Annotated in this window: 46 protein-coding genes; 21 read left to right on the top strand and 25 right to left on the bottom strand. The window is 73.5% G+C overall.

Annotated elements, in window-relative coordinates; genetic code table 11:
* Positions 1 to 138 precede the first annotated feature (138 nt).
* The 3 genes from ACFVIU_RS09865 (at position 139) to ACFVIU_RS09855 (ending at position 2,606) form a co-directional block, all read left to right on the top strand.
* Positions 139 to 519, top strand: a complete 381-nt coding sequence (locus ACFVIU_RS09865; RefSeq protein ID WP_385841728.1) for a MerR family transcriptional regulator — start codon at positions 139 to 141, stop codon at positions 517 to 519.
* A 69-nt stretch (positions 520 to 588) separates the two neighbouring features.
* Positions 589 to 1,389, top strand: a complete 801-nt coding sequence (locus tag ACFVIU_RS09860; protein ID WP_385841727.1) for a MerR family transcriptional regulator — start codon at positions 589 to 591, stop codon at positions 1,387 to 1,389.
* A complete protein-coding gene (locus tag ACFVIU_RS09855; protein WP_385841726.1) occupies positions 1,386 to 2,606 on the top strand; it encodes a glycosyltransferase in 1,221 nt (406 codons plus the stop codon). Before ACFVIU_RS09860 ends, ACFVIU_RS09855 begins: the two co-directional genes overlap by 4 nt.
* Before the next feature lie 407 nt (positions 2,607 to 3,013).
* Here the strand turns inward: ACFVIU_RS09855 and ACFVIU_RS09850 are convergent, their stop codons facing one another.
* The gene (locus ACFVIU_RS09850; protein ID WP_385841725.1) at positions 3,014 to 3,892 is read right to left on the bottom strand and encodes a LysR family transcriptional regulator; all 879 of its coding nucleotides are present in this window, start codon (positions 3,890 to 3,892) and stop codon (positions 3,014 to 3,016) included.
* A 142-nt stretch (positions 3,893 to 4,034) separates the two neighbouring features.
* On the opposite strand from ACFVIU_RS09850, the gene ACFVIU_RS09845 reads away from it, so the two are divergent.
* From ACFVIU_RS09845 to ACFVIU_RS09835, 3 genes are read left to right on the top strand one after another with little or no spacing between them, the layout of a single operon-like run.
* A complete protein-coding gene (locus ACFVIU_RS09845; RefSeq protein WP_385841724.1) occupies positions 4,035 to 4,907 on the top strand; it encodes an NAD(P)H-binding protein in 873 nt (290 codons plus the stop codon).
* Positions 4,908 to 4,936: 29 nt separating this feature from the next.
* Positions 4,937 to 5,539 carry a UbiX family flavin prenyltransferase gene (locus ACFVIU_RS09840; RefSeq protein WP_385841723.1) on the top strand — a complete coding sequence of 201 codons (603 nt, stop codon included), beginning with the start codon at positions 4,937 to 4,939 and terminating at the stop codon, positions 5,537 to 5,539.
* Positions 5,514 to 7,019, top strand: coding sequence for a UbiD family decarboxylase (locus ACFVIU_RS09835; RefSeq protein WP_385841722.1), 1,506 nt, complete (start codon positions 5,514 to 5,516; stop codon positions 7,017 to 7,019). The genes ACFVIU_RS09840 and ACFVIU_RS09835 overlap by 26 nt, the downstream gene beginning before the upstream one ends.
* Positions 7,020 to 7,029: 10 nt before the next feature.
* On the opposite strand, the gene ACFVIU_RS09830 is transcribed toward ACFVIU_RS09835, so the two are convergent.
* Positions 7,030 to 8,343: a DUF5933 domain-containing protein gene (locus ACFVIU_RS09830; RefSeq protein WP_385841721.1), complete on the bottom strand. Its 1,314-nt coding sequence runs from the start codon at positions 8,341 to 8,343 to the stop codon at positions 7,030 to 7,032.
* Positions 8,344 to 8,811: 468 nt separating this feature from the next.
* Between ACFVIU_RS09830 and ACFVIU_RS09825 the strand changes: the two genes are divergently transcribed.
* The 3 genes from ACFVIU_RS09825 (at position 8,812) to ACFVIU_RS09815 (ending at position 11,041) form a co-directional block, all read left to right on the top strand.
* Entirely contained in the window at positions 8,812 to 9,015 is a 204-nt protein-coding gene (locus ACFVIU_RS09825) for a cold-shock protein (RefSeq protein ID WP_385841720.1), read from the top strand.
* Between the two features lie 175 nt (positions 9,016 to 9,190).
* Positions 9,191 to 10,708 (top strand): DEAD/DEAH box helicase, encoded by a 1,518-nt coding sequence (locus tag ACFVIU_RS09820; RefSeq protein ID WP_385841718.1) that lies wholly within the window; start codon positions 9,191 to 9,193, stop codon positions 10,706 to 10,708.
* A 45-nt stretch (positions 10,709 to 10,753) separates the two neighbouring features.
* Positions 10,754 to 11,041, top strand: coding sequence for an SCO5918 family protein (locus ACFVIU_RS09815; RefSeq protein ID WP_385841717.1), 288 nt, complete (start codon positions 10,754 to 10,756; stop codon positions 11,039 to 11,041).
* 68 nt (positions 11,042 to 11,109) lie between these two features.
* Here ACFVIU_RS09815 and ACFVIU_RS09810 read toward each other — a convergent pair whose 3' ends face one another.
* A complete protein-coding gene (locus ACFVIU_RS09810) occupies positions 11,110 to 12,621 on the bottom strand; it encodes an SDR family oxidoreductase (RefSeq protein ID WP_385841715.1) in 1,512 nt (503 codons plus the stop codon).
* 100 nt (positions 12,622 to 12,721) lie between these two features.
* Positions 12,722 to 13,444, bottom strand: a complete 723-nt coding sequence (locus ACFVIU_RS09805) for a DUF4232 domain-containing protein (protein ID WP_385841714.1) — start codon at positions 13,442 to 13,444, stop codon at positions 12,722 to 12,724.
* 188 nt (positions 13,445 to 13,632) lie between these two features.
* Between ACFVIU_RS09805 and ACFVIU_RS09800 the strand changes: the two genes are divergently transcribed.
* Both ACFVIU_RS09800 and ACFVIU_RS09795 read left to right on the top strand, forming a co-directional pair.
* Entirely contained in the window at positions 13,633 to 14,958 is a 1,326-nt protein-coding gene (locus ACFVIU_RS09800) for a helix-turn-helix domain-containing protein (RefSeq protein WP_385841713.1), read from the top strand.
* A gap of 158 nt (positions 14,959 to 15,116) precedes the next feature.
* Positions 15,117 to 16,313 (top strand): DUF4157 domain-containing protein, encoded by a 1,197-nt coding sequence (locus ACFVIU_RS09795; protein ID WP_385841711.1) that lies wholly within the window; start codon positions 15,117 to 15,119, stop codon positions 16,311 to 16,313.
* Positions 16,314 to 16,358: 45 nt separating this feature from the next.
* On the opposite strand, the gene ACFVIU_RS09790 is transcribed toward ACFVIU_RS09795, so the two are convergent.
* The 8 genes from ACFVIU_RS09790 to ACFVIU_RS09755 form a co-directional block, all read right to left on the bottom strand.
* On the bottom strand, positions 16,359 to 17,630 hold the full coding sequence (locus ACFVIU_RS09790) for a hypothetical protein (RefSeq protein ID WP_385841710.1): 1,272 nt from the start codon (positions 17,628 to 17,630) through the stop codon (positions 16,359 to 16,361).
* A gap of 71 nt (positions 17,631 to 17,701) precedes the next feature.
* Positions 17,702 to 18,202, bottom strand: a complete 501-nt coding sequence (locus ACFVIU_RS09785) for a SigE family RNA polymerase sigma factor (RefSeq protein ID WP_385841708.1) — start codon at positions 18,200 to 18,202, stop codon at positions 17,702 to 17,704.
* A 79-nt stretch (positions 18,203 to 18,281) separates the two neighbouring features.
* Positions 18,282 to 19,442, bottom strand: coding sequence for a S8 family serine peptidase (locus ACFVIU_RS09780; RefSeq protein ID WP_385841707.1), 1,161 nt, complete (start codon positions 19,440 to 19,442; stop codon positions 18,282 to 18,284).
* Positions 19,443 to 19,450: 8 nt separating this feature from the next.
* On the bottom strand, positions 19,451 to 20,167 hold the full coding sequence (locus ACFVIU_RS09775) for a hypothetical protein (RefSeq protein WP_385841706.1): 717 nt from the start codon (positions 20,165 to 20,167) through the stop codon (positions 19,451 to 19,453).
* Positions 20,168 to 20,635: 468 nt separating this feature from the next.
* Positions 20,636 to 22,864, bottom strand: a complete 2,229-nt coding sequence (locus ACFVIU_RS09770) for a transglycosylase domain-containing protein (protein ID WP_385841704.1) — start codon at positions 22,862 to 22,864, stop codon at positions 20,636 to 20,638.
* 20 nt (positions 22,865 to 22,884) lie between these two features.
* A complete protein-coding gene (locus ACFVIU_RS09765) occupies positions 22,885 to 25,053 on the bottom strand; it encodes a bifunctional polysaccharide deacetylase/glycosyltransferase family 2 protein (protein WP_385841703.1) in 2,169 nt (722 codons plus the stop codon).
* A 14-nt stretch (positions 25,054 to 25,067) separates the two neighbouring features.
* Positions 25,068 to 26,006: a hypothetical protein gene (locus ACFVIU_RS09760; protein WP_385841701.1), complete on the bottom strand. Its 939-nt coding sequence runs from the start codon at positions 26,004 to 26,006 to the stop codon at positions 25,068 to 25,070.
* Between the two features lie 69 nt (positions 26,007 to 26,075).
* Positions 26,076 to 26,588, bottom strand: a complete 513-nt coding sequence (locus tag ACFVIU_RS09755; protein ID WP_385841700.1) for a DUF1877 family protein — start codon at positions 26,586 to 26,588, stop codon at positions 26,076 to 26,078.
* Positions 26,589 to 26,971: 383 nt separating this feature from the next.
* Between ACFVIU_RS09755 and ACFVIU_RS09750 the strand changes: the two genes are divergently transcribed.
* Both ACFVIU_RS09750 and ACFVIU_RS09745 read left to right on the top strand, forming a co-directional pair.
* Complete coding sequence (locus tag ACFVIU_RS09750) at positions 26,972 to 27,604, top strand: RNA polymerase sigma factor (RefSeq protein WP_385841699.1); 633 nt, start codon at positions 26,972 to 26,974, stop codon at positions 27,602 to 27,604.
* A 98-nt stretch (positions 27,605 to 27,702) separates the two neighbouring features.
* On the top strand, positions 27,703 to 28,521 hold the full coding sequence (locus ACFVIU_RS09745) for a hypothetical protein (RefSeq protein ID WP_385841698.1): 819 nt from the start codon (positions 27,703 to 27,705) through the stop codon (positions 28,519 to 28,521).
* 354 nt (positions 28,522 to 28,875) lie between these two features.
* On the opposite strand, the gene ACFVIU_RS09740 is transcribed toward ACFVIU_RS09745, so the two are convergent.
* The gene (locus ACFVIU_RS09740) at positions 28,876 to 29,241 is read right to left on the bottom strand and encodes a hypothetical protein (RefSeq protein WP_385841696.1); all 366 of its coding nucleotides are present in this window, start codon (positions 29,239 to 29,241) and stop codon (positions 28,876 to 28,878) included.
* A 128-nt stretch (positions 29,242 to 29,369) separates the two neighbouring features.
* Between ACFVIU_RS09740 and ACFVIU_RS09735 the strand changes: the two genes are divergently transcribed.
* Positions 29,370 to 32,513, top strand: a complete 3,144-nt coding sequence (locus ACFVIU_RS09735) for an ATP-binding protein (RefSeq protein ID WP_385841695.1) — start codon at positions 29,370 to 29,372, stop codon at positions 32,511 to 32,513.
* On the opposite strand, the gene ACFVIU_RS09730 is transcribed toward ACFVIU_RS09735, so the two are convergent.
* Together ACFVIU_RS09730 and ACFVIU_RS09725 are read right to left on the bottom strand one after the other, a co-directional pair.
* The gene (locus ACFVIU_RS09730; protein ID WP_385841694.1) at positions 32,491 to 33,291 is read right to left on the bottom strand and encodes an ABC transporter permease; all 801 of its coding nucleotides are present in this window, start codon (positions 33,289 to 33,291) and stop codon (positions 32,491 to 32,493) included. The two genes, ACFVIU_RS09735 and ACFVIU_RS09730, sit on opposite strands and share 23 nt — an antisense overlap.
* Positions 33,288 to 34,259, bottom strand: coding sequence for an ATP-binding cassette domain-containing protein (locus ACFVIU_RS09725; protein ID WP_385841693.1), 972 nt, complete (start codon positions 34,257 to 34,259; stop codon positions 33,288 to 33,290). Before ACFVIU_RS09725 ends, ACFVIU_RS09730 begins: the two co-directional genes overlap by 4 nt.
* Positions 34,260 to 34,414: 155 nt before the next feature.
* Between ACFVIU_RS09725 and ACFVIU_RS09720 the strand changes: the two genes are divergently transcribed.
* Positions 34,415 to 34,912, top strand: coding sequence for a hypothetical protein (locus tag ACFVIU_RS09720; protein WP_385841692.1), 498 nt, complete (start codon positions 34,415 to 34,417; stop codon positions 34,910 to 34,912).
* 38 nt (positions 34,913 to 34,950) lie between these two features.
* Here the strand turns inward: ACFVIU_RS09720 and ACFVIU_RS09715 are convergent, their stop codons facing one another.
* Both ACFVIU_RS09715 and ACFVIU_RS09710 read right to left on the bottom strand, forming a co-directional pair.
* Complete coding sequence (locus ACFVIU_RS09715) at positions 34,951 to 35,535, bottom strand: HD family hydrolase (RefSeq protein ID WP_385841691.1); 585 nt, start codon at positions 35,533 to 35,535, stop codon at positions 34,951 to 34,953.
* Between the two features lie 69 nt (positions 35,536 to 35,604).
* Positions 35,605 to 36,081 carry an NUDIX domain-containing protein gene (locus ACFVIU_RS09710; protein WP_385841690.1) on the bottom strand — a complete coding sequence of 159 codons (477 nt, stop codon included), beginning with the start codon at positions 36,079 to 36,081 and terminating at the stop codon, positions 35,605 to 35,607.
* Positions 36,082 to 36,249: 168 nt separating this feature from the next.
* Between ACFVIU_RS09710 and ACFVIU_RS09705 the strand changes: the two genes are divergently transcribed.
* Positions 36,250 to 36,603 (top strand): hypothetical protein, encoded by a 354-nt coding sequence (locus ACFVIU_RS09705; protein WP_385841689.1) that lies wholly within the window; start codon positions 36,250 to 36,252, stop codon positions 36,601 to 36,603.
* A 19-nt stretch (positions 36,604 to 36,622) separates the two neighbouring features.
* Here the strand turns inward: ACFVIU_RS09705 and ACFVIU_RS09700 are convergent, their stop codons facing one another.
* The gene (locus ACFVIU_RS09700; protein WP_385841688.1) at positions 36,623 to 37,213 is read right to left on the bottom strand and encodes a hypothetical protein; all 591 of its coding nucleotides are present in this window, start codon (positions 37,211 to 37,213) and stop codon (positions 36,623 to 36,625) included.
* Between ACFVIU_RS09700 and ACFVIU_RS09695 the strand changes: the two genes are divergently transcribed.
* Positions 37,199 to 38,170 carry a helix-turn-helix domain-containing protein gene (locus tag ACFVIU_RS09695; RefSeq protein WP_385841687.1) on the top strand — a complete coding sequence of 324 codons (972 nt, stop codon included), beginning with the start codon at positions 37,199 to 37,201 and terminating at the stop codon, positions 38,168 to 38,170. The two genes, ACFVIU_RS09700 and ACFVIU_RS09695, sit on opposite strands and share 15 nt — an antisense overlap.
* Before the next feature lie 140 nt (positions 38,171 to 38,310).
* Here ACFVIU_RS09695 and ACFVIU_RS09690 read toward each other — a convergent pair whose 3' ends face one another.
* Positions 38,311 to 43,152: a DNA repair ATPase gene (locus ACFVIU_RS09690; RefSeq protein WP_385841685.1), complete on the bottom strand. Its 4,842-nt coding sequence runs from the start codon at positions 43,150 to 43,152 to the stop codon at positions 38,311 to 38,313.
* A 127-nt stretch (positions 43,153 to 43,279) separates the two neighbouring features.
* Positions 43,280 to 45,475 carry a flotillin family protein gene (locus ACFVIU_RS09685; protein WP_385841684.1) on the bottom strand — a complete coding sequence of 732 codons (2,196 nt, stop codon included), beginning with the start codon at positions 45,473 to 45,475 and terminating at the stop codon, positions 43,280 to 43,282.
* 308 nt (positions 45,476 to 45,783) lie between these two features.
* Between ACFVIU_RS09685 and ACFVIU_RS09680 the strand changes: the two genes are divergently transcribed.
* The 3 genes from ACFVIU_RS09680 (at position 45,784) to ACFVIU_RS09670 (ending at position 47,832) form a co-directional block, all read left to right on the top strand.
* Positions 45,784 to 46,821 carry a PucR family transcriptional regulator gene (locus ACFVIU_RS09680; protein WP_385841815.1) on the top strand — a complete coding sequence of 346 codons (1,038 nt, stop codon included), beginning with the start codon at positions 45,784 to 45,786 and terminating at the stop codon, positions 46,819 to 46,821.
* A gap of 136 nt (positions 46,822 to 46,957) precedes the next feature.
* On the top strand, positions 46,958 to 47,449 hold the full coding sequence (locus tag ACFVIU_RS09675; RefSeq protein WP_385841683.1) for a hypothetical protein: 492 nt from the start codon (positions 46,958 to 46,960) through the stop codon (positions 47,447 to 47,449).
* The gene (locus ACFVIU_RS09670; protein WP_385841682.1) at positions 47,446 to 47,832 is read left to right on the top strand and encodes a winged helix-turn-helix domain-containing protein; all 387 of its coding nucleotides are present in this window, start codon (positions 47,446 to 47,448) and stop codon (positions 47,830 to 47,832) included. Before ACFVIU_RS09675 ends, ACFVIU_RS09670 begins: the two co-directional genes overlap by 4 nt.
* A gap of 136 nt (positions 47,833 to 47,968) precedes the next feature.
* On the opposite strand, the gene ACFVIU_RS09665 is transcribed toward ACFVIU_RS09670, so the two are convergent.
* The 4 genes from ACFVIU_RS09665 to ACFVIU_RS09650 form a co-directional block, all read right to left on the bottom strand.
* Positions 47,969 to 48,916: an MIP/aquaporin family protein gene (locus tag ACFVIU_RS09665; RefSeq protein WP_385841681.1), complete on the bottom strand. Its 948-nt coding sequence runs from the start codon at positions 48,914 to 48,916 to the stop codon at positions 47,969 to 47,971.
* A 90-nt stretch (positions 48,917 to 49,006) separates the two neighbouring features.
* Positions 49,007 to 49,672 (bottom strand): SDR family NAD(P)-dependent oxidoreductase, encoded by a 666-nt coding sequence (locus tag ACFVIU_RS09660; protein WP_385841680.1) that lies wholly within the window; start codon positions 49,670 to 49,672, stop codon positions 49,007 to 49,009.
* 45 nt (positions 49,673 to 49,717) lie between these two features.
* Positions 49,718 to 49,939 (bottom strand): hypothetical protein, encoded by a 222-nt coding sequence (locus ACFVIU_RS09655; protein ID WP_385841679.1) that lies wholly within the window; start codon positions 49,937 to 49,939, stop codon positions 49,718 to 49,720.
* A gap of 80 nt (positions 49,940 to 50,019) precedes the next feature.
* Positions 50,020 to 50,706: a DUF6445 family protein gene (locus tag ACFVIU_RS09650; RefSeq protein ID WP_385841678.1), complete on the bottom strand. Its 687-nt coding sequence runs from the start codon at positions 50,704 to 50,706 to the stop codon at positions 50,020 to 50,022.
* A gap of 225 nt (positions 50,707 to 50,931) precedes the next feature.
* Here ACFVIU_RS09650 and ACFVIU_RS09645 point away from each other — a divergent pair, with 225 nt between their 5' ends.
* Positions 50,932 to 51,663, top strand: a complete 732-nt coding sequence (locus ACFVIU_RS09645) for a DUF4142 domain-containing protein (RefSeq protein WP_385841814.1) — start codon at positions 50,932 to 50,934, stop codon at positions 51,661 to 51,663.
* Between the two features lie 17 nt (positions 51,664 to 51,680).
* Here ACFVIU_RS09645 and ACFVIU_RS09640 read toward each other — a convergent pair whose 3' ends face one another.
* Positions 51,681 to 52,304 carry a helix-turn-helix transcriptional regulator gene (locus tag ACFVIU_RS09640; RefSeq protein ID WP_385841677.1) on the bottom strand — a complete coding sequence of 208 codons (624 nt, stop codon included), beginning with the start codon at positions 52,302 to 52,304 and terminating at the stop codon, positions 51,681 to 51,683.
* Positions 52,305 to 52,411: the final 107 nt, after the last annotated feature.

The raw sequence follows: 52,411 nt of genomic DNA, 5'->3' as shown, positions 1-52,411 counted from the left end.
CTCGGGCGTGGTGCGCGCTACCCCCTCACCAGGCGGGGGTGCCTGTTCGCGCCGTAGAGTTTTTTTTTTTTTTCGGGGGGGGGGGGGGGGCGCTACCCCCCCCCCCGGGCCCCTCGACGCGTTACACAGCGAGGTGACATGACATCGGACAACCCCCTGAATGATCGCCTGGACGACGACGACTATCCCGCGTACACGATGGGCCGGGCGGCCGAGATGCTCGGGACCACCCCGGCCTTCCTCCGGGCCATCGGGGAGGCTCGTCTGATCACTCCGCTCCGCTCGGCGGGAGGACACCGCCGGTACTCCCGCTACCAACTCCGGATCGCCGCGCGCGCCCGCGAACTGGTCGACCAGGGCACCCCGATCGAGGCCGCGTGCCGCATCGTCATCCTCGAGGACCAGCTCGAGGAAGCGCAGCGCATCAACGCCGAGTACCGCCGCGCAGCCGGCCGATCGGCGGCCGGCTCCGGCTCCGGCACCAGCTCCGGCTCGAGTTCCAGCTCCGCCTCCGCCTGAACACGCGAGCGCGGTTGACCCTCCCCTTACGTCAGGCCTGAGTCTGTAGGCCGACGAAAGGGCTGATGGATGAGCTACTCCGTGGGGCAGGTGTCGGCGTTCGCCGGGGTGACGGTGCGTACGCTGCACCACTACGACAAGGCGGGACTGCTCTCGCCCAGTGAGCGCAGCCACGCCGGCTACCGGCTCTACAGCGACGCCGACCTGGCCCGGCTCCAGCAGATCCTCTTCTACCGCGAACTCGGCTTCTCCCTCGAGGAGATCGCCGCGATCCTCCACGATCCGGAGACGAACGCCGTGGACCAGCTGCGGGCCAGGCAGCGGCAGCTGAGTGCGGAGATCGCCAGGCTGCACCGGCTGGCCGAGGTGGCGGAACGAGCCATCGAGGTGCAGCGGACCGGGGTGTCCCTGACCCCGCAGGAACGCTTCGAGGTCTTCGGCGAGATCACCTTCGACCTGAGCTACGCCACCGAGGCCGAGCTGAAGTGGGCGGACTCGGAGGGCCGGCGCGAGTCGATGACGCGCGCGGCCGCCCACACCAAGGAGGACTGGCGGCAGCTCATGAGCGAGGCGTCCGCCTGGCGCGCGGAGCTGCTCGCGGCCTTCGACGACGGGGAGCCCGGCGACGGCGAGCGGGCCATGGACCTCGCCGAGGAGCACCGCCTGCACATCTCGCGCTGGTTCACCCGCTGCCCGCCCGACATGCACCGGCGCATCGCGGACGACTTCGTCGCCGACCCGCGCGCCTTCGCCCTGGTCGTGCCGCCGTCACAGCAGCGCCCGGGGCTGGCCGCCTATACGTGCCGGGCGATCCACGCCAACGCGGCCCGGCACGGGGACGGCCGTACCGCATCCGGGGAGGACCGTTGAGAATCCTGATCGCCGCGGCCGGATCGCGTGGAGACGTCGCGCCCTACACCGGTCTGGGCGCGGAACTGCGCCGCGCCGGACACGACGTCGCCCTGGCCACCACGGACACCTTCGCGCCGCTCGTGCACGGCGCCGGGCTGGACTTCCGCAGCCTCCCCGCCGACCCTCGGGTCCGCGGCGGTGTCACGGGCGGGCGGGGACTCATGCGGGCCGCGGCCGCGTTCGTCACGGAACTGGGGCAGGGGTTCGCCGACGCGGTGGACGACGGCACGGAACTGCTGCTGCTGTCGCCCACCACCGCCCCGCTCGGCTGGCATCTCACCGAGGCCACGGGCACCCCGAGCCTGGGTGTGTACCTCCAGCCCACCGCGCCGACCGGCGATTTCCCGCCCGTCGTCACGGGTCTGCGCTCCCTGGGCCGCCGCGGCAACCGCGCCGCCGGGCGCTTCGCCCTCCGCATGGCCGACCGCCTCTACGCGGAGGCGGCCGCGAAGCTGCGCCACCGCCTCCAGCTGCCCCCGGCCTCCCCTTCCGAGGTCCGCCGGCGACAGGAGCAGGCGAACTGGCCCGTGCTGCACGGCTTCAGCACGGCCCTGGTGCCACGCCCCTCCGACTGGCGTCCCGGCCTGGAGGTCGTGGGCACCTGGTGGCCCCACCACGACGCGGCGGAACGGCTGCCCGCGGTGATGGAGGACTTCCTGTCCGCCGGGCCCCGGCCCGTCCTCGTCGGCTTCGGGAGCATGGCGCCCGGGCACGGCGCACGGCTCAGCGAGATCGCCGTACAAGCCCTGCGTCGGGCCGGGCTGCGCGGCATCCTCCAGGCCGGCAGTGCCGGGCTCGCGGCCGACGCCGACACCGACGACGTCCTGACCATCGGGGACGTGCCGCACGCCCTGCTGTTCCCCCGGCTGGCCGCGGTGGTCCACCACGCCGGGGCCGGCACCTCGGCCGCCGCGTTGCGGGCCGGAGTGCCCGCGGTCACCGTGCCGGTGACGGCCGACCAGCCGTTCTGGGCGGGCCGGCTCGCCGCCCTCGGCGCCGCCACCGACCCGATCCCCTTCCGGTCCCTCACCGCCGAACGGCTCGCGGACGCGCTCGACCGCGTCGTGAAGCAGCAGGCGTACACCCGAGCCGCCGCCGAAGCCGCGCGCCACATGGCGACCGAGGACGGCGCGGGGCGGGTCCTCAAGGCGATTGAGCGGCTGACCAGCGGATGACGCCGACGACGCCGATGACGCCCGGGGGCCAGAAGGGGTCTTCGAAGGTCGCCGTCACGCGGCCGCGCGCGTCGTACGCCGTCACCGTCGTCGGCCCGTCGTCCGGCTCCGCCGGCGGACGGCGGGCGGCGGGCGGCGGGCGGCGGGCGGCGGGCGGCGGCGCCAGGCGCAGGCGAGGACGAAGCCCGGGGTTCCCGGCAGGGTCATCACCCGTGCCTCGTCCGCGGCGCCGGCCGGGGAGCGGGTGGCTCCCCGGCCGGACCTGCGATCGCCGCCGTCAGCACGGCGGTCGAAAGGATTCTGCGCGGGAACATCATGCTCCTTCTCGGCAAGGGTCGTTCGGCATCGGGAGAGACCTCCTCCCGACCTACTCACCCCGTGCGCGCGGGAAAGGTTGCATGGACCCCCTAGTTGCCGAGCGCCAGGGAGGTGAAGGCGCGGATCTTGGCGTTCTCGGTGTCCGCGCGCCACACCAGGGCGCCGTTGGCCGGGGGCAGGCCGGTGAGCGGGCGGTGCACGACGCCGGGGTGGGCGTAGGAGCGGAACAGGCCTTCGTGGGTCGTCCAGACCAGCTCGCCGGCGGCCACCCGGTGCAGCGCCTCCTGGTAGGTCCGCCCGCCCGGCCCGCGGCGGAGCGGCCTGCCCAGCGGGGTGAACGGCGGGCAGAAGCCGTGCCGGAGGGCCTCCGGGAGTTCGGCGGGGCCGTCCAGCAGGACCCAGTCCGAGAGGTCCTCGATGTCGACGGACCGCCGTGCCGCCAGCGGATGGTCCGCGCCGACGGCCAGCAGTCGGCCGTGCGAGACCAGGACGGCGCCCACCCGCATGTCCGGCTCGTCAACCGGCAGCAGCGTGAACAGGACGTCGACCGCACCGGAGCGCAGCGGCCCGTAGGGGTCGGCCCAGGGCACCTCGGCCACCGTGATGTCGCAGGCCGGGTGGAGCCGGCCGAAGGCGATGACCAGCTCGGTCAGCGGCGGGCCGTTGAGGCAGCCGAGGAAGCCGACGCACAGGGCACCGACCACGCCCTGCGCGATGGCGCACGCCTCGTCGAAGCTCTTCCTGAGGCCCGCGTGGGCGGCGCCGAGGCTGCGCCGGGTGTGCTCGCCCAGCGGGGTCAGCGCGACCCGACGGCTGGTGCGGGTGAACAGCGGTGCCCCGATACGGCGTTCCAGGGAGCGGATCAGCTGGCTGACCCGGGACTGGGAGAGCCGCATGCGGTCCGCGGTGCGCCCGAAGTGCAGCTCCTCCGACAGCACCAGAAAGGTCTCGATCTCCGTCAGGTCCACTGCGCCCCCCGCATCGATGAGCCTGGCTCATGGATTGTGCATCACTTCGACCTTGATCGGCCAACTCCCCACTGGAATCGTCGGGTTGGCGGCCGAGGCCGTGGCAGCAGGGATCGGAGCGGACACAGCACAGGGGGTACATGTGATCGTCGTCAGCGGAGCGACGGGCACCGTCGGGGCGCGGGTGGTCACCGGTCTGCGGGACCGGGGCGTGGCGGTACGGCCGCTGGTGCGCGCGGGCTCGGCGGTTCCGGCCGACTGGGGACCGGAGGTCGTCCCGGCGGTCGCCGACTTCACCGACCCGGCGTCGCTGGACGCGGCGCTGGCCGGTGCGGATGCGGTGTACCTGCTCGTGGCGGTCCACCCGGACATGGCGGAGCACGAGCGGAACCTCGTGGACGCCGCCGTCCGTACCGGCCGCCGTCCGCGCGTCGTGCTGCACGCGGCCGCCGGGATCGGGCAACGGCCGGACGGCGTACGGTTCCTGGCCGCGCACAGCAGCGGACTCGACCACCTGGCCGGCAGCGGACTGCCGTGGACGGTGCTGGCTCCGAACGGGTTCTTCCAGAACTTCCTGGGCATGGCGGAGGCGGTGCGCGGCGGGCGGCTGGCCCTGCCGGGCGGCGCGGGCGCGGTGTCGTACGTCGACACGCGGGATGTCGCGGCCTCGGCCGTGGAGGTGCTGACCGGGGACGGGCACGACGGCGCGGTCTACACGCTGACCGGTCCGGCGGCCCTGTCGCACACGGAGATCGCCGGGCTGCTCGGCGCGGCGGTCGGACACCCGGTGGAGTACGACGCCGTACCGCCCGAGGAGGCGCTCGCCGGGATGCTCGCCGCCGGCTGGGACCCCTGGCGGGCGGAGGGGCTGGTCGAGCTGTACGGCCTCTACGCGTCCGGGGCGGCCGGCACCGTCACCGACGACGTGGAGAAGCTGACCGGCCGGCCCGCGCGGTCCTTCGCCGACTTCGCGGCCGAGCACGCCGCCGCCCTGCGGGGAGAGGCACCCCACTGAACGGACGGAACGGACGGCCACGGCGGCTGGTGGTGGGCATCAGCGGCGCCACCGGCATCGCCTACGGGATCCGGGTCCTGGAGCTGGCCCGCGCGGCCGGGGTCGAGACGCACCTGGTGGTGACGCCCGCGGGCCAGCAGACCAGGGCGTACGAGACCGATCTGGGCGCGCGCGAGCTGGCCGCGCTGGCGGACGTCAGCCATCGGCCGGCCGACATCGGGGCGGCGATCGCCTCGGGGTCGTTCCGGACCGACGGCATGATCGTCGCGCCCTGTTCGGTGCGGACGCTGGCCGCGATCGCGTACGCGGGCGGCGACAACCTGCTCACCCGGGCCGCGGACGTGACCCTGAAGGAGCGCCGGCGGCTGGTTCTGCTGGTCCGGGAGACCCCGCTGACCCTGGCGCATCTGCGGGCGATGACCGCGGTCACCGAGGCGGGCGGGATCGTGATGCCCCCGGTGCCCGCCTTCTACCTGCGCCCCGGCACGGTCGAGGACATCGTCGACCACACCGCCGGCCGCGCCCTTGACCTGCTCGGCATCGAGGTGCCCGGGCTCCCGCGCTGGGACGGCAGTCCGCCCGGCGCCGACTCGACGAGGAATCCCCGTGACACATCTGCGCAGTCTGCGTGAGTTCATCGCGGAGCTGGCCGCGATCGGCGAGGTCAACGAGATCGACACCGAGGTCGACTGGAACCTGGAGATCGGTGCGGTCATCCGCCGCTCGTACGACCTGAGGGCGCCCGCACCGCTGTTCACCCACATCACCGGCTACACCGGCACCGGCTTCCGGGTGTTCGGCGCACCCGGGGGCCTGTCCGGCCCCGAGCACCCGCTGGCCCGGATCGCGCTGGCCCTGGGGCTGCCGGCCGAGTCGTCGGGCCGGGCGGTCATGGAGGCCGTGGTCGCCGCCCGCGGCCGCCCCGGCGTCCCCCCGGTCGAGGTGCCCGCCGTCGGCGCCCCCTGCAAGGAGAACATCCTGCGCGGCGACGACGTCGACCTGTTCGCCTTCCCGACCCCGCTGATCCACGGCAACGACGGCGGGCGGTACATCCAGACGTACGGCATGAACATCGCCCGCACGCCCGACGGCTCGTGGACGAACTGGTCGGTCAACCGCATGATGATCGCCGGCCGGGACCGGCTGGCCTGTCTGATCCCCGCACCCCAGCACCTGGGCATCATCCGCGCCCAGTGGGCGGCCCGTGGTGAACCGATGCCGGTCGCGCTCGCCCTCGGGGTGGAGCCGGCGCTGCCGTACGCGGGGGCGATGCCGCTGCCCGAGGGCGTGGACGAGAGCCACTTCGTGGGCGCGCTGTTCGGCGAGGGCATCGAGGTGGTGCCCGCCGAGACCGTGGACCTCCAGGTGCCCGCCAGCGCCGAGATCGTCATCGAGGGGCACATCGCCTTCGACGAGACGGTGCAGGAGGGGCCGATGAACGAGTATCCCGGCTACAACAGCGACGAGGCCTCGCCCAAGCCGGTGTTCCACGTCAGCGCGATCACCCACCGGGACGGGGCGATCCTGCCGGTGGTCGCGGCGGGCCCGCCGGTCGAGGAGGACCACACCGGCACCGGGACCATGCACGCCGCGGAGATCCTCTACCAGCTCCGCGCGGCGGGGCTGCCGGCGGCCTCCGCCTGGTTCTCCTACGAGTCCGCGCTGCACTGGCTGGTGGTCTCGGTGGAGCGGGACTGGTACGAGACCCTGGGCATCCACTCCGGGGAACTCGCCCGGAAGGTCGGCGACATCGTCTTCGCGGGCAAGGCGGGCTTCGGTGTGCCCAAGGTGCTGCTGGTCGAGGACGACATCGACATCACCGACGTCAGCGAACTCGTCTGGGCCTTCGCCACCCGCACCCATCCGGAACGCGGCGAGGTCCACTTCCCGGCCAAGCCCACGGCCGCGCTCTCCGTCTATCTCTCCGAGGCGGAGCAGCACAGCTACCGGGCCGGCAAGGTCGTCCACAACTGCCTGCTCGCCGACCGCTTCCCCAAGGAACGGCGCCCGGTCAAGGGCAGCTTCACCAACGGCTGGCCGGCCGCCGTACGGCAGCGCGTCCTCGCCAACTGGACCACGGCGTACGGCTATCCGGAGCCGCGGGAGCGGTAGCGCGGGCCCGCTATCCCTCCGCCTTCGCCGGCTGGGGCACCGGGGCCGTGAACTCGCCGGGTTCGAGGTGCGGTCCCGGCTGCCGCTCGGGCTCCCAGGACGTGGTGGTCCGTACATAGCCGTGGACCACCGAGGTCATCGCGAGCAGCAGCAGCGGTCCGGACACCCACGGGTGGGCGGCCATCTGCATCGGCAGCCAGCGGTACGACACCAGGAGCACGGCGAAGACCGTCGTACCGTAGGCGACCAGCTGGAGACCCGCGCGGTCCCAGCCGCGGTCGTACGAGCGCACGCCTGCCTCGACCGTGAGCGCGAACACCACGCCGGCGACGAGGTCGGCGCCGTAGTGGTAGCCGAAGCCCAGCGTCGCGGTGAGCGTGGCGACCAGCCAGAACGTGCCCGCGCCCCGCAGCGCCCGGGGGGCCCTGCGGGTGTGGATGAAGATCGCGGTGGCCCATGCCGTGTGCAGGCTGGGCATGCAGTTGCGGGGGGTGATCCCGTCGTACGGCATCGGGTGCGGAGGGGTGAGCGGCGGGGGCGTGTCCGGCCAGAGGTCGGCCACCGCCCAGTGCAGGCCGCCGGTGCCGGAGGCGCCCGGGCCGTAGGCGAAGACGGGGCCGACCATCGGGAAGACCATGTAGACGACCGGCCCGAGGAGCCCGATCAGCAGGAAGGTGCGCACCAGGTGATGGGCCGGGAAGCGGCGCTCGGCGGCCACGTTGCGCAGTTGGTACAGCGCGACGACGATCGCGGCCACCGCGAGCTGTCCGTAGACCAGGTGGAGGAGGTGCGAGCCGGCCGAACCGGTTGCCCTGACCACCCGGCCCATCAGCCAGGACGGGTCGCCCAGCGCGTGGTCGGCGGTCGCCACGTACTGGTCGAGCACCGACGGACGGGCCTTGGAGGTGATGAGCAGCCAGGTGTCGCCGATCTTGCGCCCGGCCACCAGCAGCAGGCCCAGCCCGACGCCCTTCAGCAGCAGGGTGCGGTCCCGGCCGGTGCGGCGCGTGACGGCGACGAACGCGCAGCCCGCCATCACCCACACCGCGCCGGTGCCGAAGGGCGCCCCGGCGGGCCCCCCGGCGCCGGCCGCCCACCGCACCAGCGCGAGGACGGCGTCGATGCCGAGGGCGGCACCGGCCGCGATGAACCGCTCCCGCCAGGTGAGCACCACCATCGTCAGCGCCAGACCGCCGTACAGCGGACCCGGCTTCGGGGCGCAGATCAGCCCCTTCACCTGGGTGGTGATCGGTCCGGGCTGCCCGTAGCGGCGTGCGACGATCTCCAGTGCGACGAGGAGTGCGAGAGCCGCCGTGGCCGCCACGGACCACAGCACGGCGCGCGGCCGACGCCACGCGGCCGACGCTCCTCTGTCGCTTATTCGCGCAAACACCCGCATCGCTCTAGACATCGATCATTTGGCCGGTTTGTTCGACTCGGACGGACAGACGAAACGCGATGACGGTCGTCATCGCGCGGTCGGACCATGCTAGCCCTGCGCCGCGGCGGGCTCCCCGGCCCAGGCGGGGTCCGGGATCTGTCGGGCGAGAGGAGGATTCCTGGTCCCGTCACTACAGAATTCGGTCACCGACCGGACGAGAATGGCCGGACGCGTCGTAAAACACACGGACACCGTCGGCAGACCTGTGTTAGCGTGATAGCAGTTGCAGTTTTGGTTGCCAGAGAATTTTTTCTTTGCAGAGCTTTCCGGATCTTTCCGGAGGGGTGATCATCGCGGCGACTCGGCCCCGCAAAGTGCGGAGTCCGACACTGCCCCTCTAGGGAGATTCAAATGGCATCCGGCACCGTGAAGTGGTTCAACTCGGAAAAGGGCTTCGGCTTCATCGAGCAGGAGGGTGGCGGCCCGGACGTGTTCGCCCACTACTCGAACATCGCCACCCAGGGCTTCCGTGAGCTTCAGGAAGGCCAGAAGGTCACCTTCGACGTCACGCAGGGCCAGAAGGGCCCGCAGGCGGAGAACATCCTTCCTGCCTGACGCTGACACACAGCGTCGCGAGCCGGCGGCTCGCACCTCACGTGGCTGGGGCCCGCGCTCTTGGGGCGCGGGCCCCAGCCCGTTCTCTTTTCCCCGGCTCATTCTTGCGAATCCTCGTACGGTCATCACCGTCGGAAGGAATTCCGCGATACGCCGCATCGAGGAAGGTTCCTCCATGAACCGCAGGCCCCGTCGCACCGAGGGCAATTCCGGTGGCTTCCGCACCGAAAAAAGGTCCGCGCGGACGGGGAAGAAGGGCCGGACAGCGCCCTCCGCCGCGCCCCGGCAGGAGTTCGCCCTGCCGGTCACCCTCACCGAGCCGCTGCCCGCGGTCGAGACGTTCGCCGAGCTGGACATGCCCGACCGGCTGCTGGCCGCCCTCGACACCGAGGGCGTGACCGTGCCGTTCCCGATCCAGGCGGCCACCCTGCCGAACGCCCTGGCCGGCCGGGACGTCCTGGGCCGGGGCCGTACCGGCTCGGGCAAGACGCTCGCCTTCGGCCTGCCGCTGCTGGCCCGCCTGGCCGGGCAGCGCGCCCAGCCCCGGCAGCCGCTCGCCCTCGTCCTCGTCCCCACCCGGGAACTGGCCCAGCAGGTCACCGACGCCCTCACCCCCTACGCCCGCGCCCTGCGACTGCGGCTCACCACCGTGGTGGGCGGCCTGTCGATCGGCCGGCAGGCGAGCGCGCTGCGGGCCGGCGCCGAGGTCGTCGTCGCGACGCCCGGCCGCCTCCGGGACCTCGTCGACCGGCAGGACTGCCGGCTGGACGAGGTCGCCGTCACCGTCCTGGACGAGGCGGACCAGATGACCGACATGGGCTTCATGCCGCAGGTGACCGCGCTGCTCGACCTCGTGCCCTCCGGCGGACAGCGGCTGCTGTTCTCGGCCACCCTGGACCGCAACATCGACAAGCTGGTACGCCGCTACCTGCACGACCCCGTGGTGCACTCGGTCGACCCGTCCGCGGGAGCCGTCACCACGATGGAACACCACCTGCTGCACGTGCTCGACACCGAGAAGAACACCGCGGCGACCGAGATCGCCGCACGCGACGGGCGCGTGATCATGTTCCTGGACACCAAGCACGCGGTCGACCGGCTCACCAAGCACCTGCTGTCCGTCGGGGTCCGGGCCTCTGCCCTGCACGGCGGCAAGTCGCAGGCGCAGCGCAACCGGACGCTCGCCCAGTTCAAGGACGGCCCCGTCACCGTGCTGGTGGCCACGAACGTCGCCGCCCGCGGCATCCACGTCGACGGCCTCGACCTCGTCGTGAACGTCGACCCCCCGGGCGACCACAAGGACTACCTCCACCGCGGCGGCCGTACCGCACGCGCCGGCGAGTCCGGCACCGTCGTCACCCTCGTGCTGCCGCACCAGCGGCGCGCGATGGAACGCCTCATGGCGGACGCCGGTATCGCGGCGCGGCACGTCACGATACGGGCGGGCGAGTCCGAGCTGCACCGCATCACCGGCGCCCGGACCCCCTCCGGTGTGCCCGTCGTGATCGCCGCACCGGCCGAACCGGGTCACGAGCGCGGCAAACCCACCGGCCGGCCGCGCCGGAACCGGACGCAGGGCCGGACGCAGGGCCGGGCGGAGACCGGCCGGGGCTCCGGCCAGGGCACCGGCCGCAGCAGGTCGGGCCGGACCGCTGCCCGGACCCGCCGGTCCGCGCCGGGGAACAACGCCTAGGCAAGCGGAAAGCGCCCTTCTTCCCGTCCCCCTGTGGAGGCATCCATGCGCTGTGTCATCGCCCGTTTCCCCTTCGACCTCACCAAGAGCGAGGTCGAACGCGCCCTGAACGGCGTCACGCCCGAACCCGTCACCGGTCTGTCCGTCACCGTCGACGGCCAGGTCTACCCCGTGATGCAGGTCGGCGAGGTGGTCACCCGGCAGAACCGCCGGGACTTCACCTCGGCCGAGATGCGCCGTGCGCTGACCCGGCTCGGCTTCACCTGCCACGAGGCCCGCCCGGTCGCGCCGGTCACGGACGCCCACGCCGACGGGGACCCGCTCGGCTGGTGAGGCCCTGGGCCGACCCGCCCGCGCCCGCTGAGCAGGACGGCCGCACGCGCACGGCCGGACGCACTCCCTCAGCGGGTACCGGCCGGTTCCTCGGCGGCCGACTCGGCCGCGGCGGCGATGTTGCGGAGCATGCCGCCGAAGACCGCCGCGTGGAAGGGGGCCACGCCCCACCAGTAGGCGTGTCCCGCCAGACCGTGCGGATGGAACAGCGCCCGCTGCCGGTACACCGTGCGCCCCTGCGGGTCACGGCCGACGGTCATCTCCAGCCAGGCCAGGCCCGGCAGCCGCATCTCCGCCCGCAGCCGGAGCAGCCGGCCCGGCTCGATCTCCTCCACCCGCCAGAAGTCCAGGCTGTCGCCGACCCGCAGCCGGTTCGCGTCCCGGCGGCCCCTGCGCAGGCCCACACCGCCCACCAGGCTGTCCAGCCATCCCCGCAGGGACCATGCCAGCGGTGCGGAGTACCAGCCGTTCTCGCCGCCGATCCCCTCGACCACCTGCCACAGCACCTGCGGTGACGCCGCGACCGTGCGCTCACGGTCGTCCGCGTAGAGGCTTCCGCCCGCCCAGCCCGGGTCGGTGGGCAGCGGGTCGCTGGGGGCGTGCGGGGTCGAGGCGGAGGACCACCGGGTCGCCACGTCGGCGTTCTGCACCCGCCGCAGCGCCAGCCGGATCGCCCGGTCCAGTGCGACCGGTCCCTCCGGGGGGTCCGGCACATAGCGGGCGATGTCCCGCTCGGCGCAGACCACCTCGTGCCGCAGCGACTCGACCAGCGGGCGGGCGAGGGCGCCCGGTACCGGGGTGATCAGACCGACCCAGAGGCTGGACAGCCGCGGGCTGAGCAGCGGCACCGGGAGGATGACGCGCCTCGGCAGGCCGGCGACGGCCGCGTACCGCTGCATCATGTCCTGGTACGTGACGATGTCCGGGCCGCCGATGTCGAAGGTGCGGTTCACCTCGTGGGGCAGCCGGGCGCACCCCACGAGCAGCCGGAGCACGTCGCGTACGGCGATCGGCTGGATGCGGGTGCGCACCCAGCGCGGGGTCACCATCACGGGGAGCCGCTCGGTCAGATACCGCAGCATCTCGAACGACGCCGAACCCGACCCGATGATCACGGCTGCCCGCAGTACGGCGGTGGGCACCTCGGAGGCCAGGAGGATGCGGCCCACTTCGGCGCGGGACCGCAGGTGCGGGGAGAGGTCGGCTTCGGGTACTCCGGCGGGGGTCAGCCCGCCGAGGTAGACGATCCGCCCGACTCCGGCCGCGCGCGCCTGCTCGGCGAAGATCCTCGCCGCGCGCCGGTCGGTCTCCTCGAAACCCCGCCCGGTGCCCAGCGCGTGCACCAGGTAGTAGGCGACGTCCGTGCCGTCCATCGCCGCGCGCACGGACGCCTCGTCCGTGACGTCCCCCTGTACGGCTTCCACCCGCCCGGCCCAGGGATGGTCCCGCAGCTTGCCGGGCGAGCGGGCCAGGCAGCGCACGGAGTGCCCGGCGGCGAGCAGTTCCGGCACCAGCCGGCCGCCCAGGTAGCCGGTGGCCCCGGTCACCAGACAGCGCAGCGGCGGCCCGTCGGCGGTCATGCCGGCCGCCTGTGCCGGAGTCGGCTGTGCCGTGAGGACGCCATGGCTCCCATGCTTGGCCCGGGGTACCGGCTCTGCAACTGCGGCGCACGTCCGTTCGTCACCAGTTGAGGGCGTCGTCCATCGACTGCTGCCAGTAGGTGACCTTGAGCGAGTCGTCCACGTAGACACCCTTCGCGGGCAGCGACGGCCGGGCGGCCGCTCCCACGCTTCCGTTGCCGGAGGCGCCGTAGAAGTAGACGGTCAGGGAGTTCACGGTGTGGCCGTGCGAGGCCTGGCCGTCGGTGGCGGAGAGGTTCACGGACGCGTACCCGGACTCGCCGGGCTTGAGCGTGACCACCGCCTGCGGGTGCGACTCCTTGATGACCGGCGGCACGGCCTGGGCCTCGCCGAACCGGACGGCCGGGTAGCCGTAGAGGTAGCAGGTCCGGGTGCCGGTGTTGGTGACCGTGAGCAGCATGTGGTTCACCGGGCGGTTCAGCGGGGCCGCGACCGTCCTGGTGTTGGAACCCTCGCAGATGACCGGCTTGCCGGAGGAGCCGGGCGGCTTCGGTGCGGAGGAGTGCGCGGAGGGCGTGGATCCGGTGGTGGAATGCGCCGAGGGCGTCGAACCGGCGGTGGTGGGCGTGGCGCCCGAGGAGTGGCTCGGGGCGCCGGAGGGGCCGGCGCTGCCGGAGTGGTGCGCGGTCGTGGAAGCGGTCGGCGCGGCGCCCTCGTCCTTGGTGCCCGATCCGTTGTTGCACGCTGTCAGGGAGAGAGCGGCGAGAACGGTGGTCGCGGCGGCTGCGGCGAGGCGGGTGCGGGTGGTGCGGAATCCGGACATGTTGGCCGTGCCCCTTCGGAGTTCGGGTGGCTGTGGTGGTTGGATGACCTGAGCTTGTGCGGTGATCCGTCCCAACTGCCACGCCCAGCGGGCGGTTCGGGACGCCGGAACGCGAAAACGCGCTCTGACCAGGGGCGGAGCAGTGTTCCTGGAATGCTCGAACGGGATGCGGGGGCAAGGGGGATGAGGTGCCGGGGGCGACGGAGGCGTTCGCGCGGCTGCTGCGGGAACTGAAGGACCGCTCGGGGCTCAGCTACGGGACGCTGGCCAAGCGTCTGCACATGAGCGCCTCGACGCTGCACCGCTATTGCAGCGGCGCCGCGGTGCCGGTCGAGTACGCACCGGTGGAACGCCTGGCCAGGTTGTGCCGGGCCACACCGGAGGAGCTGGTGGAGCTGCACCGCCGCTGGATCCTGGCGGACGCGTCCCGCAGCCGCAGAACGGACCAGCCGCCGGCACCGGACCCGGCCCCGGCCCCACCGGAGGCGGGCGAAGTCCCGGACGAGGACGAGGCCATCGAAGACGACGGGCAGGCCGGGGCCGAAGACAGCGGGGACGAGGGAAGTGCCCGGACCGGCACGACGGTTGGCGAGGAGACGCCTCCGCGGCGTCCGTTCCGGCTTCGGCAGCGCCGTACCGTACTGATCGCCTCCGTCGCCGTGGCCGCCGCGCTGGGAGCCGTGCTGCTCACCGTGCGGCCGCAGCCCGGCGACGGGAGCGCTGCGGTGGACCGGCGGGCGGCCGCCCCGGCCGAGGAGAGCGCCAGGCCGACGGCGACGACCTCCGAAAAGCCCTCCGCCCACCCCACCGCCAGCAGCACCCCCGCACCGGCCTCCCCCTCCCCCACCCGCTCCGGCACGGCGAAGGACGACCACCGGCGCCCCGCGCCCCCGCCCAACGGCGACAGCACCGGAGGCGCCGTACCGCTCACCGTCGGCACCCGGCCCTACGTGTACGACAGCCCGTGCAGCCAGCACTTCCTCGTCGACAGCGAACCCGCGCAGGTCGGCCCGCCGGCGGGCGAGGAAAACGCGCCGCGCTGGACCGCGGCGTACGGCGCGGTCGCCTCGGACGAGCAGCGGGTCGGGCTCACCGTCCAGGGCACCGGCGCGGACACCGTCGTCCTGGAGGCGCTGCACGTACGCGTCCTCGCCAAGGGCGCGCCCCTCGCCTGGAACGACTACTCGATGGGCGTCGGCTGCGGCGGTGGCGTCGAGACCGAGTCCTTCGACATCGACCTGGACGACGGCAGTCCCACGGTCACCGTCAAGAACGGCCAGCGGGACTTCCCCTACAAGGTCAGCGAGTCCGACCCTGAGGTCTTCTACGTCACCGCCCACACCAGGGCGCACGACGTCCGCTGGGACCTCTCCCTGGACTGGTCCAGCGGCGCCCGGCACGGGACCGTGCACATCGACAACGCCGGTACGCCGTTCCGTACCAGCGCCGACGTGGGCCGGCCGGGCTACGACTATCCGCTGGGCAGCGGCGAGTGGATCAAGCGGACGGGCTGATCCGCGCGGGCACGGCCGGAGTGTCGCCCTGCCCCTGAAGGACGTACCGCTGCCCCCGGTTCTGCCCCCGCGGGCGTTCCGGCGCGGCGCCCGGCGGGCCAGCCTGGTGTCGGCCTCTGTCCGAACGCCAACTGGGTCCGAACGCCAAGGAGACGTCCATGCGGGCACACGGGAAACGAGCGGATCAGACCGAGACCCCGCAGCCGCCTGCGCGGGCGGCCGACCACAGGCACCAGACCGCGACCCAGCAGACCGCGCCCCCGCAGACGGCGGCCCAGCAGACCGCGGCCCCGCAGACCCTGTCCGGTCACCGGCCGCCCCTCGCTCCCGCGACGGTCGCGGCGCTGGGGAGCACGGCCGGCAACACCGTGGTGCTGCGGGCCCTCGCCCGGGAGCGGGGGGCGGCGGCCCCGGTCCAGCGGTCGAGCGTCCAGGACGTGCTGCGCAGCCCCGGCAGGCCGCTGGACGACGAGGTCCGCACCGACATGGAGGGGCGTTTCGGCACCGACTTCTCCGACGTCCGCGTGCACACCGGCCCCGCCGCCCAGCGCTCGGCCGCCGAGATCGGGGCCCGTGCCTACACCTCCGGGCACCATGTGGTCATCGGCGAGGGCGGTGCCGACCGGCACACCCTCGCGCACGAGCTGACGCATGTGCTCCAGCAGCGCCGGGGGCCGGTGGCGGGCACCGACGACGGCAGCGGGCTGAGGATCTCCGACCCCGCCGACCGGTTCGAACGCGAGGCCGAGGCACAGGCGCACCGCGTGCTGCGCGAACCCCCGCCCGTCCAGCGCGCGGAAGCGGAGTCCGTGCAGACGGCCGAAGCGGTACGGCAGCCGAGGGCGACCGCGGCGCAGAGTGTGCAGCGCACCCACTACGAGCCGGGGGACACGGTCACCGCGAACCCCGGCTTCTCGGTCACCCTGCAAGCGACCCTGAACGGGGTCGCCATCGGCACGTTCAGCAGCGAGACGACCCCGTACTCACCCGGTGACCACGCCGAGGACCAGCTGGTGGACGAGATCGAGGCGAGCATCGGCGGCCTCTACGGGAACCCCGCCGTGCAGCAGGCGCTGAACGCGGGCCAGGGCGGGGCGCACACCCTTCACATCAGTCTCACCGCGAGTCCCTGCTCCACCGCCCGGGGCACCTGCACCAAGATCGACGGGGCGGAGGGCTGCTCGGAGCGGCTCATCGCCCTGGCGCAGCACGGCTATCAGGGGCACACGTTCGCCATCACCGTGCGCGCCCACCACCTCTACCAGCCACGGCTCGAAGGCGTCGACTCCCGGCAGGCGTCCCAGCAGGCCGTCGGTGACATGACGGCCGCGGGGATCACCGTGCAGATCGGCTGACCGGGCCCGGACCGACCCCCCGTCAGCCGGTGCGGAAGCGGCCGTTCAGCCGGTGAAGAAGCGCCCGTCGAAGGCGATGGCCGCCAGCCGGTCCATGCTCAGCGCGGGCTTCGGGCGGGTCACCGGGGCGCTCTCGGCATACGAGTTGACCTCCCGCACCAGCACCCGGCGGCCGTCCGGGCGCAGTGTGTCGACCAGCCACACCGAGGCCGAACCACCCTTCTCCGAGCGGCCCTTGACCTTCTTCACCCTGGTGCCGTCGGCGAGGGTGGTGGCCTCGCAGTCACCGGCGACACCGGCGCAGCCCATGTGTGCGGCGAGGTCGGCGGTCATGTCGTACTGCGCGTCGACCTCCACCATGTTCCTGCCGTGGCCGTCGTCGTAGACCAGCTGGACCAGGCCGGGGCCGGGGTTCAGGTCGGAGACGGTGCCGCCGTGCGGCAGGTGCGACCTCAGCACGCTCGTCATACGGCCGCCGGGGACCTGGTTCCGGCCGGTGGAGGGGCTCGTGGAGGGGGTCTTCTCGGGGGCGGGCAGCGCGGCGATCGCCTTGTTCCACGCGGGGCTGCGCACGATGCCGGCCAGCCGGTCGAGGGACAGCAGGGGAGCGTTCCCGCTGCTGGAGCCCTTCTCGCCGCCGCCGCCGAACTCGTTCACCGTCAGCTGCACCCCCGTGGCCGTGGTGAGCACCACGTACCAGCGCTGCTGCCCGGTGTCGCTGTTGGGGTAGGTGAACGACTTGGTGGTGTTCAGCACCGCGCCGCCGGGCAGCTTCCGGGTGGTGCACGTGTCGTACGGCCGCACCTCCACCGGCATGCAGCCGCCCTGGCCCTGCTGGTCCAGCGGGATGCCCGGGGTCAGCCGGGAGAGGGCGATGTCGAGGCCGGAGGAGCCGTCCGCGGTGGAGTAGGTGAGCTTGGCCGTCGGGTCGCCCTCCTCGCTGCCCCGGCCGGAGGCCTCGGAGACGGTGCCGCCGGGCGGCAGCAGGCTCTTCAGCGTGCGGACCATGTCCTCGGCGCTGACGGGCGCCGGTGCCGGAGAAGGTGTCCGGCCGGTGGACGACGCCGCGGCGCTCGTCCGGCCGGTCGGGCCGTCCCCGCCCCGGCCGCCGAAGGCGTCCGTGACCAGCAGGGTGCCGCCCGCGACGGCCACCGCGCAGACGGTCGCGGCGGCGACCTGGGCGGCGCGGACCACCCGCATCCGGCGGCCCCGCGCGACGGACCGGCGCACCAGGTCGGCGGAGTGCGGCGGGAACTCGCCGGTGGCGCCGCGCAGCGCACGGGCGAGCTGTTCCTCGAGGTCTTCGGTGCGTGCCATGGTGGCTCTCCGTTCGTCGGGGGCGTCGGTCGGAGCGGGGGCGGGCGAGAGGTGCCGCCGGGCCGTGCCCGTCATGCGGCGAGGTCCGCCAGCTCGTCGCCGAGCAGGGCACGCAGCCGCTCCAGGGCGCGCATACAGCGGACCCGGACGGTCACCGGGGACAGCTGGAGGACCTGGGCGGTCTCCTCCACCGAGCGGTCCTCCCAGTAGCGCAGCACCAGCACGGCACGGTCCTTGGCCGTCATCCGGGCCAGACCGTCCAGCAGGGCCAGCCGCAGCTCCGCGTCCCGCGCCGGACCGGCGGTCGTGTCCGGCAGCCGGTCGCTGGGGCGCTCGCCGGAACTGCGGAGGCGGCGCTGCGAGATGAACGTCCGCACCAGCACGGTGTTGGCGTAGGCCACCGGGGACTCCACCCGGTTGATCCGCCGCCAGGAGCGGTACATCTTGGCGAGGGTCTCCTGCACCAGGTCCTCGGCGAGGTGCCAGTCGCCCGTGAGCAGGCAGGCGGTCCGGAACAGCGGCCCGCTGCGCGCGGCAGCGAACTCCAGGTAGTCCGCGGGTGCTTCCCTCACCGTGTGTCCCTTCGTGGTCGGACGTCACCCCGTACACGCCCCGGCCCCGCTGCCGCGTTACACCCCGGGATCCCGCTCCTTACCGAGACGCTCCGCGCCGGCCCGACCGCGCCAGCAGCACCCCGCCGAGCAGCAGCACCGTCCCCACGGCGGCGGCGCCCAGGCCCGTCAGCCACAGACTCTGCTCCAGCGGCGCATGGGTGGTCTTCGGGGTGCCGTCCGGGGTCGCGAAGTGGGCCTTGCCCTGGTAGTCCACCGCCCTGGTGCCGTCCTTCGGCGGGGACGCGGCGGCCCGTACGGCGGCGTCCGCGTCGATCCGCCCCCAGCCGAGCAGCGCGCTGGCCCCGGACGCGGGGCGCCGGGCGGTGCTGATCAGTACGGCGTTCACCTGGGCCGGGGTCAGCTTCGGGTTCTTCGCGTGCATCAGGGCCACGACTCCGGCGGCCAGCGCGCAGGCCGGCGAGGTGCCGTTCACCGGCTCGTAGCCGCCGGTGTTCCGGGCGCTGACGATGCCGACGCCGGGCGCGGCCACGTCGTTGTAGGTGTGCACGGTGGAGAAGTCGGCGCGGGCGCCGCTCTGCTGGGTGGCGGCGACCGCGATCACGCCCGGGTAACCCGCGGGGTAGGAGATGTCGTTGCCCTTGTCGCCCGCGTTGCCGGCCGAGGCGAGCAGTGTCACGCCCGCGCGCAGGGCGTAGGACACGGCGTCGGTGTCCTCGTCGTCGTAGGTCGCGAAGCCGTCGGCGCTGCCGAAGGACATGGAGATGACGTCGGCGCCGTGGTCGACCGCGTAGCGGATGCCCTCGGCGACCGGGCTCTTCCCGCCCTGCTTGCGGAGTTCCTCCATCCGCTTGGCCGCGTTCTTCTCGGTGTCCTTGTCGGAGGTGACCCGCACCGACAGGATCCTGGCCTGGGGGGCGACCTTGAGGACGTCGGAGGCCATGGCGGTGCCGTGCTGTCCCCACTGCCGGTCGCCGGGCTTCAGTCCGTCCTGGCGGTAGTCGGGGCCGGTGGTCACCCTGCCCCGGAGGGCGGGGTGCGCGGCGGCCACACCGCTGTCGAGCACCGCGACCGTCACCCCCCGGCCCTGGCTCTGCCGTTGTGCCGCGGACAGGCCGAGCGCGGTTCCCTCCCAGCCGACCGGGGTGGTCGCGGCCTGGGCGGGCGCGGCGGCGACGGTGCACAGCAGACCGGTGAGGACGGCCGCGGTGCAGGTGGCGCGTGCGGTTCTGAACTGCACTGCGGGTCTCACCTCTCCAGGTTCTCGATGTGGATGTGGAACGTCTGGCCGAGCGCCTTGGCGGCGTCCATCCAGGGCTGCCGGTCCGAGTCGTTCCCGCCGTAGTCGCCGAAGTCGCCGGGCAGGTTCGAGGAGGTACGGCCGTCGGCGGCGCCGGTGGTGACGGCGACGGCGTAGGGGAGGTGGTCGCCGAGGCCGGTGCCGCCCATGCCGTTGCGCTTCTGCGGCCGCCACTTCGCCGCGAGCGTCCCCGGCACCCGGAGCGGGACCACCGCGGCGTCGGGCACGTCCTCGCCGGCCTGGTCGTCGAGGAACTCGCCCATCCGCTCCGCGCCGGTGCCGTCCTTGGGCAGCACGATGACCGCGACCGTGGCGACCATCTCGCCGCCCAGATCGACGTAGGTGGCGCGCAGTACGGCCGTGCAGCCGAGCTGCTCCGCGGTCTTCGCGGTCTTGCCGCTGAGCCCCGCGGAGCACGAGGTGTCCTGGGAGACGCCGAGCCGGCTCCACTGGGCGGCCTTCGCGTCCGACGCCTGGTAGGTGTTGTCCGGGGGGTCGCCGATGGTCGCCGGGAAGAGCTGGTCCACCGACGCGTCACGCCACAGCACCGGGCCGTAGGCGGCCGAGTTGGGCACCTGCTGCCGGCTGTTGCCGTACGCGTGCGCCGCCAACGCTCCGCCGCCCGCCATGCCGAGCAGACCGAAGACGCAGAGCAGGCTGCCCATGACCTTCCGTCCGGTGCGGGCGCCGCCGGTGGACGCGGGCGGGGGTATGGGCGCCCCGGGCACGGGCACCCCGGGCACGGGAGGCGCGGGCTGGGGGTACGCCCCGTACGGGGACGGGCCCGGCGGTGCCGGGGGCATGGGTGGCGGCACCGGTCCCGCCCCCTGCCACTGCGGCTGCGGCTGCCACTGTGGCTGCGGCGGTACAGGGGGTTGCGGTTGCCAACTGCCCGGCGAAGGCGGCTGCCCGTACGGACTGCCGCTCCCCGGCGGCGGGGGGTAGGACATGGGTTCCCTCTCACGACTCGATCTGCGAGGGAACACAAGGGGCGGCACCGGCCGCACACGCACAGCCCGCCCCTCGCGCGTCTCCGGCGCCCCCGCGTATCTCGGCCGACAGCTTATGACCTTCGCAGGAGCAAGGCGTGTGCCGCTCGTGGAGCTCCGATAACGATCTCGTCGTACCGCCCGTCAACGGCAGTGGTGGCCATGGCACTTGGTCCGGGTCGTCGTACCCGCGGACGGAGCCGTGCTCCGGTGCTTGGTCGAGGTGCCGGAGTGCTTGCCGGCGGGGGCCTTCGGGGTGGCGGACGGGGTGCCGGGCTCGTCCGCGCCATGGCCGAGGGGGGCCGGGGCGGGGAACGGGATCACGGAGCGGCCGGCGAGGGCGGCGCGGGTGTACCGGGTCCAGATCTCGGTGGGGATGTCACCGCCGAACACCTTCTGGAGGCCGCCCACACCGATCAGTGACTCCAGCTGGGGGTGGGCCGGGTCCTCGCGGAAGAGCACGACGGACGTGGCGAGTTGCGGGGTGTAGCCGGTGAACCAGGCCGAGCGGTAGTCGTCGGTGGTGCCCGTCTTGCCCGCGGCCGGCCTGCCGAGGGCCTGGGCCCTGGTGCCGGTGCCGCGCGCGATGACGCCTCGCAGGACGTCGGTCACGTTGTCGGCGACCGGTGCGGGCAGCGCCCGTACGGCGGCGGGCGCGGTGAAGCCGGGCCGGACCGAGCCGTTGTGGACCACCTTGGTCACCGAGTACGGGTCGGTCCGCATCCCGGAAGCCGCGAAGGTGGCGTACGCGCCCGCCATCCGGATGGCGCTCGGCGTGGAGGTGCTGATGTAGAAGCCGGCGCTGGGCGCGGCGAGGCTGTCCGGGCGCAAGCCCAGGGCCTTGGCCGTCCCGACCACGGCCGGGTAGCCGACGTCCTCGCCCAGCTGCACGTACGGCGTGTTCACCGACTGCTCCATCGCCTTGCGCAGGGTGATGTACCCCCAGCGCCGCGGGGTGTCGTTGTGCTGGTGCAGGAAGCCGCTCGGGTCCTTGTCGTCGGTGACGTAGGCGCCCTGCCGGTCCTTGATGCGGATGCCGTCGTCGCCGTTGAATCTGCTGGCCGGGGTGACCGGCTGCGCGGGCCGGCCGGGGCGCAGCACCGCGCCGTGCCGGAGCGCGGACGCGAGGACGATCGGCTTGAAGGTGGAGCCCACCGGCACGCCCGAGGTGTCGGCGTTGTCCGTGTAGTGGGCGTGGTCGAAGCCCTGGCCGCCGTAGACGGCAAGGATCCGGCCGGTGCCGGGTTCCACCGAGGCGGCCCCGACCTCCACGTCCCGGTCCACCGCCCGGTGGGCGGGGTCCAGGCGCTCCCCGCGCACGGCGGCGACGGCCTTGGCCAGGTCCGCCGTGCGGCGCCGGTCGAAGGTGGTGTGGATCTGGTAGCCGCCCCGGCTCAGGCTGCGGTCGGTGATGGTCCGGTCGTGTGCCTCGGCGTACGACCGGGCGAGCTGGACCAGATAGCCCTTCTGCCCGGTGAGACCCAGGCCGGGCCGCCACTTCTGGGGCGCCGGGAAGCCCGCGGCCGCGTACCGGGCGCGCTGGTCCGGCGTCAGCCGGCCGGTCCTCACCATCCGGTCCAGCACCCAGGACCAGCGGGCCTCGGCCTGTGCCCGGGCCTTGGGGTCGGAGTCCGCGTACTGGAAGAGGCTCGGCTCGTTGACCGCCGCGGCGAGGAAGGCCCCCTGGCTCGCGTCGAGGTTCTCCACCGGGACGCCGTAGTACACCCGGGCCGCGGCCTGGATGCCGTTGGCCTGCCGGCCGAAGAAGCAGGTGTTCAGATACCCCTGGAGGATCTGGTCCTTGCTCATGACCGCGCCGATCTTGCTGGAGATCAGCAGCTCCTTGAACTTCCGGGAGACGGTCTGCGACTGGTTCAGATAGGTGTTCTTGACGAACTGCTGGGTGATCGTCGAACCGGACTGCACCGAGCCGCCCGCGGCCATGTGGACGACGGCGCGCAGGATGCCCTGCGGGTCGATGCCCGGGTCGGTGTAGAAGGAGGAGTTCTCCGCGGAGATGAAGGCCCACCGCACGTCGGGGGGCACCTGGGCGAGCCGTGCGTTCTGCCGGTCGACGCTGCCGTCGGTCGCCAGGACCGTGCCGTCCGACCAGTAGTAGACGTTGTTCTGGAGCAGCGTCGAGGGGTTGGGGTCGGGGATGGTGACCGTGGCGTAGGCATAGCCGACGGCCGCCGCCGTACCGCCGAGGAACAGCAGCAACAGGGCCAGCAGCTGGCGCACCGAGGGCAGCCAGCGGCGCAGGCCGGTCCGGCCGTGGCGCGGGTAGTCGAACCGGCGCCCGCGCGCGGGCGCGCCGGTGGCCCTTGCTCTCCGCCGGGAACGCTGCGGCGGTCGGCGCCGGTGTCCGCTCATGGGTGGGGCTCACTGTCCTTTCAGTGTGACTGGGTGGTGGAGGCGGGGGCCTGGAGGGAGCCGTAGCGCTCCATGCGCTGCCAGCGCAGCCGCGAGCCGGACACGGCGGTGAACACGGACTGGATCACCACCAGGTACATCAGCTGCCGGTAGACGAACTGCTGGAGCGGCAGGCTCCACAGCGGGCCGGCCCGCTCGCCGTCCAGGCGGAACGCGTACAGGCCCATCAGGAGTTGCAGCAGCAGGAAGGCCAGCCACAGCCCGGCGATCCGGACCGGGTCGAGGAAGACCAGGCCGTACACCGCGAAGAGGTCCACGACCGGGGCGAGCAGCGGCAACAGCACCTGGAACAGGAGCAGGTAGACCAGGCCGCGGCGGCCGAGTTTGCCGGCGGCACCGCCCTGCACCAGTGCGCCGCGGTGCTTCCACATCGCCTGGAGGGTGCCGTAGCACCAGCGGTACCGCTGCCGCCACAGCGCGTTCAGGGAGGCGGGCGCCTCGGTCCAGGCGACCGCGCGCTCCTCGTACACCACCCGCCAGCCGGCCCGGCACAGCGCCATGGTGAGGTCGGTGTCCTCGGCGAGGGTGACGTCGCTGACGCCGCCGAGGTCCAGCAGCGCGCCGCGGCGGAAGGCGCCGACCGCTCCCGGCACGGTCGGCATGCACTCGGCGAGGTCGAACAGCCGGCGGTCGAGGTTGAACCCGACCACGTACTCGATGTGCTGCCAACGCCCCAGCAGGCCGCCGCGGTTGACGACCTTGGCGTTGCCGGAGACGGCGCCCACCCGGGGATCCGCGAAGGGCTGCACGATGGTGCGGACGGTGTCGGGTTCGAAGACCGTGTCGCCGTCGACCATCACCAGCAGGTCGTGACCGGCCGCGGCGATACCGGTGTTGAGCGCGGCGGGCTTGCCGGCGTTCTCCTGGCGGATCACCCGCACCCCGGGCAGCCCGAGCGACTCGGCGAGGTCGGCGGTGCCGTCGGTGGAGCCGTCGTCCACCACGATGATCTCCACCGGATGGCCGGACGCGGCCAGGGAGCGTACGGCCGCCTCGATACCGGCGCTCTCGTTGTACGCCGGGACGATCACGCTCACCGGCTCGGTCACCGGCGGCCCCCAAGAGCGGGTGCGGCGCCGGGTGCGCAGCCGCCGGTGCCGCCGCGCGGCCAGCAGCACCACCGCGGCGCGGCCCACGCTGATCGCCCCGGCCGCGTACATCAGCACGCCCAGCAGCCACACCAGCCAGTCGCCCGCCCGCAGCGCGCCGATCAGGGCCAGGCCCTGGAGGTGGTCGCCGGTGGCGGCGGGCCGGACCGGCGCGGCCATGCCGACCGCGTCGGAGACGGTCGCGAAGCGGTAGCCGTCGGCCTTCAGCCGGGGCACCAGGGCGGTCAGCGCGGCGACGGTCTGGGACCGGTCGCCGCCCGCGTCGTGCATCAGCAGGATCTGCCCGGCGCTGCCGTGCGGGGCGGCCGCGGTGAGGATGCGGCTCACTCCGGGGCGCCGCCAGTCCCCGCTGTCCCGGGTGGAGAGCACCGTGACATAGCCCACCGCGCCGGCCTCCTTCAGGACGGACCAGTCGCCGTCGGACAGGCCGGCGTTCGTGGAGGAGTACGGCGGCCGCAGCAGGGCGGTGGTGACACCGGCGGCGCCGGCCACCGCCAGCTGGGTCTCGCGCACCTCCAGCGAGCGCTGCCAGGGGGCGAGCCGGGCCAGGTCCGGGTGGGTGAAGGAGTGGATGCCGATCTGATGGCCCTCGGCGACGATCCGCCGGATCAGGCCCGGGTGGGCGACGGCCTGGGCGCCGAGGACGAAGAAGGTGGCGTGCACGTGGTTGCGGCGCAGCGCGTCCAGGATGCGGGGCGTCCAGACCGGGTCGGGGCCGTCGTCGAAGGTGAGCGCGACGGTACGGGCCCGCACCCGGGCGGTGCGCACCGCGCCGTCGGCGTCCGCGATCACCGGGCCGCCGTGCAGCACCTGGCCGGGCACCGCCGCGTTCCCGCCGCGCGGGACCGTCACAGCGTCCGAGGTGACGCCGAACATGTGGTGCGTGTAGCCCTCCAGCAGCAGCGCCGTCGACAGCGTCACCGCGAGCACGCTCAGCAGCAGCCAGTGGGTGCGGGGGGTGATCCGGCGGGTACGGCCGTGGCGGCGGGGCGGGGCGCTGCGGCGGCGGCGATCGGTCACGTCGGGGCCCTGGCTCACTTCACGGGGTGGTGGGACGAGCCGACGGCGCGGCCCTTGGCGACGGGGGCGGAGGTGGTGGCCGAGGTCGGGGCCGTGGTCCGGTGGGTGGTCTTGGGGGTCGTGGCGGCCCTGGTGGCCGTGGTGGCCGTGGTGGCCGTGGTGGCGGACCGGGTGGCGGTGGGGCTGGGGGCCACCCGCGTCGTGGGCGCGGAGTCGTGCGCCGCGCTGGGGCTGGGGCTCGCCGTGGCGGATCCGGTGCCGGGGGCGGTGTCGGGCGCGGTCGCCCGGGTCGGCGCCGGGTGCGCGGCCTCCGACTGCGGGACGAGCGGGGAGCTGACGCTGGGGCCGCCCAGCATGGTGCTGATCAGCAGCGCGACATAGCCGCCGGCCGGGATCACCAGCAGGCGGGCGGCGCGCAGGACGCGGCGCTGGCGGCGGCCGGAGGCGTCCACGAAGACGGGACGGTCGTCGGGTGCGCCGGTTTCACCGGCTTCACCAGGGGGGAGCTGCGGCAGCTGGACGGCGGCTTCGTACGGCTGCCCGAAGGCGTCCGGCACCTCTGCCGCCACCGGGATCCCGGCTGTCTCCGCCGTCTCCGCCGTCTCCGACAGGAAGTCGGCGAACTCGCTGAGGGCGGCGAGGTCCGGGCCGGCCGAGGGGTCGTAGAGCGGCATGGCGAGGGTCTCGGAGTGCGCGTCCCAGCCCGGGGGGAGCGGCGCGGTGGCGACGCCGCCGGGGTATCCGTGGGCGGGGGCGGCGGGCTGGTGCGCGGGGGCGTACGGCGGCTGTGCGGCGCCGGCGTCCGAAGCCGTGCCGTAGGCGTGCCCGCCGTACCCGACCGCGCTGTGCGCCACCGTGCTGTACGGATCCGTGCCGTACTGCCCGCCACCGTACGGTTCACCGCCGTACGTTCCGGTTCCGTACGCTCCGCCGCCTTCGTTCGTCCACTGCACGAGTCGTTTCCCCTGTCTGGGCGACCGCCACGGCCGTCCGCATGGACAGAGCGCACGCGGCCCGAAGTGTTACACCCCGGTCTCGGCGAGCCGCTTCACCACCGCGTCCCCGGCCTCGGCCGTCCGCGTGTAGAACGCCGTCAGTTCCCGGTGCCCCGCCGCGAACGCACCCCAGGTCTCGGACTCGCCGGAGGCACCGCCGTAGCGGGGCAGCAGGGCGTCGCGGGCGAAGAGCCACAGCGCGTCGAAGTCGGCGGTGGCGAGGAAGGCGGCGACCCGGCGGGTCTGGGCCGCCGTCAGCACCAGGAAGGGCGGTTTGCCCGGGTCGGTCCGGTACAGCGGGCGGCCGCCGAGCACGACCTGGGCCTGGGGCCGCTCCGCGACGGCCGTGGCGGGGCGCGGGACGGTGCCGGCGTAGAGGCGCTCCTGGTCCAGATAGCGCTCGTCCAGCACCTCCTCGCGATGCCGGAGGGTCCGGTGCCGGACGGCCTCCGAGCCGCCCTCGAACAACCGCTCGATCCAGGTCGCGCTGTTGCGCAGGGCCGGTGGCGGCACGGCGCGCAGTCGGAGGTACGCAGTCATGCCCAAAAGAGCGCGGGGAGCCGGGGAAGCGTCACGGGGGCGGCGGTGACGTGGGGGTTCGGGGAGACGCGGAGGCGGGAAGCCGGCGGCGGCCGGAACCCCGGGCAGTGGTGGGGGTTCCGGCCGCGCGCCGGACGCTCTCCGTGTCGCCGCCGGGGGGAGACAGAAGCGGCACGGAGAGCGGTACCCATGCAGCGCACGGCCCCGGCGAAACGTCACCCGGCCCGGGGCGACGGGCGTTCCGGGTGCCCGTTTCGTGAACGACGGCGGCTCGGTTGTGACATTTCCGTGAGGGCGGGCGCTGGGCATAGGGGGCCGCCGCTGCGGACGGAGCACGGCGGGCGGCAGGGGATCGCAACAGACCGGTGCGAACGAGGACATACTTGAGCCAGGCACGACAATCCCGGCGCGTACAGGTGTACGACGGGGAATTGGGCACGGCGGTCGCACGGGCCCAGGAGGGTGACGAAACCGCTTTCGCCGTCGCCTACCGGATCGTGCAGCCGGGTCTCCTCGGCTATCTGCGCGGACTGGTCGGCGACGACGCGGAGGACGTGGCGTCCGACGCCTGGCTGGAGATCAGCCGCGACCTGGGGCGCTTCAAGGGAGACGGGGCCGGGTTCCGCGGCTGGACGGCGACCATCGCGCGGCACCGCGCCCTGGACCATCTGCGCCGCCAGTGGGTACGGCCCCGGTCCGGCGGTACGGAACAGGACGTGCTGGACATGCCCGGCCCGCACAGCACCCATGAGCAGGCCCTGGAGTCCCTCTCCACGGAACGGGCCCTGGCCCTGGTGCACGGGCTGCCGCGGGACCAGGCCGAGGCCGTCCTGCTGCGGGTCGTCATCGGACTGGACGGTCCGGCCGCGGCGCGCGTCCTCGGCAAGCGCCCGGGAGCGGTGCGCACCGCCGCCCACCGCGGCCTGAAACGCCTCGCCGGGCAGCTGGGCATCCGGGGCGGCGCGGACCCGGGTGTGACGGATGGGGCCTCCCGCACGCTGGGGAAGTCGACATGAACGACGACGGCAGCAAGGGGCCGGCGAACGGACCTCAGGGCCCGGCGCGCCGAGCGAACGGGACCCGTCGGACTGGTCGGACCGGAACGGAAGCGGACATGGGTGAACGAATGAGCGGTGGCCTGGTTCCCGGCCGTCGGCATGAGCACCCTGGCGGCGCCGTGTGCGGCCGGCCGGACGACGACGGCACCGGCACCGGACTGGACACCGGCGCGGACACCAGCGCCCTGGAGGCGGCCCTGGCCGCCGCGCTGCGCGGCCCCGAACCCGAGCCCGGGACCGCGGCCGAGGAACGGGCCCGGGCCGCCTTCCGGGCCGCCATGGACACCGGAGCGCACCGGGCGCGCACCCGGCGGCGGGACGACTGGCGGCCGTCGGCGGAGCGGCGCGCCGCGCGCTCGCGGCGGACCCGGATCACCTTCGGCGCGGTGTTCGCGAGCCTCACCCTGGGCGGTGTGGCGGTGGCCGCCATCGGTACGGCCGGCTCGCACGGCCACGGCACGCAGGCGGACCGGCGGCTCGTGACACCGTCGGCCGTCGCCCCGGACCGGCCGGGCACCACGCCCTCGGCGGTGGCCCCCGGCGAGAGCCCCGGCCCGTCGGACGCCCCGTCCCCCGCCCGGGACACCGAGGCCCACTGCCGCGCCTACCAGCGCGTCGAGGGCCGCGGCCGTGCGCTCGACGCGACGGTCTGGCACCAGCTCGTCACGGCCGCCGGCGGCAAGGACAAGGTCGCCGCGTACTGCTCGGCGGAGCTGGGACGGCCCACGGCCACGCCCCACCGGCCCGGCAACCCGGGCAAGCCCTCCGACCCGGGCCGCCCGGCAGGCAACGCCCCCTCGGCGAAACCGACCGCCCGCGGCACCGCCGCGAACGGCCATCCGGGCGAGGGCCGAGCGGAAACCAGACACCCCTAGGGCCGAGGCCGTCCGACGGCAACGGGAGAACACGGACGGGCTCCCGGCCCCCGCACACCGGGCCAGGGCCGCTCCTGGCCTCGGTGGAGACCCGTCGGACGGCGACCGGGGAACCGCCCGCCGAACCCGCAGGGCCGCCACCACCGATCCCCGGGCCCGCCGGCCCCCAGCGGGTTCCGTACACCACCCGCAGGCGCGCGGCACCGGCCCCGGACCACCACGCCCCCAGCCCACCTCTCCCACCTCCCGGCCCCGCCCCACAAGGCGCAAGACCCGCCGAACGGCGATAGAAGTGGTGCCGGGCGGAGACCGAACTGCCCGGGCGCACCCGGTGACCGACGCCGGGCCGGCCGCTCAGAGACGGTCGGTGAGGTCCTCCGCGTAGACCTGGGACAGCGGCTGCGGGCCCACGTACTGCTGGCAGTTGCAGTCGCCGGCCTCGTAGCGCACCGGCTTCTTGTTCTCGTCCCAGGCGGTGGGGACCTCCACCCGCTCGTGGCAGCGGCCCTGCTTGTCGTGCTTGGCCAGATGGTGCGTGCACCCGCACACCGGCTCCGGCGTCCGCTGCGACGCCTCCACGGCGAGACGTTCCTGCCGGGCCGCGTTCAGCAGCTCCAGCTTGCGCTCGTGCCGGTTGCGCAACGCCGTACGGACGGTGTCGGCGGCCCAGGCGAAGCCCCCCGTCCAGAAGACGATCATCACCCACCAGAACCAGTCCACGGTTCCACCTTCCCCCTGTGTCCCCCGGATTCCCCCGGATTCCCCGTGCGCCGCAGGTCACGCGGTCGCCCGTCCAGGATAGGAGCAGCACGGGACCGGACGCCGGTGCCGGTGGCTACTCTTCACCCGTGACCATCGAGCTGGCCCTGCTGACCCAAGTCTCCTGCCACGGGCGGGAAATCACCGCGCCCAGGCTGCGCGGCCTGCTCGCGCTGCTCGCCGAGGACCTGCGCGGCGGATGCAGCACCGGGCAGCTGGTGGCCGGGCTGTGGCCGGACGAGCAGCCGGAGCGGCCCGGCAAGGCGGTGCAGGTCCTGGTGTCCCGGCTGCGCGCCCAGGTCGGCGCCGACCTGGTCGTCAGCACCCCGGCCGGCTACCGGCTGGCGCTGGACGAGACCCAGGTCGACAGCTCCCTGCTGCCCCGGCACGAGGCGGCCGCCGCCGAACACGCCCGGGCCGGCGACCACGCGGCCGCCCTCGCCGAGGCCGAGGCCGGACTCGCCCTGTGGGACGGCTCGCTGGGCGCCGCCGCCGGGGAGGAGCTGTACGACCCGGTGGCGGCCCTGCGCGCCGCCCGGCTGCCGTCCCTGCACGCCCTCGCCCGGGCCCGGGCGCTCGCGCTCGCCCGGCTCGGCCGGCGCGAGGAGGCCGCGGGCCCCCTCGCCGAACTGGCCCGGGAACACCCGCGGGACGAGGAGCTGCTCGCCGAGCTGCTGCGCTGCGAGGCGGCCGGCGCCGGCCGGGCGGCGGCCCTCACCCGGTACAACGACTACCGCCGCGCCCTCCGCGACGAGCTGGGCACCGATCCCGGCCCCGCGCTGCGCGCCGTCTACCAGGAGCTGCTCCGCGCCGACGCGGCACCGGTCCGGCACGGGGTGCCGCACGAACCGAACCCGCTGCTCGGCCGGGACGCGGACATCGCCGCCGTGACCGGGCTGCTGCGCACCAACCGGGTGGTCACCGTCACCGGCCCCGGCGGGCTGGGCAAGACGCGGCTGGCCCACGCGGTCGGCCGGGCCGCCGAACATCCCGTCGTGCACTTCGTCCCGCTGGCCGGTGTCACCTCCGACGACGACGTGACCGGCGAGGTCGCCTCGGCCGTGGGCGCCGGGGACGGACGGCAGCCCGGCGGCCCGCCGGACGTCGTACGCGGCATCGCCAGCGCGCTCGGCCCCGGCCCCGCGCTGCTGGTGCTGGACAACTGCGAGCAGGTGATCGCCGGAGTCGCCGGCCTGGTCCAGGCGCTGGTGTCCCGCTCCAAGGAACTACGGGTGCTGGCCACCAGCCGGTCCCCGCTCGGGCTGTCCTCGGAGGCCGTCCACCCGCTGGCCGAGCTGTCCCTGACCACCTCCGTGGAACTCTTCGAGCAGCGGGCGCGGGCCGCCCGGCCCGGCGTGGAACTCCCCGCCGACCAGGTCGCGGAGATCTGCCGGCACCTGGACGGGCTGCCGCTCGCGGTGGAACTCGCCGCCGCCCGGGTGCGGGTGCTGTCGGTGGCCGACATCTCCCGCCGGCTGCGCGACCGCTTCACCCTGCTGCGCGGCGGCGCCCGCGACGCGCCCGCCCGGCACCGCACCCTGCACGCCGTGGTCGAGTGGAGCTGGAACCTGCTGGAGCCGGACGGCCGCGCGGCGCTGCGCGCCCTGTCGGTGTTCCCCGGCGGCTTCACCGAGGAGGCCGCCGAGTATGTGCTCGACGGCGACGGGGACACCCTGGACCTGCTGGAGCAGCTGGCCGGCCAGTCCCTGATCAAGGTGGACGACGGCCCCTCCGGGACGCGCTTCCGCATGCTGGAGACGCTCCGCGAGTTCGGTGCCGCCCGGCGCGCCGAGGCCGGAGAGGAAGAGGCGGTCGCCGGCCGCTTCCTGTCCTGGGCCCGGGACTTCGGCCGCGCCCACCACGATGTGCTCTTCGGCGCCGACCCGCGGCACTCCTGGATGCGGGTACGGGCCGAGCAGGACAACCTGGTGCTGGCCCTGCGGCACGCGCTGGCCCGCGCCGACGGGCCCGCCACCGCCGCGCTCACCGCCGTACTGGCGTCCCTGTGGTCCACCGACTCCAACTACGCGCGGCTCGCCGCGCTGGCCGCCGAGACCGGCGGGCCGCTGTCCCGGTACCGTCCCGACCCCGGGCATGCGCAGGACGTGGAGGCCGCCCGCAGCGCGGCGGCCGTGTGTACGGCCGTGCTGTTCATGGGCCACGGGCCGCGCGCGGTACGGCAGTTGGCCACCCTGCGCCGACTGCCGCCCGCCGCGCCGGACACCGTGCTGCGGGCGCTGGCCGCCGTGCTGAGCGCCGTACCGGAGATCCGTGCGCCGCAGTACACCCGGCTGCGGGAGCTGTGCGAGGCCGACGAGCCGCTGCTGGCCGGGGTCGCGTCGGCCGTGGCCAGCTATGTGTGGGAGTCCGAGCACGAGACGGAACGCGCGCTGGAGTACGCCCGCCGGATGCTGGAGAAGCTGGAGCCCTCCGGCAACCCGTCCATGCTGCTGATGGCCCACGGGCGGGTCAGCGAGTTGTGCCTCCAGTCCGAGCGGGGCGCGGAGGCGTACGGCCATCTGCGGGCCGCGCTGGCGCTGGACGGGTTCGGCGACGGGTCGGACGCGCTGGGCATCCGCTGGGGGCTGGTGCTGGCCTGTCTGCAACGCGGGGAGGTCGACGAGGCCGAGTACTGGCTCGGGCTCATGGCCCTGGACCGGAAGAGCGACTCGGCCGACATCTACACCTTCGACCTGCCGGTCCGCGCCGAGATAGCGCTGGCCCGGGGGCTGACCGAGCTGGGGCTCGGGCTGTGGCGCCAGGTGGTGGAGCGGATACGGGAGAGCGGCGCGCTGTACGCCGACGACCCGTTCGCGGACACCTGGGGGCTTCAGCTCCAGTCGGCCGCGCTGGCGGCGCACGCCCAGCACGGGCGGCTGGAGCCGGTGGCGGCGCTCGCCGGGCAGCTGCGGGACCGGCTGCTGCGGCTGCTCGCGGGCGACCCCGACGACCCCGCCCCGGTGGAACTGCCGGTGTACGGCACGGTCCTGCTGGCCCTCGCCCAGGCCTCGCTCGCCGGGGGTGCCACGACGGCCGTACGGCTCATCGCGCTCACCGAACGCATGCCGGTGGTGCGGGAGTTCCCGGTGCTGTCCTCGGCCCGCGCCCGGCAGGCCGCCGAACAGGCCGACAGGGCGGCGTACGACGAGGCGAGGTCGTCGTACACCGCCCTGGGGCGGGAGGAGCTGCGGGCCGCGGCCCTGCACGAACTCACCGCTGCGGCTCGCGGTTGAACCGGGCCCGGGACCAGAGGTAGCCCAGCACGGTGAAGCCGAGGAACCAGGCGACGGACAGCACCGCGTCCCGGGTGCCGATCGGGCTGCCCAGCAGCAGTCCGCGCAGGGTCTCGATGGCGGGCGTGAAGGGCTGGTACTCGGCGAACCAGCGGAACCAGCCCGGCATGGCGTGCACCGGCACGAACGCGCTGGACAGGAACGGCAGCATCACCAGCGGGTAGCCCATGTTGCTGGCGCCCTCCGGGTTGGGGCTGATCAGGCCCAGGCCGACCGCGATCCAGGTCAGGCCCAGGCTGACCAGCGCCATCAGGCCGGCCGCCGCGAGCCACTGAACCGGTGTGGCGTCGGGCCGGAAGCCGATGGCCAGCCCGATGCCGAGGACGAGCACCAGCGCCGCCATGGTCTGGATGACGCTGCCGATCACATGCCCGGTCAGCACGGAGGTGCGGGAGATCGCCATGGTGCGGAAGCGGGCCATGATGCCCTCGGTCATGTCGGTGCACACGGACACCGCGGTGCCCAGCGAGGTCATGCCGGCGGTCAGGAAGAGAATGCCGGGCACGAGGTAGGCGACGTAGTCGGACCGGTTCGCGTGGCCGCCGTTGATGCCGGCGCTCATCACGTTGCCGAAGACGTAGACGAACAGCAGCAGCAGGATGACCGGGGTGAGCAGCAGGTTCAGGGTGAGGGAGGGGTAGCGGCGGGCGTGCAGGAGGTTGCGCCGCAGCATGGTGAGGTTGTCGCGGAGGGCGTGGGTGGGGGCGGGGGTGCTCATCGGGCGGTCGTCTCCTCGGTGCGGGCGGGAACGGTGGTGTTGCCGGTCAGGGCGAAGAACACGTCGTCCAGGTCGGGGGTGTGCACGGACAGCTCGTCGGCCTCGATGGCGGCGGCGTCCAGCCAGTCGAGGATGGCGCGCAGCTCGCGCTGGCTGCCGTCGCTGGGGATCTGGAGGGTGAGCGACTCGTCGTCCCGGCTGGTCTCGCGCAGCGCGGCCGCCGCCCGCTCGTAGGCCACCGGGTCGGAGAAGCGCAGCCGCACATGGCCGCCGGGCACGAGCCGCTTCAGCTCCGCGGCGCTGCCCTGGGCGACGAGCCGGCCGCCGTGCAGCACCGCGATGCGGTCGGCGAGCTGGTCGGCCTCCTCCAGGTACTGGGTGGTGAGGAAGACGGTGGTGCCGGAGGCGACCAGCTCGCGGATGATCTGCCACATGGTGTGCCGGGAGCGCGGGTCGAGTCCGGTGGTCGGCTCGTCCAGGAAGATGATCCGCGGCGCGCCGACCAGGGTCATCGCGATGTCCAGTCGGCGCCGCATGCCGCCGGAGTAGGTGGAGGCGGGCTTCCGCGCGGCCTCGACCAGGTCGAACCGCTCCAGCAGCGCGTCCGTCACCCGCCGTCCCTCCGCCCGGGGCAGATGGTGCAGGTCGGCCATCAGCAGCATGTTCTCCTCGCCGGTGATGAGCCCGTCCACGGCGGAGAACTGCCCGGTGACCCCGATGGCGCCGCGGACCGCCTGCGCCTCGCGGACCAGGTCGTACCCGGCGACCCGCGCCTCGCCGCCGTCGGCGGGGACCAGCGTGGAGAGGATGTTGACCGCGGTGGTCTTGCCCGCGCCGTTCGGCCCGAGGAGGGAGAAGATCGTACCGGCGGGCACCTCGATGTCGATGCCGTCGAGGACCGTCTTGTCCCCGTAGGACTTGCGCAGTCCGGTCGCCGCGATCGCGGCTTCGTCGTAGCTCGTCGTCATGGAAGAGAGCGTGCGGCCGGGCGGGTTCAGAACGGCTTCAGCCCGGTTTCAGCACGGGCCGCCCCGGTTTCAGCGACCGATGCGGCCGGTCCCCTCCCTGCGACCGATCCACTACGCTCCCCCCGAACAAACACTCGGGGGGCCATATGTTTGCCATGTCCGCCAGACGCTGGTGGATCGCCGCCGGCACGACGGCCGTCCTGGCCGGCGGGGTCGGCACCTACACCTACCTCGACGGCGACTGGCCCTCCAGCACACCCCCGCGGCCCGTCACCGGCCTGCGCGACACGATCCAGCACGTCTCCGCCCAGACCACCGAGGCGACCCGGCCGCACCTGGTCAAGACCTGCACGACCGGCACCCGCCGGGTCAGCCACTCCTCGACCACCGGCACGGGCAGCCACCGCACGACCCGCACCTGGTACACCACCGAGCGCTACCGCGACTGCCGCTCGGTACGGCACGGCACGGAGACCTACACCCGGATCCTCCACCCCGAACGCTGGTGCGTCCGCCTGGACGCCGTCGACGGCGACCCGGCCGACAACGACGTCTGGTACCGGGTCGGGCGGGGCGACTACTACCTGGCGCTGGCCGCGGATTACCACGCCCGCATGAAAGTGACGCCGCTGGACTCGGCCCCGGGGTGCTGAGTGCCCTCGGTCAGCTGCGGAGACCGCCCTGTCGGCGATCAGAGTTCCGGCTTTTCCTCACGGGTGCGGTGCATCCACTCCAGTGGACCGCGCCGCAGGGCCTCTTCGGCGAGGCGCTTGGCGGAGGCCGTCTTCAGCGCGGCGAGGGAAGTGTCGATCCACGCCTGTGTGTGCTGGTTGCCCTGCGCACGGTATTCGACGGCCTGGAGAAGACATTCCAGCTTGTCCGCGTCCCGGGCACAGACGGCTTCCACCGTCTCCCGCCCCTCGTACTCGGCCACCGCGCTGCCCACCACATCGGCCAGCGGCTCGGGCAGTGCCGCGGTCTGGTCCACGGTGACCTCGACATTGGCTGCTGCCTTGAGATACCGCTTGCCCAGGTGGGGAATGTCGGTGGTGCGAGTCTCCTGGCTGTCATGGAAGAGCGCGAGAAACGCGGCGCGCTGCGGGTCGGCGCCCTCCATCGCCGCGACGGCCGACGCGATCACAGCGGTCCGGTGGGAGTGATCCGCGATGCTCTCCGGGTCGGGCACTCCGGCGATCACCCAACCAGTGCGCTTGTAGCGCTTCAGGAGGCCGATCTCATAGAGGAAGTCCACCACCCGCGCATCGTTCTCTGCCATGAATCTCCTTGTCCCCAACGGAACGTCTTCTCGGGCCTGCGGCGTCGCCCAATGCCCCCGCTATATCGGCTACATCCGCTCGTCATCTTCCACGGCCGCCGACCCGGTGTTCCCCAGGCCGTACCACGCACCGATGGCCTGCTTGTAGCCATCCGGCATGTTCAGACCGGGCACCTCGTGCGCACTGAACATGCCCAGCTGCTTGTGCTCGTGGCTGACGACCGGAGGTCGGTCGGGAGTCAGCACGGTGCAACCGTAGGTCACGATCAGTACCCGCCGACCTGGGATGGGCTGGTAGATCCAGACACCACCGTCGATGAGTGGGCCTGCTTTGACCTCCCAGCCGGTCTCCTCCTGGATCTCACGCTCCAGCGCCGCCTCCGGACTGCTGTCCGGCAGCTGAACGCCGTCGACTGTGCCGATCTCCAGGCGGCCTCCGGGCAGTTCCCACTCATCACGCTCGTTCCGCAACAGCAACACGCGATCAAACGCGTCGAGCGCAACGCCCTTCACGGAGACGGGCCAGAGCGGCGGCGTGTACGTCATGACGTCCTCGTCCTGCGGGGTGCGTGCCGGGTCTTCGGAACGTAGCACCCGCGCCCTCACCCGCCGCGCGATCGCCTGATGCCCCGCCACCCAGAACCGGCAGGAAGACAAGCGCGGATGAGTACGACAGCGGATGTGCGGGCCTACGGGCGCGTCGAGGATGACGGGATGACCACTCCGACCCCCGCCCGTGGCCCGGTCGCCGCGCTACTCCTCCTGGCTGCGCTGGTCCTGCTGCCCCTGCTGATCGGCCTGTTCTACGTCAGCCAGGACACGCTCGCCTGCTTCGGTCAGGCCACCGCCTGCCGTGGTCAGCGCGCGGCGGTGATGTCGGTGGTGCACGCGGCCATGGCCCTGGTCGCCGGGCCCTGCGCCGGCGCCGCCCTCCTGGGCCTGACCGGCGCCGCCCTCAACCGCCGTGCCGCCGTCTGGGCGGCGACCGGTGCCCTGCTGGGCGCGATGGCGATGTGGATCGTCACCCTGCATGTCCTGGCACAGGCCTTCTCGCAGTGGGAGTTCTGAGGGCCGGACGCGCCCGTCGCTATTCGGATACGTCCGTCATCGCATGCCGTCCAGCCGCGATCAGCCGTGCGACGGCGAGCGGCGCGCACAGCTCGGCGGCCGACCTCATCGGCACCGACCAGTAGGAGGCACCTGCCCCCGGGAGGCACCGCGTGCGGCCCACCTGCGGAACGCCCAGATAGGTCCCGTTCCCCAGCACTTCGACGCCCGCCTTCGCGCGCCACTCCGCAGCCGCCTCCTTCCAGCTGCGGGCCATGCTCGCGGGCACGAGGGCGTAGTAACGGCGGCCCTGTGGGTCACAGATGACCGGTCCGCTCCTCAGGGCGTCATCGAGGACGGCGTCGACCTCTTCGGCATCGTCCGTCAGCGCCATCGCGAAGACCAGCCGGCCCGGAATCCGTACAGCGGAGAACAGAGTGCCCAGCGGCAGCAGGGCCACCCCGTTCTCCTGCCACTCAGCCCTGATCCGCTCGTGACTCGCGGCGGGGCAGGTCGCCATCAGCCACTGCTCGACCGCCAGCCGCCGGTCGGCGGTGGAGTGCACCAGCATGCCGGGCCCCGGTCCGACCGGTCGCAGTGCGGCGGCTCCGGGCCCATGGGTAGCGTTCACGGTGTCGACGCTCCTTCACAGCGTTGGCCATGCCCCCAGGCCGTCAGCGCGGTCGGGGGGTCTTGTCGTAAGGGATCGTGGCCTGCCGTCAGGGACGAATCTCCCTGTGCGCGAGGACAGTTGGGCTCGCTGCCGATAGGGTCACAAGAAGGCCCAAAAGTCCCTGCCCAGGGGGTTGATGTGAACGCCAGACTTCGTTCCGCGATGGCCGAAGCGGGCCTGTCCCCGCGCCAGCTCGCTTACCGGGTGGGGGTATCCCGGAAGCAAGTGGAACGATGGGTTTCGAACGAGGCGTTAACGCCCCATGCCAGGAACCGCGAAGATGCCGCCCGCGCGCTGGGAGTGGACGAGGAAATGATCTGGCCACAGGTGGTCAAGGACCGCATCAAGACCGGAAACGACCGCGAGATCATCCACAGCTACCCGTACCGCACGGCGGCACCGTCCGCCTTGTGGGCGGAGCTGGCGGAAGCAGCCACACGAGAGATCGTGCTGGGCGGGTACACCAACTACTTCTTCTTCACGTCCGTCCCCGCGTTCGCCGACATCCTGCGCCGCAGAGCAGAGGCAGGTGTCGGCGTGCGGATCCTCCTCGGAGATCCGGAGGGCGAGGTGACCCGGCAGCGCGAGGCCGTCGAGGACACGGCACTGAGTGTGTCCACCCGGATCAGGATCACCCTCGAGCACCTGGAACGGCTCGGCCCGCTCGAAGGCCTGGAGACCCGCTACAGCGCGGCCGAGGACGCCGTGAACCATGTCTCCCTGTCGGTCTTCCGCTTCGACGACGACGCGTTGGTGACGCCCCACCTCGCCCGGCTGGTCGGCCATGACTCGCCCCTTCTGCATCTGCGGCGCCAGGGCGACGGCGGTATGTTCGACCGCTTCCGCGACCACGCGGAGGAGCTGTGGAGCCGGGGCACCCCCATACGGCGAACGACCACTGACCCCATGGCGTGACCACCGAGGTTCACAGCATCAGGCGGCCCGGCACCACATCGGCGCTCACTCCCCGTCCCGCCGGTCCCGGCGGATCAGAGCCGCCGTGAGTGCCGTCACGACGAGTACCGCGCAGCAGACCGGGGTGAGGAAGCCGAGCATCAGGGGGTTTCGGGGCGGGAGCGGGTGATTGCGGATTCCACTGCTGCGATGCGGTCCGCGAGCAGGGTGAGGGCGGCGATCGCCCGGGTCGTCGGGTCCTGGTCCGGGGTGCCGAGGGTGCGGGTGCGGATGTGGGCCGACTTCAACTCGGCCCGGCGGGCGGTCTGTTCCGGGGTGAGGGTGCCGCGCAGTTCGGCGAGTTTCAGGAGGTTGGCCTCGGCGCCGGTGGTGAGGGTCTGGGCCTCGGCCGTGTAGTGGTCGTGGACGACGGCCTCGCGTTCGGTGTCGTTCATGACCGGGCGCAGCCGCTGGGCGATCTTGTTCATGTCGCGGTAGGAGCCCTGGAGGCGGAAGGGGGGTTCCGTGCGGGCGGCCGTGGCCTGGCCGGCGGAGGCGATGTAGGCCGCGTTGACCGACAGGACCGTGTCGCGGACGGCGAGGAGGTGGCGCAGGACGGAGACGGTGCGGTCCAGTTCGGCCGGGGGCAGCGGGGACGAGAGGCGGTCCGCGCGGGCCGTGGGGTCGCCCGCGGCGAGCCGGACCAGCAGCTCCAGGTCGGCCCGGTCGCGGGCGGCGAGCGGGGCCAGGACCGGGTTGGCGGTGAGCGCGTTCTCCACGAAGCTGAGGGCGAAGACGTCCTCCTTGCCGGTGAGGACGTCGCCGAGGTTCCACACGTCGGCCCGGTTGGCGAGCATGTCGGGGATGCGGAAGCGCTCGCCGGACTCGGTGTAGGGGTTGCCCGCCATGCACACCGCGAACCGCTTGCCGCGCAGGTCGTAGGTGCGCGGCTCGCCCTCCCACACGCCGTCCACGCGCCGGGTGGCGTCGCACAGCGGGATGAACTTCTGGAGCAGCTCCGGCGAGGTGTGCTGGATGTCGTCCAGGTAGAGAAGGGTGTTGTTGCCGGCCGCCAGCGCGAAGTTGATCTTCTCGATCTCGCGGCGGGCGGTGGCGTTCGGGGCGTCGGCGGGGTCCAGCGAGGTCACGGCGTGGCCGAGCGCCGGGCCGCTGATCTTGACGAGCATCAGGCCGAGCCGGTCGGCGACGTACTCCATCAGGGTCGTCTTGCCGTAGCCGGGCGGGGAGACGAGGAGGAGCAGGCCGCCGGTGTCGGTGCGCTTGGACTCGCCGGTGGTGCCCAGCTGGCGGGCGAGGCTGTCGCCGATCAGGGGCAGGTACACCTCGTCCACGAGCCGGTTGCGGACGAACGCCGACAGCACCCGCGGACGGTGGTCGTCCAGGCGCAGCCGCTCGCGTTCGGCCGCCAGCAGGGCCGTACGGCTGCGCTGGTAGGCGCGGAAGGCGGGGACGTCCGTGGCCGCGAAGCGGGCCGTGCGGGCGAGGAACTCGTCCAGCCGGAGGGTGATGTGGCCGCCGTGCACGCGCGGGTGGGTGCCGAGGAGGCCCTCGGCCGTCACGGTGAGCGGGGCGTCACCGTCGTAGCGGGCCAGGTCCGGGCACAGCTCGGCGGCGACCGCCTCGGCCAGCTCGCCGGGACCGGCCTCGGCGCCGGTGGCCGCGGCGAACGCGCCGAGCCAGGCCGCGACCACCTGCCGGCGCGCCGCCAGCTCGGTGAGTCCCTCCAGGTCGTAGCCGCCCTCGGCGTGCCGGAACTTCTCCAGCAGGGCGCGCGCGGCGGCGCCCAGCACGAACCCCTCGGGCCCGCAGGTCAGTTCCTCGAAGAGGTACGCGGCGGCCGGGCCGGCATCCGCCTCGCCGTCCCACGCCTCGATCGCCGCGGCCAGCTCCCGCTGAAGCTCCCCGATGGCCGGTACGGCGCCGAAGGCGTCCCGCGCCCGGGCCAGCGACACCGCCCGCCGGGTCCAGGCGGTGCGCGCGTCCGCCGTCGTGCCGTGCGCCCAGAACAGCTGGGCGGTGGCCCGCGCGGCGGGCTCGTGGCGCAGGGTGCCGGCCCCGTCGTGGAGCGGCAGCAGGGCGGTGAGGAGGAGCGTCGCGTCGTGGTCGTGGACGCCGCGCTCGTACCCCTCGTCGTAACGCCCCTGCGCCGCCCGGCGGACCAGTGCGGGCAGGTCGGCGGCGGCCAGGGCGGCCGGGCCGTGCTCGGCGAGCAGCCGGGCGGCGAGGTGCTCGGCGCGGTAGACCTCCGGGGACTCGGAGGGCAGGTGGCGGTCCCAGTACCGGCGTGTCTCGGCGAAGGCGGGGTCGGTGACCGGGCGGCGGTAGTCCGTGCCGGTGACCGCGAAGGCGAGGCCGTCGCCGTGCGGGACGAGCGTCAGGTCGAGCGGCTGGGTGTTGACGGCGAAGCGGTGCCCGCCGAGCAGCAGGGCGTGGCCGTCGTCGGCGTACAGGTCGGCGCGGTCGCGCAGCGCGCGGGCGGCCTCCTGGCGGGCGGCCTTGAGCCGGCCGTCCAGCTCCTCGGCGCGCACGCTGTCGCCGAGCCCGCGCAGCTCCTCCGCGGTACGGCGGACCTTGGCGACCAGCGGATCGGAGGCGAAGTAGGCGGTGACCGCGTCGGCGTCGGGCAGGCCGGCGGCGCGCCGGGCGACGGTCTCCAGCACCCGCCCGGCGGAGACGGCGAGCTGCTCGGCGCGGCGGGCGCGGGCGTCGGCGAGGGACTGCTTGCGGGCGGCGAAGGCCTCGTAGATCTCGGTGCGCTTGTCCGCGAGGTCGGCGAGGAAGTCGTCGAACTCGGCGAACCGGCCGTCCAGTTCCTCCAGCCGGGCCAGCAGCGAGGCGAGCTGGTCGTCGCACTCCTCGGGGGTGCCGGACACGGCGAGCGCGGCGGTGACAGCCTGCGCGAGCAGCGCCGTCTCGGCGGCGAACTCGGCGCGTCCCTCCTGGTCCTGGAGGCCGCGGCGGCGGCCCTCCAGGGTGGCGCGGGCCCGGTTGACGCCGCCCAGCACGTCGGCGATCCGCTCCAGCACCGCCGTACGCACGGTGGCGTCGGCGATGTCCAGCCCGGTGACGACCTCGGTGACCGTGCGCAGACCGTCGGCCAGCTCGTCCAGGCGGGCAGCGACGGGTGCCGCCGCGGCCACCGTCTCGATGGCGGCCGCCTCGGCGACCAGCCGCTCGACCTCCTCCCGCTGCCCGGTGAAGGCGTCCTCGCGGGCCAGGAAGGTCACCGCGCGCTTTCCGAAGGTGTCGAGGTCGGCCGCCGTCCGGGCGGCCAGCTCGTCCACCTGCGCGGTGTCGACGTAGCGCAGTTCCTTCAGGGTCAGCAGATGGCCGTGCGCGTGCCGGAGTTCGGTCAGTCCGCGCACCCAGGCGGCGGCCTCGCGCGGGGCCTCGCCGCGCAGCCGGCGCACCACGGCGGCGATCCGCTCGGCGCCCTCCGCGAGGGCCTCGGCGGCCTGCCGGGTCAGCTCGCGGACCGTCTCGAACTCGCCCAGCACCTGCTCGCCGGTCTCCCGTACGGCGGTCAACGGGCCGAGCAGGCCGCCGAGTTCGGGGTCGTCCAGCCAGTGGTGGGTGTCGGCGGCGCGGACGCAGGCGGCGACCAGCGCGCGGTAGCCCTCACCGGTGTGGATGCCGTCGGCCACCAGCCGGGCCACGGACAGGCAGTCGGCGAGCCCGCGCACCAGGTCGGCGTTGCCCACCCGGGCGAGCGCCCCGGTGCCGGTGCGCAGCGCGGCCGCGTGGGTGTCGGAGACGTACGGCGAGGTCCACCACTGGAGCGGATGGGTGTGCGCGGGCTCCTCCCCGGCGGTGCGCAGCACGGCCAGGCCGCCGTCCCCGAAGAGCGCCCAGCCGCGGCACGGCAGCGGGTTCGCGACCTCCTTGCGCAGGGTGTTGTACGACAGCAGCAGGGTGCGGCCCGCGGTGCGGGAGCGGAACGCGTACAGCACGTCCTCGCCGTTCGGCGCCCGCACCTCGCGCTCGAACTCCAGCCCGTCGACGTCGAGTTCGTACGTCTTGTGCGCCCCCGTGGCCAGGCAGTAGCCGCCCGGGAACACGATCCCCTGCTCCTCCGGCAGCCGCCGGCAGGCCTGCCCGATGCCGTCCAGCCGGACCACGGCCCGGGTCAGCGTGTTGAACACCAGGTAGCGGTCGGCGTCCTCCTTGTACGGCCGCACCCGCAGCAGCACCAGCGGGCCGACCCGGGCGTGTGCGACGGCGGCGTCGGCGAGGGCCTGGAGGGGCTCGTGCACGGGCTCGGTGTACAGCACGTCCTGCTGTGCACCGTCTCCGGAGTCGTCCCGCGTGCGGACGGTGAGGTGCCCGCCGACGGTGGACACGCCCAGCCCGGCGGGGACGGCCACATAGGGCTCCCGGCCCAGGACGTGGTCCTCGCGGGTGGTCTCCGTCCAGGTCAGGTCCTGGGCGGGCGGGAAGACGTCGTCGCGGTCGCCGCGGGCGTCCAGGAAGCGGACCCGGTCGTCGTCGCCGACGTTCCAGCGCAGGGCGCGGACGTCCTCGGCCTTGTCGCCGGTGCGGAACACCGCGAGCAGCCGGCCCTCCACCCGGCGCAGCCGCAGCAGCCGGGCCTGCCGGTAGTAGCGGTGCAGGGCGCTGAACTCCCGCACGAACGCCGGGTCGTCGAGCAGACCGGGTACGGCGTCCTCGGCCAGCCGCTCGCCGTCCCGGCCGTACAGCGCGAGGACGTCCCCGACGGCCGGCTCGGCCTCCCCGCCGCCGGGGTGGACGCTGCCGAACAGCAGCGCGTCCCCGACGGCCACGATGTCGCCCGGAAGACAGGGGTGCGCGGTGCTCAGCCTGCCGGTGGCGGCGAGCTCGAGCCCGGCGGAGCCGAACTCCTCGGCGCGCCGGGCGTTCAGCGCCTCCGCCCTGTGGGCCAGCTCCCTGGCCTGCGCGGCGAGCCGGTCGCGGAGCACCTCGTAGGTACCGGCGTCGACGGATTGCTCCGCAGGGGTTGCCATGGGTTGCTGCTTCCCTTCGTGGGCCGGGTGGGGTCGCCGTGGGGGTTGGGGTGGTGGGCGATGCCCCGCCCCGGCCGTGGCCCCGGTCCCGCCGCCGACCCCCGTGCGGGGGCGGGACCGGGGGTTCTCAGGAGGCGCGGGCGGGTGCGCTGCCGTTCAGGGCGGTCAGCGGGGTGTCCGAGAGACCCAGCTCACCCGCCCGGTCGAGCAGCTTCTGGAACTGCCCGGCCGTGGCCCCGCCCCCGTTCATCAGCTTCATCAGCAGCGCCGACACCGTCAGGTTCTGCACATCGGCGGTGCCGACCGAGCCGAGGATGCCGCTCAGGTCCTCGGTGAAGCTGCGCGACCCGTCCAGCCAGGGCCCCGCCAGGGTCTGCGCCGTACGGGAGTTGTCCATGAACCCGTCGACGCCCTTGCCGAGCGCCACCGAGGAGACGAGCCGGTCGAAGAAGACGGACTCCCCGCCGACGATGTCGATGTCGGCGTGCTCCAGGCCGGTGGCGAGCACCGTGGCCTGCGCCTCGGCGACCTGCCGCTGGGTCTCCAGCCCGGCGAGCCGGACCTCCTTCTCCGTCTGGAGCCGCAGCCGGTACTCCTCGTGGCCGCGCGAGGCGTCGTCGAGGGCGGCCATCGCGGCGGCCTTCTCGGTCAGACCGGCGGCCTCGGCCTTCAGCTTCTCGCCGATCGCCGTGGCCTCGGCGAGCGCCTTGGCCTTGGCACCCTCGGCGTCCGCGAGCCCCTTCGCCCGGGTGCCCTCGGCCTCGGCCTTGAGCCGCGCCTCGGTGGCCTCCGCGGCGGCGCGGGCGCCCTCGGCCTCCGCCAGGGCCTTCGCCCGGGCGCCCTCGGCCTCGGCGAGCGCCTTCGCCTGGACGCCCTCGGCCTCCGCACGCAGCAACGCCTGGGTGGCCTCCGCCTCCGCGCGGCCGGCCTTGACGGTGACCTCGGCCTCCTTGTCGCGGACCTGGACGGCGGCCAGCCCCTCCGCGGCGGCCTCCGCCTGGACGCCCTCGGCGAGCCGCAGCTTGGCCCGGGCGTCGAGGTCGGCGGTCTTCAGCCGGGCCTCGGCGAGGGTGAGCGACTCGGCGGCGTGGTGCCGGGCGGCCTGCTCGGCGGCCTCGGCGGCCTTGATGTCCTTGACCAGCTTCTCCTGCGCCTCCGCCTCGGCGGCGATGACGATGGCCTGCCGGTCCCGCTCGGCCTGCTCGACCGCGCGGAGCTTCTTGATGGACTCCTCCTGCTCGGCGACCGTACGGTCCACCGCGACCCGCTCCCGGATGACCTCGGCGATCTCCCGCTTCTCCGCCTCGACCTCCTTCTCGGCGGAGATCTGGGTCAGCTGGGTCTCCCGCTCGCGGGCGATGACCTCCAGCATCCGGTCCTTCTCGATGCGCTCGTTCTCGACGGCGATGACCCGCTCGCGGTTCTTCGCGGCGACGGCGATCTCCCGGGCCTGGTTCTCCCGCTGGACGCCCAGCTGCTCCTCGGTGCGCAGGAAGGCGCTCTGCGCGCGCAGCCGCTCCTCCTCGACCACGCGGGCGGTCTCGGCCTCCTCGCGCGCCCGGGAGGTCTCGATCTCCCGCTTCTGCTTGATCTCGGCGTCCGCCTGCCGGCGCTCCAGCTCCAGGATGGCCTCGCGGGCGTCGACGTTCTGCCGGGTGATCTCCTTCTGCTCGTTGCGCTGGGCCTCGTTGGTGCGCACGTGCTCGATCGCCGTCAGCTCGGTGATCTTGCGGATGCCCTGGGCGTCGAGGACGTTGGCGGGGTCGAGCTGGGTGAGCGGGGTCTGCTCCAGGTAGTCGATCGCGGCGTCCTCGAGGTGGTAGCCGTTGAGGTCGACACCGATCAACTCGATGATGTGGTACCGGAGTTCCTCGCGCTTGGTGTAGAGGTCGGTGAAGTCCATCTGCTTGCCGACGGTCTTCAGCGCCTCGGAGAACTTCGCGTGGAACAGCTCCTGGAGCGTGTCCTGGTGGCTGGCGCGCTCGGTGCCCACGGACTGGGCGACCTTGATGACGTCCTGGACGGTCTTGTTGACCTTCACGAAGAACAGGATGCGGATGTCGGCCCGGATGTTGTCCCGGCAGATGAGCCCGTCCCGGCCGGAGCGGCTGATCTCGATCGTCTTCACCGAGATGTCCATGACCTCGGCCTTGTGCAGGATCGGCAGCACGACCTGGCCGGTGAAGGACACGTCGACCCGGCGGGTCTTCGACACGATCAGCGCCTGGCTCTGGTCCACCTTGCGGTACAGCCGGGAGAAGAGGACCAGCAACAGCAGTACGACGACGAGACAGGCGGCGATGAGCACGCCGAGCGCTTCCATGGCATACGTCCTTGCGTCAGACGATAAATCGGAGCCCCCGTGGTCCCGGTGCCGGGCGGCGCCGTACTGCCGACGCCCGGCACCGGGACCCTCCGTAGCGCTCCCCCGCGCAGCATGCTGCGGGAGAGGCGCACGCCCGCGCATTGCCGGTTTCCGGCAGTCTTCACTACTGTCTGCATGCCGGAAGGGCGCTAAGAAACCGTCACCGGCGCGTCAGGATCACGGAAACGGGGGCCGCTTCCGGGGGAGCGGTGCATGGGGGCGGCGTGCGCGAGCATCAGGACACACCGGGGCACTATCCGAACTACCTGGAGGGGTTCCCGCGCGCCCTCGCCGAGGCCGCGGCCACCGGCCGCCGGCTGACCCGGGAGGAGCTGAAGGAGCGCCGCGCCCTGGGCGAGCAGGCGGCCGAGGCCGGGCACGGGCTGCGCGCGCTGGTCGTCGCCCACCTCGCCGCCGCCCGTGCCGCCTGGCCGGCCGGGCCGGTCTCGGCGGAGAGCACGCTGGCCGCGCTGGCCGCCGTGGAACAGGCGGTGGACGCGTTCGCCGAGGGCTACGAACGCGCCCAGCGGCTCGCCGTGCGCCGGGAGGAGGCGGCGCGCCGGGAGTTCATCGACGACCTGCTCTACGGCCGCAGCGACCTGGGCCGGGTCGCCTCCCGCGCGGAACGCTTCGGTCTGCGGCTGTCCCGCGCGCACGCGGTCGCGGTGGCCGAGGGCCCGGTCGCCTACGGCGAGGGCGACCCGCTCGCCCGGAAGGTCGAGGCCGCCGTGCTCGCCCGGTTCGACTCGCGCAGCATCCTGCTCACCACGAAGAACGGCCGGCTGCTGTGCATCGCGCCCGGCGACGAGGACGAGGTGCTCACCTACTTCGCCAAGCAGGCGTACGCGGCCACGGACGGCTGCCGGGTCGCCATCGGCCGCCCGCAGCCCGGCGCCGGCGGGGTCGTGCAGTCGTACGAGGAGTCGCTCGCCGCGCTGGAGATGGCCGGCCGGCTCGGCCTGGACGCGCCCCTGCTGCGCGCCGCCGACCTGCTGGTCTACCCCGTGCTCGCGCGCGACCGGCAGGCGATGGCCGACCTGGTGCAGCACACCCTGGGCCCGCTGACCTCGGCCCGGGGCGGCGCCGTGCCGCTGCTGGAGACCCTCTCGGCCTACTTCGACTCCGGCTGTGTCGCGGCGGAGGCCGCCCGCCGTCTCTCCCTCAGCGTCCGGGCGTTCACCTACCGCCTGGAGCGCATCCACAAGCTCACCTCGGCCAACCCCGCCGACCCGTCCCACCGGTACATGCTCCAGACCGCGGTCATCGGGGCCCGCCTCCTGGACTGGCCGAACCGGCCGCTGTGAGGGCGCCGGGGCCGCCTCGGCCGCCTCACGGGGCATCAGGAAAGTACTTGCATTTATGGAAAGTACTGTCCATGCTGAAGGTACGCACGGAGGAGCGGACCGACCAACCGCCCCTCCCCACACCGGAGGTACACGTATGGACACGGGGGAACCGATGGGCACGGGCGAACCGATGGACCCGAAGCAGGCCGAGGAGGCCCTCGCGGCCGCCCGTTCCGCGCGCTGCGCGGCGCAGAAGGCCGGCGACGAGCGGCACCGGCCGCTGGGCTACGCGATCGGGCAGGGGCTGGCCTCGGCGGTCGGCTTCAGTGCGCTGGGGCTGGCCGACCGGCAGCCCCAGTGGGCTCCCTGGCTCGCCGGGGTCGGGGTGCTGAGCCTGCTCGTCTTCCTCGCGCTTATCTGGGCGGGCGTGCATCACACCGGGACGGTGCGCTGGTTCGGCCGGGACAGCGGGTGCGACCGGCCGCGCTGGCAGGCGTGGGTGCTGCCGCTGACGCCCGTCGCGATCGGCCTGCTCGGCTACGCGTTCTACGGCGCCGCCGGCTGGCTCGTCGCCTTCGGCGTGAGCGAGGGCGCCGGACGCGTCCTGACCGCGGCCCTGGCGGGACGGGTGGCGAGCACGGCATGACCGATCCCGGCAAGGCGCCCCCGGCCCTCGACCGCGAGCTGCACCATCCGACCCGGCTGGCCCTCGCCGCCTACCTCTCGGCCTGCGGCGAGGCGGAGTTCGGCGTCCTGCGGGACTACTGCCAGGTGTCCGACTCCACGCTGAGCAAGACGCTCTCCGCGCTGGAGAAGACCGGCTATGTCAGCATCCGCAAGGGCCATCTCGGCAAGCGGCCGCGCACCTGGGCCTCGCTCACCTTCGCCGGCCGCCGGGCGCTCACCCGCCATCTCGCGGCCCTGGAGGAGATCGCGGCGACGGCGCGCCGGGCGGCGGCCGGCCAGGACACCGGCGGCCGAGCGGCCGGCCAGGACACCGGCCGAGCTGTCGGCCAGGACACCGGCTGACCGGCCGGCCAGGACACCGGCCGAGCTGTCGGCCAGGACACCGGCCGAGCTGTCGGCCAGGACACCGGCCGAGCTGTCGGCCAGGACACCGGCCGAGCTGTCGGCCGGGGCACCGGCCGACCGGCCGCCCGGGCGGCTACTCGTCGTCGACGGTCCGCACCGGGGTGACCTCCCCGGGCTCGCGCAGCTCGGTCTGTTCCGAGCGGACGAGCAGGACGTCTCCGACGAAGAGGTCGTAGATCAGCACCCCGATCACTCCGCCGATCAGCGGCCCGACGATGGGGATCCACCAGTAGTTGCTGAACGCGCCGGAGACGCTCCCCGGGAACGCCAGGCTCTTCCAGCCGGCCAGCCAGGTGAACAGCCGCGGCCCGAAGTCACGGGCGGGGTTGATGGCGTAGCCCGCGTTCGCGCCGTAGGACATGCCGATCGCGGCGACGATGAAGCCGACCAGCAGCGGTCCGAGGTTGGACTGCACGGCCTGGTTGCGCAGGTCGATGATGGCGACGACCAGCATGACCAGGAAGGCCGTGCCGACGATCTGGTCGATCAGCGGGCCCCAGACCCCACCGTGGAAGTAGGGCGCCGGGAAGGTCGCGAAGATCGAGAACGTGGCCAGTGTGTGCCCGTTCGTCTTGGGCCCCCTCGAGGCGCCGTCGAAGGCGTTGATCGCGTTGTGGTAGACGAGGTAGACCAGCGCCGCCCCGGCGAACGCGCCGACGAGCTGCGAGATCCAGAAGGGCAGCACCTTCGCCCAGGCGAAGCCGCGGCGCACGGCCATGGCCAGCGTCACCGCCGGGTTGAGGTGGGCGCCGCTGACGCCGCCGGCGACGTAGACGCCGAAGGTGACGGCCATCGCCCAGCCCCAGGTGATCAGCAGCCAGTCACCGGCCGCGAGGAAGATCGTGGTGGGGGTGGCGGCGCGGCCCGAGCCGGGCAGCGCGGCCACCGCCATCGCGACCACGCCACAGCCGAAGGAGATGAGCACGAAGGTCCCGAGGAACTCCGCGAGGCACTCGCCCAGCAGCCCGCCCCTGCTGCGCATGCGGGACGGCTTGATGAGCGCGGGAATTTCGACAGCCATGGAGGCCCCCTTGCAGAGGACAATACGGCCAACATCACCATATTGGCGTACAGAGCCCTTCCCCGCAGAACGGGACCGGCCGGGGCCGCCTCAGCTGTCCAGGTCGTCGGCGTAGTGCCGGAACCCGTGCCGGTCCCGGTGCATGCCCCACAGCAGCTCGGCCAGCACCTCCGGGTCCTTGCGCGCGTGCCCCGGCACGATCGCCCCCGGGATCACCAGCTGCGCCACATGGATCGACTCCCGCGCCAGCCGGTCGTGCAGCAGATGGCCGTACGCGCTCTCGGCGGCGAACGCCACCGACGTCCCGGCCCGGTCCGGCTGCGGTACGGCCGCGGCCCCGCCGTTGACCAGCAGAATCGTCCCCCGTCCCAGCCGCCGCATACCCGGCAGCACCCGCTGTACGGCGGCGACGACCCCGTACACCGAGAACTCGATGGGCCCGACCAGATCCCGGGGTCCGGTCTCCAGCACCGGCCGCATGAAGTCCCGGTGCGGTACCGGGCTGTACTGGAGCACCTCCACGGTCCCCAGCTCGCGCGCTGCGGCGTCCAGGGCGGCACCCAGCTTCTCCGGCCTGCGGACGTCGGCGGTGAAGCCCCGGGCGGTGACGCCGTGCTCCGCCAGGTCCCGGACGAGTCCGTCCAGCCGCTCCCGGTCCCGGGCGACGAGCGCGACCCGGAACCCCTCCCGCCCGAAGCGGCGGGCGACGGCGACCCCGAGCCCCGGCCCGGCGCCCACGATGGCGATACTGCTCACCCACCATCCCTACCGCGCCCGCGCCGGCAGCGCACCCGGGCCGGGCTACCGCCCGGAGCCCCGGTCCCGCAGCGCGCCGACGCCGTCGACGCCGGCGAACCGGTGCCGTGCGTGCGCCAGCCGCCGCGCGTCCCGCAGCCCCCGGGCGGCCCGGGCCTCGATCCCCGCGGCCTCCGGCCCGCCGGCCGGCCGCCGCCGCTCGCGCCGCACCAGCACCGCCACGGCCAGCCCCAGAACTCCGGCCACCGCTCCCAGGGCAACGCCCATACGACCCACCGTCCCCGTCCATACCCGATCGGCTTCAGACCAGGCGACGATACGCCTGCCGCGCCGGGCCGGCCTCGGGCTCAGGCCATCCAGAAGAAGACGGCCGTCATCCGCTTCTCCTCCAGCGTGGTGCCGCAGTAACCGGTCGCGCTGTGCACGAGGTTGGCGTTGTAGAGGAGCAGCCGGTTGTACTTGTGCGGGACGCGGACGTCCTCCTCGAAGTGGTCGCCGGGGACGTACCGGGTGCCGAGGGCCTCGACCAGGTTGTTGTGCGGGGCCTGGACGATGTTGCCGCCCAGCCGGCCGCCGGGCAGCGACTGGCGGTAGAAGGCGGTGCCGCAGTCCTTGGGGGCGGTCGGGTTGAGGTAGAGCACGGCCGCGTACCGGCACAGGGCGCGGGAGTCGGTGTGCGGCCGCGGGGTGCTCTCGCCCTCGCCGACCACCTGGACGCAGTTGTGGTTCAGCGTCCCGCCGCCGGGCGCCTGCTGCACCCACAGCTCCTTGGCGCCGGTGGCCTGCTTCACCAGCCGTTCCACGCGGGCCAGTTCGGCGGGCAGCAGGCCGGGCATGGCGCGCAGCCCGGGCCAGGTCTCGGAGGTGTACGGGTAGCCCTCGACCCAGTCGTCCTTGGCCAGGCACCGCTCGCGTACGGCGTCGACGTCGGGCAGGACATCGTCCAGGACCCAGTAGTCACGGCCCTTGGTGGGCTTGCGGTAGGGCAGGACCGGCAGGGCGGCGGGCGTCCTGGGGGCAGGCTGTGGGGGCATGCTGCGAATCTAGGCCGGGGTTTGGTACGGCTTCTCCCGGCGCCGGGTCAACCTTTCCCCAACCGTCTGTCATGTACACCAACACAAGATCAAGGGATCTTTACCCGTCCGACACCCGCCGGGCCGAGAAGAACCGCTCCGCCGTGCGTACTCATGGGCGTCCGAACCGCCCCTGCCGCAGGAGACACGGTGCGCTTTTCACGGAACGCGGTCGGCACCCTCGTGGTGAGCGGTGCCATGGTCCTGACCCTCACGGCCCTCGCCTACCCGAGCATGCTCGGCCTGGACAAGGTCACCACCGCCCAGGACCGCGTGATCGCCAGCACCCAGTGGGGTCCGCTCACCGAGCAGGACCGCGACTTCGTGGTGAAGGTGCGGGCGGCCGGCCTGTGGGAGTACCCGGTCGGCCAGCTCGGCCTCCAGAAGGCCACCACCCCCGGCGTCCGCACGGCCAGCAAGCACCTGGTCGACGGGCACGCCGCACTGGACGCCAGCTGCCGCAAGATCGCCCCCATGCTGAACATCACCCTGCCCGACCTGGCCAGCCCCCAACAGCAGGGGTTCGTCAGCCAGTTGAAGGCGGACAGCGGGAAGAAGTTCGACAGCGACTTCGCCAACATCCTGCGGATGACGCACGGCGCGATCTTCAACACCATCGCGAAGATCCGCTCCACCACCAAGAACTCGCTGGTGCGCGCCCTCGCCGACCAGGCCAACGACACCGTGCTCGACCATATGACGGTGATGGAGAAGACGGGCCTGGTCGACTTCGACCAGACCCTCTTCCAGCAGACCACCCCGCCCAAGCTGCCGAACAGCGACCTGACCCCACCAGCCCCGGCCCCCGGCCAGCCGGAAGTCGTCCTCACCCCGCCCCCGAACCCCACCTCCACCCCCCTGGACCTCAACGGCCTCCTCGGAGGCGGTGGCACGACCCCGAGCCCCTCCGCCGGCTAGACGAGTAGTTCCGCTTGTCATGGCGGGGGGATGAGTGCCGCCAGCGCGGTGGGCTGCACCGCGCCGGCGGCGGCCGAGCCGAGCAGCAGGCCGGCCAGTTCATGGGGTCGCGCCTGCTCACCGGTCGGAGCCGCCGCGGTGATGCGGTCCAGTCGGAAGCCCCGCCCCGCCTGCCGCGTGCGGCACCAGGCGATGAGGTACCACTTGCCGTCGGCGGTGAGCAGCCCGGCCGGTTCAACGTCGCGCTCGCTCTCCTGCCCCGCCGCGTCGACGTAGGACAGCCGCAGCACTGTGCCGTCGGTGAGAGCCTGCTCCACCGCGGTCCGGACCGACTCCGCGGTCCGCGTCGGCAGCACGACGATCCGGGCGGCGAGTTCTTCGGCAGCCGTCGAGGCGGGGCCGGTCATCGAGGCCGCGATCTTCTGGGACGCCGTACGGACCGCGCCGGCATAGAGGGCGGAGGCGTCGGCGGCGGCGAGCGCGGCGACCAGCGCCGCGGCCTCTTCGGCGGTGAAACGGATCGGCGGGAGAGTCATCGCCTGGTCGATCGACCAGCCGCCGCCCCGCCCGGTTGTGGTGCGCACCGGGACACCCGCCTCCATCAGCGCCTGGAGATCGCGCTGCACCGTCCGCGTGCTCACCTCGAACCGGGGGGGGGGGGGGGGGCGGGGCCGGGCCCCGGCCCCGCGCCGCGCCGCCGCGCCCGACACCCCACACCACGCAGGCGCGAGGAGAGGCTCGCTGGGTG

The organism is Streptomyces sp. NPDC127190, assembly GCF_042672505.1.
In the GTDB taxonomy this organism is placed as follows: Bacteria; Actinomycetota; Actinomycetes; order Streptomycetales; family Streptomycetaceae; genus Streptomyces.
Note: the sequence above shows the minus strand (reverse complement) of the source record. Positions and strands in the feature narration are given on the sequence as shown.

Bases quoted from the DNA above. Each gene is read 5' to 3' on its own strand.
- ACFVIU_RS09865 (WP_385841728.1), top strand. From the start codon at position 139: ATGACATCGGACAACCCCCTGAATGATCGCCTGGACGACGACGACTAT.
- ACFVIU_RS09860 (WP_385841727.1), top strand. From the start codon at position 589: ATGAGCTACTCCGTGGGGCAGGTGTCGGCGTTCGCCGGGGTGACGGTG.
- ACFVIU_RS09825 (WP_385841720.1), top strand. From the start codon at position 8,812: ATGGCATCCGGCACCGTGAAGTGGTTCAACTCGGAAAAGGGCTTCGGC.
- ACFVIU_RS09820 (WP_385841718.1), top strand. From the start codon at position 9,191: ATGAACCGCAGGCCCCGTCGCACCGAGGGCAATTCCGGTGGCTTCCGC.
- ACFVIU_RS09815 (WP_385841717.1), top strand. From the start codon at position 10,754: ATGCGCTGTGTCATCGCCCGTTTCCCCTTCGACCTCACCAAGAGCGAG.
- ACFVIU_RS09810 (WP_385841715.1), bottom strand. From the start codon at position 12,621: ATGACCGCCGACGGGCCGCCGCTGCGCTGTCTGGTGACCGGGGCCACC.
- ACFVIU_RS09805 (WP_385841714.1), bottom strand. From the start codon at position 13,444: ATGTCCGGATTCCGCACCACCCGCACCCGCCTCGCCGCAGCCGCCGCG.
- ACFVIU_RS09795 (WP_385841711.1), top strand. From the start codon at position 15,117: ATGCGGGCACACGGGAAACGAGCGGATCAGACCGAGACCCCGCAGCCG.
- ACFVIU_RS09790 (WP_385841710.1), bottom strand. From the start codon at position 17,630: ATGGCACGCACCGAAGACCTCGAGGAACAGCTCGCCCGTGCGCTGCGC.
- ACFVIU_RS09775 (WP_385841706.1), bottom strand. From the start codon at position 20,167: ATGGGCAGCCTGCTCTGCGTCTTCGGTCTGCTCGGCATGGCGGGCGGC.
- ACFVIU_RS09770 (WP_385841704.1), bottom strand. From the start codon at position 22,864: ATGAGCGGACACCGGCGCCGACCGCCGCAGCGTTCCCGGCGGAGAGCA.
- ACFVIU_RS09755 (WP_385841700.1), bottom strand. From the start codon at position 26,588: ATGACTGCGTACCTCCGACTGCGCGCCGTGCCGCCACCGGCCCTGCGC.
- ACFVIU_RS09745 (WP_385841698.1), top strand. From the start codon at position 27,703: ATGGGTGAACGAATGAGCGGTGGCCTGGTTCCCGGCCGTCGGCATGAG.
- ACFVIU_RS09730 (WP_385841694.1), bottom strand. From the start codon at position 33,291: ATGAGCACCCCCGCCCCCACCCACGCCCTCCGCGACAACCTCACCATG.
- ACFVIU_RS09725 (WP_385841693.1), bottom strand. From the start codon at position 34,259: ATGACGACGAGCTACGACGAAGCCGCGATCGCGGCGACCGGACTGCGC.
- ACFVIU_RS09720 (WP_385841692.1), top strand. From the start codon at position 34,415: ATGTCCGCCAGACGCTGGTGGATCGCCGCCGGCACGACGGCCGTCCTG.
- ACFVIU_RS09715 (WP_385841691.1), bottom strand. From the start codon at position 35,535: ATGGCAGAGAACGATGCGCGGGTGGTGGACTTCCTCTATGAGATCGGC.
- ACFVIU_RS09710 (WP_385841690.1), bottom strand. From the start codon at position 36,081: ATGACGTACACGCCGCCGCTCTGGCCCGTCTCCGTGAAGGGCGTTGCG.
- ACFVIU_RS09705 (WP_385841689.1), top strand. From the start codon at position 36,250: ATGACCACTCCGACCCCCGCCCGTGGCCCGGTCGCCGCGCTACTCCTC.
- ACFVIU_RS09695 (WP_385841687.1), top strand. From the start codon at position 37,199: ATGGGTAGCGTTCACGGTGTCGACGCTCCTTCACAGCGTTGGCCATGC.
- ACFVIU_RS09690 (WP_385841685.1), bottom strand. From the start codon at position 43,152: ATGGCAACCCCTGCGGAGCAATCCGTCGACGCCGGTACCTACGAGGTG.
- ACFVIU_RS09685 (WP_385841684.1), bottom strand. From the start codon at position 45,475: ATGGAAGCGCTCGGCGTGCTCATCGCCGCCTGTCTCGTCGTCGTACTG.
- ACFVIU_RS09675 (WP_385841683.1), top strand. From the start codon at position 46,958: ATGGACACGGGGGAACCGATGGGCACGGGCGAACCGATGGACCCGAAG.
- ACFVIU_RS09670 (WP_385841682.1), top strand. From the start codon at position 47,446: ATGACCGATCCCGGCAAGGCGCCCCCGGCCCTCGACCGCGAGCTGCAC.
- ACFVIU_RS09665 (WP_385841681.1), bottom strand. From the start codon at position 48,916: ATGGCTGTCGAAATTCCCGCGCTCATCAAGCCGTCCCGCATGCGCAGC.
- ACFVIU_RS09655 (WP_385841679.1), bottom strand. From the start codon at position 49,939: ATGGGCGTTGCCCTGGGAGCGGTGGCCGGAGTTCTGGGGCTGGCCGTG.
- ACFVIU_RS09650 (WP_385841678.1), bottom strand. From the start codon at position 50,706: ATGCCCCCACAGCCTGCCCCCAGGACGCCCGCCGCCCTGCCGGTCCTG.